We start from the raw sequence: 54,671 nt of genomic DNA, 5'->3' as shown, positions 1-54,671 counted from the left end.
TGCTCCACCTCACCGACGGCATCGCAGCCATCACGACCCCGGCCCGGTCATCAACAACAGGCGTGCAGTTGGAGGACGAGGCGGCTTGAGAGCCGACGTAACCGGGTCCACCTCGTCGACGGCGGTGTCGCGCCGGTGGCCCGGTCCTCGCGAGCGAGTACGTCGAAGAATCCGGTCTCCGGCCCCCGTGAGGGGATGCTCGCACCCTCTGCTATGGACCGTGGTGGTACACCACCCCGGGGTGCAGGGCTCCGGACGTGGCGAACAGTTGGGGCACCGTGACCAGGACATAGCCGCGGGACTGGAGGGTGCGGACGATGGTGGGCACCGCCGGCGGGGTGGTCGCGTACCGGTCGTGCAGGACGACGATCGCGCCCTGTCGTACGCGAGCCAGCACCCGGTGCTCGATCAGGCGCGGGTTGTGGTTCTTCCAGTCCTTGGCGCTGACGCTCCACATCACCACCGACATGTGCGCCGCACCGGCCGCCGCCCGAACCTTGTCGTTCCAGGCTCCGAAGGGCGGCCTGAAGAGGGTCGGGCGATGCCCGGTGACCGAGGCGATCTGCGCCGCCGCGGTCGTCAGCTCATGGTCGATCCGGGCGGTCGGGAGGCGGGTGAGGCGTGGGTGAGTGACCGTGTGGTCGCCGATCGCGTCACCGTCGCGCTGCTCCCTGAGGACGACGTTCCGGTACTGCAGAGCGCGCGGTCCGATGAGGAAGAAGGTGGCGACGGCATGCCGACGCTCCAGTGCCCCGAGAATGGGCACCGTGTAGGGGGTCGGACCGTCGTCGAAGGTCAGGGCGACACACTTGGTGACCCGGCAGTCGAGGACGGGAGCCGATGTTCCGACGGCGGACGCGGAGGATCCGGCGGGCGCGCGGGGGAGCGCGGCGGCGGTCGGTGGCGAGGCGAGTACGGCCGCGAGCGCGCATGCGGCTGCTGCCGTCACCCTGCACCGCCACCCTGTCCTTGCAGGCATGGCAGCCACCTCGATGACATACGGCGACCCTGTCTTCAGGGTCGCCGGTCCGGCCGGATCCGGCATCGCGGGATGAGTGTGAGAAACGCCTGAAAAAGCTAAGTTCTTTGTAAATCTCCTGGTAGGAGGGCTGGGTGTAGATCTCCGCCTCATACCGGTTCTTAGCTTTCCCGCCGTCCGCGAAGTCCGACAGCGGAAGTCGGTCTGGAAGCTGACCACCACCGACAAGGAGCGGGGCGGCGGCCTCAGGCTGAGACGGTCATCTGGGGGATGTCGATGAATGCCGTGCCCTGCAGGAGCTCGGTGAACTCGCCAAGGCCCGCCTCAGCGATGAGGCCGCCGGCCAGGAGGACGGGGTGGCCCGCCGGATGAGCGGGCGCCGGCGGTCCTTGGCGAGCCGACGCCCGCGCTCGTTGATGAGAGCCGTATCGACTAGCGGATGCATGTGGGGGTCGAAATACTCCAACATGTTCCGCGATTCGACGAACGAGACCCCGAGTTCCTCCTGAAGAAATCTGAGAAACGCAAGAGGGGTGAGGTGTCGAGGGTTCCGCCGGGTCAGGTATTCGAGAACCTCCAAGAAGGCTGCATCCGCAGCGACAAGATCTCCCAGCGTTTCATCGTCCACGAAACGAACGGCGGCCTTGGAGTCCTTGGCGGCCGCGAGTTCACGCCCTGCACCACACCCGGTTCGAGGAGGCGGTGCGCGACCTGATGCGCCGTGAGACCCCGCCGTGGCCCGGGTCGTCGCCCTGGTGCGCGCTGGATTTTCAGAAATCCAGTCACTTCGTCATGCCGCGGAACACCTGGCGTTCGAGCCGTTGCCGGAGACCGCGAAGAAGCGGACCATCAAGACCGGCAAGAACGCAGGCAAGCGGCACCGGCCCCGGCGCACGCCGCGGTCCATCAAGGCGCAGGGCGAAACGGGGGAGTCCTCGTCGATGACCTTCGTCCAGCCGCCGTGGTTGCTCTTGGCGACAGCCGGTATGCCGGCGGACCACATTGGTCATGCCGGCCCCCGAGCCTCCGGCCGCGCCGCAGGGCTTTCGCAGCGGACGCCTTGGTTTCCGCCGGGCGTGCTGGTGGTGCGGAGCGGGAGCAGGGCGTTGTCGTCGGTGTGCCCGCCCTGGGGCCGGCTGTGGTGTACCAGGTCGTCGATCAGCTGGTCCAGGTCGGATACGTCGGTGTGGGCGAGGTGATCGGCGAGGCCGGCGGTGGTGCGGTCGGTTTCCCGGGGACTTCGACCAGGCCGTCGGTGTAGAGGGCGAGGAGGGTGTTCGCGGGAAGGGACGCGGTGGTGAGGGGGCACAGGGCGTCGGCGTGGATGCCGAGGAGTGGGCCGGGTTCGACGGTGAGTACGGCGGTGTGGCGGTCGGGGCGGCGCATGAGTGGTGGTGGGTGGCCGGCGCTGGCGAGGGTGATCTGGTGACGTGGGAGGTCGATGTGGGTGTAGAGGCAGGAGACGAGGAGGTCGGGTTCCAGGTCTGTCAGAACGCGGTTCGTACGGGCCAGGACCTGGTCGGGGGTGGCGCCGGCGGTGGCGTGGGCGTGGACGGCGGTGCGGACCTGCCCCATGAGGGCGGCTGTGGCGGTGTTGTGGCCCTGGACGTCGCCGATGTCGGCCGCGGCGCTGTGGTGGTTCAGTCGGATGACGTCGTAGAAGTCACCGCCGATGTCCATGCCGTGGCTGGCGGGGAGGTAGCGGGCAGCCACGTCGAGGCCGTCGATGAGGGGCAGGGTCCGGGGCAGGAGCGTCTGCTGCAGTGAGTGGGCGAGGTGGTGCTTGGTGTCGTAGAGGCGGGCGCGGTCCAGGGCCTGGGCGATCAGTCCGGCCAGGGAGGTCAGGACGGCACGCTCGTCCGCGGTGAAGGTGTGGGGCCGGTCGTAGGAGAGGATGCAGCAGCCGACCGGCTGCCCCGAGACGATCAGCGGGAGGAACGCCCATGCCTGTTTGTCGCCGAGCCGTGGTGCCTGCGGGTAGCTGCGGGCCATCTCGGCCGGGTCGGCGAAGAAGGAGGGCACGCCGCTGGCGAGAACCTGCCCGGCGGGCGTGATGCTGGTGTCCAGGGGCAGGCCGTCGAGGTGTTCGATGACTTCGGGCCGGTAGCCCCGGTGGCCGGTGATCTTCAATCGTCCGGCCTCGGCCGCGGACAGCATCAGGCCCTGGGCGCCGAAGGCGGGCAGGACCTGGGCGGACACCAGGTCGACGACATCGCGGACGCCCACAGCCTCGGTGAGGGCCGCGGACAGGTGCATCAGCTGATACAGGCGGCTCACCCCGACCGGCCCGCTGGCCGTAGGGGGCGGACGGGCACCAGGGCCGGTGGCCGGTTGGCGAGCGCGGTCTGGACCACGCGGACGCTGATTCCGTCGGGACCGGGGAAGAAGTAGAAGTCCAGCCAGGTACCGGCCGGGCGCAGGGCATGGAAGCACACGGGCTCGCGGCTGAGAAGTGCCGTCTGGTACTTGTCCCCGTAGGCCGGGTCGTCCAGCCAGGGCAGGGCCTGCCAGGGCGCCGGCCCAGCAACTGATCGGGATCGCAGTCCAGCAGGCGGGCGGCGCCTGAGGTCACGAAGGTGATCCGCTCTTTGGTGTCGAGGGCGAGACTGCCCCCGGGCAGGCGTTCGGCGAAGCCGACCGCGGCCTGCGGGCGGCGGGTGTCCAGGTCGTGGATATGCACCAGGCGCGGCTGCTCGGGGATGACGGGCTGCTCGCCGGCGGCCTTGAGCAGGCCGCTGATGCGGTGGGCGGCGTACATGGTGCGGGCGCGTTCGCGGTGGCCGGCGCGCGGGGAATGGCCGGCGGGCCACAGCAGCAGGGCGCCGCAGCACGTGCCGGGGCCGGAGATGGGCGCGGCAGCCATGCAGAACCGGTAGGGCTGCGGGGTGGCGGCGCGCGGATAGCAGCGGGCCAGCTCTTCCAGGCCATCGACCCACACCAGGCGGTCCTCGCGCCCGGCGTCGGCCACCGGGTCCGGGGTGGCCAGCGCGACGCGCGTCCAGGGCTCGGCGTACTCGGGGGGCAGGCCGCCGGTCACCACCAGGCACAGCACCTGCTGCTGGGCATCGAGCAGGTAGATGCCGCCGACCGCAGCCCCGGTACGGCGCACGGCTGCGACCAGCGCACCGTCCAGAGCGTGCCCCGACGCTCTTGCGTCGGGCCGGTCACCGCGCCGGGACATCGCGCGGTCCCGGTGGGCCTTCGGCGGTACCCCGGCGGATGGAGCGGGCGCGGGTGGCCTCCCCGCTGATGCTCGGCGCCCTGCCGGTCTGCGGCCAGCCGGCACCGGCCTCCGGCCAGCCGGCACCGGTCTGCCGGTCTGCCAGCACCGCCAGACGCACCAGATGGCCGGTGGGACGGGGGACGCGGGCGGCAGCGGTGCACTGGGCGGCCCGGTCCGGCACCCCACCGTCACGGGCCGCTGCACCGGCCGCCTCATGCGCGAGCTGCGCCAGGAGCGCGGAACCGGCGGTCACCAAGGTGCGGCGGGCCGGCTCGGCCCGGCTCCAGCGACGCCGGGCATGCCAGGCCGCCTGCCGGCACGCAGCACGGCAGTATTGACGGCCGCTGACCGGGGAATCCGGCAGGGCCGCCCCGCACCGGACACAGCGCGCATCACCCATACCAGGACACTACGCCCGCGCCATAGTGACGGCGGCCCCCAACGGCCCCCGGGCGCAGGAGGTACGCGGGCGGCCGGTTCAGACGCCGAAACCGGGCGGGCAAGCGATCGCGCCCTGCGGCACGGGCGGCTGCGGATTCAGCAGCAGAGCCATCAGGGCCGCACCCGGAACCTCGACAGGGGCCGGGATGCCTTGGCGGGACGCCGGGACGAACCCGAAACGCGGCCATGGGCCCGGTCGCGCCGGAGGCTCAAGGCTGCGGACTCCCCGTTCTCCACCAGCCCGTACCCGACCTCAGCGAAGCAGCTCATTGCCGAAGCGCGTGGGCCGCCGCCCACGTCCGCTGGACCGGCTCACGCACGGAGTGCAAGTCGCAGCAGGATTTTTGGACCGCTGGGTCATGCGCAGCCATTCCTCGGAGCGGTTGACTCCCTTCCACCGGCGGGCCACCACGGCCAACGGTGGCCCTGACTGAGCGTGACTCCGGTCCCCTGGCGAGGGCCTGGCCACCACCGGAGCCGGCCGGACGCCGAGAGACCCACCAACGGGAGGATGCCGTGGATGACCTCGTCGGGGCATGGGCCCTGAGCAGCGTGACCGTGGATGACCTCTTCGGCGGTGAGGCCACCGGACCTCAGACGCCGTTGGGAGCGCGGCCGCACGGGATGCTGCTGTATGCGGCGGACGGCTGGATGAGTGCACTGCTTGCCGGTGGGGACGAGGTTCGGCCGGCTGCAGGGGTGGCCCGCGCTACGGATGTTCCGGTGTTCTCCGGCGCTGCGGTGGCGTACGCAGGCCGCTGGGAACGCAGCGGAGACCAGGTCAGGCGCCACGTTCTGGCCAGTCATTACGCCCCGTGGGTCGGCCGCACCTTGACTCGGCGCGCCGCGCTCGACGGTGACCGGTTGCTCCTGCTCGCGGAGACGTCGAAGGGGCAGCGGCTCCGCCTGCAGTGGTACCGCGCCGACCCGAAGCCCGCGCCCGGAACGCCGCCGCCCCGGCGGCAGGCCAGCACCTGATTCCCCCACTTCCTCCCCTTGTCCAGCATTCTTGATGGAGACAGCGATGCGCACAGCGAACCTGCACGGCCGGCTGGCCCTGATCTTCGATGACCGGGCGGTCGATGTGGAGGAGGCCAGTGGTGGCCGCTTCGCAGCCGATCCGCAGGCGGTGTTCGAGCGGTGGGACGAGTTCCGCGACTGGGCTGCTGATGTCTCCCCGGCCGGGGGCCGGCCGGTGGACCAGGCCGCCTTCGGGGCGCCGGTGCCGCGCCCTCGTCAGGTGTTCGCCATCGGGTTGAACTACGCCGATCACGTCGCCGAGTCGAACCTGCGGACTCCCGAGGAGCCTGCGGTCTTCACCAAGTTCGTCACCTCCCTCACCGGCCCGTACGACCCGGTGGCGCTGCCGAGCCCGGTGGTGGACTGGGAGGTCGAGCTGGTCGCGGTGATCGGCCGCCGTGCCGAGCAGGTCCGGGCAGAGGACGCCTGGTCGCACGTGGCCGGGCTGACAGTGGGGCAGGATCTGTCCGAGCGGCATGTCCAGCTGCGCGGACCGGCTCCGCAGTTCTCGCTCGGCAAGTCCTTTCCCGGCTTCGGCCCGCTGGGACCCGTGCTGGTCACTCCGGACGAGCTGGAGGACCCGGACGACGTGGGCATCGGTTGTGCTGTGGACGGGGAGACGATGCAGCACTCCCGCACCAGCCAGATGATCTTCCCGGTTTCGGAGCTGATCGCCCGGCTGTCCGCGGTGTGCCCCCTGCTCCCCGGCGACCTCGTCTTCACCGGAACGCCTGCCGGAGTCGGCGGCGCCCGCGAGCCGCGCCGCTTCCTGGCGCCCGGCCAGGAACTGCACAGCTGGATCGACGGCATCGGCGCTCTGCACAACCGGATGGTTTCCGCGTCACCGCTCCGCCCGGCCCCCCAGTAGCTTCTCGTCCCGCACTTCCTCTGGAGTTCCCCATGGCCCTGCACCGCCTCGCCCGCATCACCATCGGCGTTCCCCAGGTGGCAGAGACCTGTGCCTACTACAGCGAATTCGGCCTCCAGCCGCTGGAACACGGCCGCTTCGGCACCGTCGACGGCGGTGAGCAGTTGCGGATCGTCCACGCGGAGCGCCGTGCCCTGCACGAGCTCGTCATCGGTGCCGACGACCCGGACGACATGAGCCGCATCGCCGCCCGCCTGGAGCGGCTCGCGGTGCCCTTCACCCGCGACGGCGCCAGGTTGTGCGCCACCGACCCGGGCACCGGCGTACGAGCGGTGGTCGAGGTCGAGCCGAGGGCGGTTCAGCCGGCCGCGCCGCGCGAGTCGTCCAACGGGCCCGGCCGGGTGGAGCGCCCGGACCGGCGGGCGGCGGGCCTGCTGCGCGAGGGCCCGGTCCGGCCGAGGCGCCTGGGGCATGTCGTGCTCGGCTCGACCGACCAGGACGCCTCGCAGCGGCTCTTCACCGAGGGCCTCGGGTTCAAGGTCAGCGAACTGGTCCCTGGAGCCGCGTTCCTGCGCTGCGCCAGCGACCACCACAACGTGCTGGTGCAGAGCGCCCCGATCCCGTTCCTGCACCACTCCTCCTGGCAGGTCGACGACATCGACGAGGTGGGCCGCGGCGCCACCCGCATGCTCCAGGGGCACCCGGAGCGACACGTGTGGGGTCTGGGCCGCCACTTCCTGGGGTCGAACTTCTTCTGGTACCTGAAGGACCCGGCCGGCAACTTCTCCGAGTACTTCGCCGACATGGACTGCATCGTCGACGACCAGCTGTGGACACCGAGGGTCTGGGAAGACGCCCGCGCCCTGTACCGCTGGGGCCCGCCGGTGCCGCCTTCCTTCCTGGAGCCCGAAGACCTCGCCGGCCTGATGACCGGCGCCCACACCTGAGGGCCTGCGGCAAGCCGCCCTGGGCGCACCGAAGGAAACCTCGTGATCACCTCGCGATGGAGCATCCACATTCCCACCCGCACAGCCCGCCGGAAGGGGAGTCAGCTGCTCGTCGTCGACGCCGACACAGCCCACGAGGCCAGGGAGGCCGCGCTCGCAGTGGCACAGCGCCGGCCGGCCCTCCGCCACCGGCAAGGTGCGGCGCTGGACCTGGACCCGGCTGGGATCAGCCGGCGTTCCCCTCCCGAGCCGGGCCCTTCTCAGCCTGGTCCGCCAACTGCTTCACGGCACGCGTCCCTGGACGCCCTACGAACCAACTCCCCCAGAAACAGCCCACATCGATCACCCGTGGAAGGAAACACGTGCGCACCGATTCCCCCTCGCACACCTACACCGAGCCGCCTGCCCGGATCCGCGAAGCCCTCTCAGCCCGCACACACAAGATGGCGTCGGTCGAGGAAGTCCTGGCCGCACTGCCCGACATCCCGCCGGCCGAGACGAACCATGACGGTGAGACCGAGCAGCTGGACGGGATCAGCGTCGTGCACCGCTTCGTAGACGCCCCCGGCGACAGTCAGCAGGTGCGCTGGCACCTGGTCGAATGCGGCCCCGCCGACGCCGAGACCGTGGTCTTCCTGCACGGCGTCCCCGACTCGTGGTGGCAGTGGCACCACGCCCTGGAAGCCCTGGGCGGCACCTACCGATGCCTGGCCATCGACCTCAGGGGTTACGGCCAGTCCGACAAGCGCACCGGCGACTACCGGCAGGAAGGAGTGGCCATCCAGCTCCAGGCTCTGCTCGACCAGCTGGGCGTCGACCGTTTCAGCCTGATCACGCACGACCGCGGCACCCCGGTCGGCGACCACCTGGTGGCCAGGATGGGCGAACGGGTCGTCCGCTACGGCCGCGGCCAGCAGCACCTGTGGCACCTGCATCCCGACCTCCACCCGCAGGAGGCCATGTTCACCGGCCCCGAGGCCCGCACGATCCTCACCGACGCCCGCCGCCTGGTCACCACGGCCTACACCAGCCTCACCGAGCGATCCGTAGCCCAGGCCGACCTGGTACGCACCATCCAGGAGTTCAGCCACCCCGGCACAGCGGCCGCCGTGCCACGCTACTTCCACTCCTCCTCCTTCGACCAGGAGTGGATCGACCGCCGCACCCGCCTCATCAGCTCCTGGACCTGCCCGGTCCTGCTCCTGCAGGGCAGCGACGACCCGCTCCAGCCCCGCGAGTTCTACGACGACCCCGAGGTCCTCGCGAAGCTGCCCGCCGGCAGCGGCCTGCACCTCTTCGACTCCGGACACTTCTGGCCCTTCGAAGCCCACGAGGAAATGGTGGAGGTACTGCGCTCGTTCCTGGGCCAGTCCGTCTGACCCACCCGGACGACCGCACCGCGGCGGCCCCCGCGCCCCGGCCCCCTCGCCCCTGCGGCACCGGGGCCGGGGCGCGCCCCGCCTGCCCGCGGATCCCCCCACGCGGTGAAAAGATCACTCCTGACGCACCTCACGGCACCCACCCCAGGAGGCAAGATGTGACCGCCTACGACTGGGTGCTGCGGCTGCACACCCCCACCCCTCACGAACAGCAGACCCCAGCGGCCTGCTCGCCGCAGACACTGGCAGCCGCAGCCGCCGACCTGGGGCCCGGGCCCGTTCAATGGGCCGTGGACACCGCGGCCGCGATGACCCGGCGCGTCATCGAACGCGTCCCGGAGCACGGCGACGGACCAGGCCCCACCCTCACCCTGCGCCGCGCCGTCGAATCCGGCGTGCTCACGGCATTGATCACCCTGCGCCACGATCGCGCCCCGTCCAAAGCCGACATCCCACCCGACACCGTGGACAGCGACCGCGAATTCGCCCGGCGCGGCATCCCACTCGACCGAGTGCTACGGGCCATCCGAGTCGGACACGCAGAGCTGGCGCGCGAACTGGCCGCCGCCATCGAACGCGAAGTGCCGCCGGGCGACCAGCTCTCCGAGACACAGCGCATCAACGAGCGCTTGTTCGATCACGTCGACATGCACGCCTCTGTCATGGCGGAGGAGTACATCGCCGAGCGGGACCGCTGGAGCCAGAGCAAAGCCGCGGCACGCCGCGCGCTCGTGGACCGCATCCTGGCCGGCACGCCCATCGGTGATAGCGAGGAGGCGGAAGTCCTGCTCGGCTACCCGGTCCACCGCTACCATCTCGCCTGCATCCTGTGGCCCGCAGTGAGCGATCCGCCCGACACATCCGAGACCAAACTGCGTGCCGCAGTCGCCGACATCGCTCACACCATCGCCGGCGCAGCCACCTTGACCGTGCCGGCCGAAGCCTCGATCACCTGGCTGTGGATCGGCCTGCCCCGCACACCCACCAGCGGACTTACCGACCTGATCAAGGCCACCCTCACCTCACACCCCGACATCCGCGCCGCTCTCGGAATCCCGGCCCACGGCCTGGCCGGCATGCGCCAGAGCCACCTGTGCGCCCGCGAAGCAGGACGCCTCGCCCTGCTCTCCGGCAACCGCATCTGCGACTACCGGTCCGTCCGACTGGCCGCCCTGATCACCACCGACCAGGAGCAGGCCCGCTGGTTCGTCGACAGCGCCCTGGGACCCCTTGCCGCCCACGACCCGCGCACCACCAAGCTTCGCGAGACCCTCCAGTGCTACCTGGCCAACGGACGCAGTCTGATCACCACCGCCGAACAGCTCCACATCGCCCGCAACACCGTCGCCTACCGCGTCAAGAGCGCCGAGGCCCGGCTCGGCCGGACCACAGGCACCGACGAACTCGAACTCCGCGCCGCCTTGGAGGTGACCAGCCGCCTCGGCCACGCCCTCTGGCAGGCCGACGACCAGGAGCGGACGTGATCCTCGGCATCACCGCCGACGTACCCCACGTCTTTCAGCCGTTCGCCGGAGTCCTCGACGAGGCCGACCAGGCACTGGACCGCGCCGTCCGCATCCTCAGGCAGCACGTCCGCACCCCGGACTCAGCGACCGCCCCGGCGGTACGAAGCGGTCCGACGGCCTTGCTCCCGGCTACGACGATCCGCCACCGGCATCGCCAACGGCAGAGGTACGGGTCACGCGCGCGGTTACGAGGATGCGGTGAAGTCGAGCTCCTCCAGGGTGACCTGCTGCTCGAACTTCGCTCGCTTCAGGCGCCGTTGGAAGGCGACCATCTCGCGGCGGGCGATCTCCTCCTGGCAGAGAACCTGCGGGAACTCCAGGTGCCCGAGTTCGCCGCCGTGGGCTTGCGGGAGAGGGGCGTCCAGGGTCTCCAGCATCCCGGACAGCGGCAGGGCCTTGAGAGATTCCCCCAGGGCGGTGTCCAACATGCTCATCACGCAACACTGTCCTGACCCAGGTCGTCGCGGTCGCCGTCCGGCGTCCCGGGGGTCTCGACAGCGGCGAACAGGCCCTGGGGCGCGTGCAGGAGGGCCGCAGCGCCGGCGGGCCCGGTCTCCGGCTCGGGATCCGTCCCGGTGCCGGCGATCAGGGTGCCCTTGGTGGTGCGGTAGGACGGGTCCACGACCGTGAGGGCCTTGGCGCAGGCGGCCTCCAGCTGAGTCCTGCCGTACTTCTTGCGCAGGCCCAGGATCCCCTGGGCGGCTTGGAGCCGGGAGAGAGCGCCGCCTTCCAGCAGCGATTCGACAACCTCCCGGCAGGCGGGGCAGTCGGTCTCGTCGGTGCGCTTGCCCTGTTCAAGTGCCGTGTGTGCCTTGACGAGTTCACCGTCGAGAAGCGTACGCCGTGGACGCCCGGGGAGCCTCCGCAGGCGCCGGATATGCCACCCCCGGCGCTGTCGGGGGTGCCGGTGCCGAGGTCATCGGAATCACAGCCACTCGAAGACCGGCTCGCTTCTGTGTGCGCCTTGCGGGGCGCATCAGGAGTCACCTGGCGGGCGGAGTCGTGATCAGGTCCATGCCCGGGTAGCGGCCGGTGACGAAGCCCGCGGCTTCGTAGACCGGCTTCCCGGCCTCGCTGGCGTGCAGTTGGATGTAGTGGATGCCTGATCCGTGGAGCCAGCCGACCAGTTCGTCCACGATGCGGCGTGCGTGGCCGCGACCGCGGGCCGGGGTGTCGGTGACGATGCCGTCGAGGTAGCCGCGGCGCCCGTCGGGCCAGTGCGTACCGGGCAGATGGTAGGTGACCCAGGCCATGCCGCAGGCGAGAAGAGGTTCACCGGGACCGCCGCCGACGACGAGGCAGACGCAGTCGTCGCGGCGGTTGATTCGCTCGTCGAACCAGTCGCGGGCGATATGCCGCCACGGTGTGTCGGCCGGTCCAGGATCGATGCCCAGGCTCTCCAGCGCGACGGCGCGCAGCCGGATCAGTTCCGGAATATCTGCTGTGAAGGCCTTGCGAGGCTGCATGTCGCGGCTCCTCTTGTTGTTTCGGCCCGGTTCAGCGGGCCATGGTGAGCAGGACGCGACCGAAGGGCCGGTCCTCGATCAGATGACGCTGCGCTTCGGCAGCCTGTTCCAGCGGGAACACGCGGGCGATGGCGGGGGTGATGCGGCCCGCGCGCAGCCAGTCCAGCAGGGTCACGCGGGCGGCGTGGGCGACGTCCGGCGGGGTCGTCGTGAACGTGTAGCCGTAGGCGGTGGCGTTCTTCCATATCAGGTCGGTGATGTTCACCGTCCCTTCGGTGCCGCCTGAGTATCCGACGCCGACGTAGACGCCGCCGTGTGCGAGGGCGGCGATGCAGGGACCGAGCAGCGGACCGGCGACGCCGTCGACCACGACGTCCACGCCCCTGCCGTCGGTGATGCGCGCGACGCCGTCGGTCAGGGATTCTCGGGACAGGTCGATGACATGCTCGTAGCCGGCGGCGCGGGCGGCTTCGGCTTTGTCGGTGCGGCTTGCGGTGGAGACGGCCAGGGATGCGCCGAGTTCGCGGGCCACCTCCACGGTGCCCATGCCGACGGAGCCACCAATGCCTGGCGCCAGGACGGTACCGCCGGCCTTCAGCCCGGCAAGTCGGGTCAGGACGAGGTAGGCGGTGCTGTATCCGGCACCGGCGAACAGTGCGCAGGCGGCCTCGTCGCTCACCGCGTCGGGAATCGGTATCAGTTGGTGGGCGTCCGCGGTCAGTTGCTCGCGCCAGGTGCCGTCGGTGCGCCAGCCGAGCCCGCCGCCGCCGACCACGACGCGCGCCCCCTCCGCCAGAGCGGTCGTCCCGGGGTTGGTGATCCGTCCCACCGCGCCGCCACCGGGAATGTGGGGCGGCGTCTGGTGCAGGGAGGGGTCCATCCGCCCTGCCCTGATGGTGTTGTCGGCCGGGCTCACCTCGGCGTAGGAGAGCCGGATCGACGCCCGGCCGCCGGTGGCCGGTTCGGCAGGACGGTCCACGAGCCGCAGTTCCTCGTAGCCGCCGTGGCGTCGGTACTCGATCGCCCGCATGGCGCTTCCACCCCCGTATGTTCGGATCACGGGCCGTCCGGCGACCCTTGATGCTCCCAAGCCAATGAAACAGATTCTGTTACGACTGCACGCAAGGGCGGGCCCCGGCCGGCCTCGCTCGGCGGTTCAGCCGGAGCGGGCGGCCAGGGTGTCCCGCAGGACGTCCGCGATCGAGACCCCCGCGAGCTCCCGCCGGACTGCCTCCTCCGCGTCGACGTAGACGCGGCGCAGCGCGGGCTGGATGCCGCGGCCGACGGGGCACGCCTGGTTCGGTTCGCCGTGGTGCAGGGCGAACAGGGGCTCGTCGTGCACCGCGCGGTAGACGTCGAGCAGCGCGATGGACTCCGGTTCGCGAGCCAGCGTCCAGCCGGCCCCGGCGCCGTGTCGGACCGTCACCAGGGCCGCCTTCCGCAGATCGGCGAGGCTGCGCCGGATCACGACGGGGTTGGTGGCCACGCTTGTGGCGATCTGGTCCGAGGTGACCACGTCGCGCCCGCGGCCGTGCACCAGGGCCATCCAGGTCAGCACATGGACGGCGACCGTCATCCTGCTGTTCGCGCTCACGCCCTTCACCCCCTTGCTGTAACGATAACAGTTACAGCAAGAACTTCAGCCGGGGGTTCGGGTGATGCTGAAGTCACACCAGGCCAGGTATGCGGAGACGCCGAGGGCTAGCCGTGTCTCCCGGCTTCGGCACCCGTGAGGGTTTCACCGATGCTTGTAGAGTGATGGGGTGGCATTCATGAGCACCCCGCACTGCTGCTTCCTGTGACCGGAAGACGTTGAGGGCGATACCGTACGGCGTCGCCCTCCTTGGTGTGCCTGCTGCGTGAACCACGTTTCCGGCGCTGCCCGTTTCCTTCCTGAGGCAGCGACGCGCTGAGCGCGCATGCGGGCACGGTCTCTTCCCTTCACCTTCGCCAGGAGTGCCTCGTGCCCGCGTCGCTTCCCCCTGCCCTCGAACTGTCCCTCGACCTGCTGCGCTGCCCGACGTGTCGCACGCGTCGCCTGCGTCCCGACCGTGGCGCACTGCGCTGCCCGGTGGGCCACACCTTCGACATCGCCCGCCACGGTTACGCCGGCCTGCTGACGGGCATCCGCGCCACCAGCGGCGACGACGCGGCCATGGCTCAGGCCCGGGACCGGTTCCTGTCGACCGACACGTACACGCCCATCCGCAAGGTCGTGGCCGGCCTGGCGGCCGACGCCGTGTCTGAGCAGACCACGGTTGTGGACGTCGGGTGCGGCACGGGCTACTACCTGGCCGGCGTTCTCGACCAACTGCCCGGCGCCCGTGGTCTGGGGCTGGACACATCGGTGCGCGCGCTGCGCTCAGCGGCCCGGGCCCATGAACGAGCCGCCGCGGTGGCCTGGGACGTCTTCCGCCCCGTTCCGCTGGCCAGCGGAGTGGCCGATGTCGTGCTGGACGTGTTCGCCCCGCGCAACCCGGCCGAGTTCCACCGCGTGCTGCGCCCGACCGGCCGGTTGATCGTGGTCCGTCCCAGCGCGCGGCACCTGGCCGAGCTGCGCGGCCGGGTGCCTGCGATGGTCACGATCGACCCGGCCAAGGAACAGCGCCTGCATCGAGCGCTGGATCCCTTCTTCAAGGCCGCCGTCACCGAACAGGTCGAATACACCATGCTTTTGACCAGGCAGGAAGCCCTCGACCTGGTGGGAATGACGCCGAGCGCACGCCACTTGAGTGCTGCGGACCTGGATGATGACGCCTTCCTGCCCGACCAGGGCACCGTCTCCGTGCTGGCCACCGCCTACCAGCCTCGGTGACCACGAGCGGACGCATGCGCCTGCTGACCGATACCGCACCGGAATTCTGTGGAGAGCTCTGCCCCGGGAGCCGTTCGGGCCCTGGCAGATGGGTGTGGAAGCGCCATCGTAGGGGGGCCGGCGGCACCTACGTCTCCATAGCCGGCGAAAACCGTGGCCACCCACTCCTCCGACGGCCCCTTCATCTGCCTCATCCCCGACCGCCAGGGGACCGGAACCTTGCGGTCGACCCGCCGCGCACGGAGCCGCTGCCGCCGCACGGAAGCAGGCTTCCGGCCTCAAGCACCACCTGCTCAACCTGGTCGCCGACGTCATCGGTCTCACCGACGCCTACAGCTGCTTCACCAAGGGCGACGTCATGGGCTGCGTCAACACCGCCCTAGCAGTCGTCCCCTGGGGCAAGATCTTCAAAGCCGTCAAGGTCGGCATCGAGGCCTTCAAGGTCTGGCGAGCCCTTGACCGCGCCTACACCGCCGTCAAGGACGCCGAGGAAGCCGCGAAAATAGCCGACGGCGTCCCGGATTCGGAAGGCGCGATCGACGAGGCGGAGAAAGCCGAGAGCGCCGGCACGGAAGCCGCCGGCTGCGCCGTACACGGTTTCGTCGCAACGGCGGCGGTGCGCCTGGCCGGTGGCTCATCCCAACCGATCAGCCAGATCAAGACCGCGCTTTGCGCCGTGCTCATCCAGTTCGGGTTCGTCCTTGTTTGCGGTATCCATCCAAGATGTCCTGACGGAGCAGGTAACCGAAGCCGGAAGACTCCAGCCGCAACCCTAGCTGGGCCTCCCCGATACCAAGATCGGCCGCGGTGTCCGCCAGGTGCCAGTCGTTGGCGGCAAGCCTGCTCAGGAGGTGGCCACGACGAACCTGGTTCTCTGACAGGCGAAACGTCTTGAGGTAGGCGATCCTGCCCCTGTCGTCGCTGATGGCCTCACCGATGTGGTTCTCCTGTTTGGGGCGGAACGGCGGCAGGAAGCGGGAGAGCGTGAAGCGTCCCATCCGGAAGACCGACTGCCAGGTGTAGGCGTGTTCCAGCAGGCCGGTCGCCATGGTCGTGTCGTGGAAATGCGTCCAGGCATGCTCCTGTTCGGCAACTGCCGTGCGCAGGTCGGTCAGGGAGCGGATCTGCGAGTCAGGTATGCGGGCCCGGAAGTCCGGCACCGGCGGCATCAGCGTGGCGTAGTGGTGGATCAGTTCGCCGTACAGGTCCTGCAGGAGCGTTGGGTGAAGTGCACGGTAGTCGTCGGGGTGCGGGACCGCGAACGCGGCAGCGAGCGCGTCGGCGACGTAGACCATCACGCCACACTGGTTGGGGTGGATCTCGAAGATGCGCAGTGCGTCGGCGAGCCCGCGTACTTCGGCACCCACATAGGCTTCCTCGACGCGAGGAGAGAGTCCTTGACGGATCGCACGCTGCGACCACTGCTCCCACGCGAGGGAGGGGCCGCCGAAGTGCAGTGCCAGGTAACCTTCCAGTGCCAGGTGCATAGGGAGGAACCGCAGCCGGTCCTTGGCCTCACGGCGGGCCATTCTGCGGTGGAAGCGGAGGCCCATCGTGGCGGCGGGAGCCGAATTGCCGTCGGCGGAAAGCTGTGTGCCGTAGGCGGCTGCCGGCGTGCCGTCATCAGTCCACGTGGCGACGAATCCGTGCGGGATGTAGGAGATGTAGCCATGGCGCGGGCCGAGCTCGACCAGCCCGGCCACATCCCCGTAGAGCTGCGAGCCCAGACGGAGGTCGTCGACAGGCTCGTCACGCACGAGCGGCACCAGTCTGACGGCATTCCAGACCTGGGAGGGGCGTGTGGCCAGGCCGGTCAGGTCCAGTGTGGTCATCGCGCCCGCTCCTGGTGGTGTCCGCTCGTCATTCGGGCCGCGCGGGTGTGCATGTAAGTGATCAGTTCGGCCAGGCCAGTCCGGCCTTCCGCGAACTGGGCGAGTTCCACCAGTGCGGGAAGGTCCTCGGCGTCACGGATACCCGCGGTGGGCACCGTCGCGGACAGCCGACGCACGTCGAAATCGGCTGCGTCGTAGACGGGGTTGAGATGCACGATGCTGGTGCGACGCTCGGGATCGAGCCGGGTCCGCCAGATGCGCAGCACCTCGGCGGCCAGGCCGGGAGGCGCGTTGTCCCATCCGTCGGAGACGATCACCAGCCTGGACGGGGCGGTGTCCAGCGCGTCGAGGATCCGTCGGCCAACCGGCGTCGGCCCGTACGGATAGGTCAGCAGCGCGTCAGTCCGCCCAGAAGTCCACAGCCCGGTGTAGTCGCCGGCAAGGGCCGCCAGCAGATAGTGGCAAGCCAGGGCCACGGCCAGCGGTCGACGCCGCTTGTGAACCGAACCGAAGGCGGAAAAGCTGTCGTCCAGGACGGCGGTGACCTTGCCCCAGGTCCCGCGGTGGAAGCCGGCCACCCGGTCGGCGGCCGATTCCAGGGCGTGGGTCAACTCGGTACGCCGGCGCCGACGTTCCTCGACGGGCAGCGAAAGGACATAGGTAGCCAAGCGGGTCAGCGGCATCCCCGCCAGGTCCGCTTGTACCCGTGTAGTCCCACGTTTGTGCGCGGACTCCTGCAGCCGCATGGTCTCCAGGCGGGTCATCCGCGGAGCTATGCGCTCCAGGAAGACATCCCGGGGAATGCCGTACTTGGCGGCGAAGCCCTCGGCAACCGTATAGGGCAGCTCATACAGGGCGGCCTGCTCGTAGTGCGCGCGGCGCCACATCTCCAAGAGGGGTGTCGCATAGTGCGGGCGGGCCAGCGGCGCGAACAGGAACGTCCCCAGCTCTTCGGTGGCGGGGGCCACGTGTGCATGACGAAGGGCTCGCTTCAGGCCGCTGCGGTACTTCACGGCATCGAACGCCAGGTCTTGGCGGGCGGACAGCCAGTCACGCATGATCGCGCGGCTGCGACGGTTGTTCACCCTGGCCCGGCGCAGGGCGCCGAACAGTCCGTACACGCGTTGCGGCGGCAGCGTCGCAAGACGGCGCGCGATCAGACGGCCCTCGCTGCGGCGTTGCTCGGCCGTGGCCTCACCGCCGGTCTCCAGCAGCCGCCGGATGATGAGGACAGCGTTGTAGTCGTTGATGTCGAGGGCAAGGACCCCGGCGTACAGGTCACGGTAGTTCCCCAGCATGTACGCATGGAGAAAGTCCAAGGACAGCCGCTGCTCGCCCGCGTCGCTGTGGAATTCACGCTGGCCAGTGGAGGTGATCGCCGCGTTGACGAAGAGCAGCACGTCGTCGGCTGCGACCAGGTCCCCGTACGAATCCATCCACATCTTTCCCCAAGAGCGCTGACGCCGGCCGGGGAATGGGGGCACGAGCTGCGAATCATTGCTTCAGAGGCAGGTTCCGGAAGTCGCACCGGAGTCCCGCGGCCGGCCACAGGACCGTAACAGAGCAGGCCACAAGCCCTCCACCCACTTCCCCCACCTCGCTGGCACGGGGCGATCCCCAGACGCCGACAAGGTGCGAGGGCGGAGTTCCGCAACCGGCACTCCGAGATCGAGCCGTTTGTCCATCTCAAGCCGGAAGGTCGTCCACGGCCTGGCGGCCGCCGTGGATCTCGCGGTGCGGGGAGGTAACACGTCCACGCCGCCGCCGAGACTGCGACCTTGTCGTGGCTCTCGCCCGCATGTCCGGGCGGGGCAAGCGGCCGGTGGACCTGGTACTGCTGCTGTTCGTTCGACGGTCTCCCAGTGCAGGAGGCAACGGACCGCGCCGACTTCCGTGCCGCCGCGCCGGCGGCGCGATCAGCCTGCTGTTCGGCCTGTCCACCGAACGCCTTTGCCACCTGACGCCTGAACACCTCAAGTTCGGTGACAAGCACGCCCAGTTGGTCCTGGGCCGCCCCCTCCGTCCGGCTGCCTCCACGGCTCGCCCAGCTGCTTCGGCAACTTACCGAACGGCCCCAACCGCGTCCGCAACTTTCGCGAGCCCACCCAGGCCCTCGGTGGCTCTTCCCGAGCCTGGTCCCGGGCAAGCCGATCTCGAGGCACGGCATGACCACCCAGAAACCCAACCCGCACGGCACCCTGGTTCGCACCGCGCGCGACAACGGGGCGCTTGCTGCCCTCGCTGCTGATCTCCCCAGCCCGATCCTCGCCGACGTGACCGGGATGCACCGCCACACCGCGCTCCGCCGGGTCGCCTACGCCAGACGTGACGAGGCCGAGTACCTCGGCGCGAGAGCTGAGGACAAATCAGGAGACGTCGTTCCAGGCGTCGACTAGCCTCGCGAAGTTGTGCTTCGCGCCTTCAGGAGGAGACCTCATGGCCCAGCCCTTCCCGCCCCTCGAACCGTACGCGCGCGGTCTCCTCGATGTCGGTGACGGAAACCGGATCTACTGGGAGACCAGTGGGAACCCCGATGGGAAGGCGGCCCTGTGCGTGCACGGAGGCCCCGGCAGTGGAGGGCGCCGTGGCAGTCGCAAGATGTTCGATCCCGAGGTCTTCCGGATCGTCCTGTTCGATCAGCGAGGCTGCGGTGAAAGCCGGCCTCACGCCTCCGACCCGTCCGTCAGCCTCGATCACAACACCACCGACCACCTCATCGCCGATATGGAGCGGCTGCGCGAGCACTTGGGGATCGAACGCTGGCTCCTCTACGGCGGCTCCTGGGGCTCAACACTGATCCTCGCCTACGCTGAGCGCCATCCCGAGCGGGTCTCCGAGGTCGTCATCGTCGGCGTCACCATGACCCGGCCGGAGGAGACCGACTGGCTCTACCACGGCGTCGGACGCCTGCTGCCAGGACCCTGGGAGACATTCCGCGACGCACTGCCGGAGGCGGACCGGAGCGGCAATCTCGTGGCCGCCTACAACCAGCTGCTGAACAGCCCTGACGAGGCGGTCAGGGAGAAGGCGGCGCGGGACTGGTGTGCCTGGGAGGATGCTGTCATCGCCCACGAGGTACTTGGTCATCCGGGCGCCTACACAGACAAGACTGACCACGCACTGATGGCCTTCGTCCGGATCTGCGCGCACTACTTCGCGAACGATGCCTGGCTTGAAGATGGACAACTGCTCCGTGACGCACACCGGTTGGCCGGTATCCCAGCGGTGCTGATCCACGGCCGACTCGACCTCGGCAGCCCGTTGAAGACCGCGTGGGAGTTGTCCAAAGCGTGGCCAGACGCGGAGCTGAAGGTGATCGACGACTCCGGACACACAGGCAGTCCCGCGATGCAGGACGCGATCCTGGAGGCGATCGCGCGGTTCGGCAAGAGCGGACGGTGATTGGCGCTGCTGCGCCGTGCGCTCCAGCGAGGGCCACTCAGCGATCGTTGCCAGCCCGCAGGCTGCAGCAACAGCATCGTCGCCCCCGAAGACCCACCGATCTGGCGAGCGGAGCACGCCTCCCTGACTCGCCTTCGAGGCCTTCCCGTGCCCCAGGCCAACCGCAGAGCGGTGATCGGCCGGCAGATCCGTGAAGTCGAGATCGCACTCATCAGGTCGAAGGAAACATGACCATCCCGAACCAGCCCGGTCTCTCCCTCAAGGCCGAAAGGGTCCTGCGGGAGGCCATGGAACGCCTCTTCGCCGGTCGCCCCATCCGCACCGACGGCAAGCCGACCGAGCAGAACCTCTGGATCGGAGGCAGGCGTGAGCCGAGCCACCATGAACCGCGCAACCCCGGTACTCGCTGACTGGGACAACCGGGTCAGCCAAGGCACCGCGAGCAAGCACGACCAGAAGCTGACCGAGGATCACCCACCCCGGCGTCGACTGCAGGACAACCGCCTCGAGCAGCAGCGGCTCCAGGACGAGGTCGACGCCGCCGCGGCCACTGTCATTGCCGCACTCCTCGCGGAGAACGCCGCACTTCGCGAGCCGGCCGGCAATCGGTCAGCAGTGGTCACCCGCCTGGGCCGCACTCAGGCCGCACGAGAATGAGACTGTCTGGTCTGAGGTGGTTGGAAGCCACACCCCTCGAGGCGTCGAGGCAGCCGAAATCCAGCACAACGACGTTTGACCAGGCCACCACGCCGATCAGGCGCCGGATGGGCCACCGGCTCGAACCCGAGCCAGTACCTGATCGGCCAACTCCTGCGGGGTCAGCTCGCCGTCCAGGACCACGGTGTCGCTGGGCAGGGTGTCGGCCGCGGCCATGCACGGTTCGATCCTGTCCTTGCACCAGCGCCGGACCCGCTCGTCCTGCTCGTGGTTGTCCGGAGTGAAGCTCCGGCCGTCGATCCGCTTCTCCAGGACATCTCGGGGGACCTTGAGGAAGAAGTGGTGAACGTCGATGCCCGCGTCCTTCAGCACGCTGAAGATCTCACCCGCATACCCCGGGTCGACCAGGGTCATGGGGACCAGAACAGGACGGTGGTACTCCTCAACCAGACCCACGGCCAAGCTGGCGACCTCCCGCCGCCACAGCCTGAGATCCTGGAAATCACCGGTCGGCACCTCCACGATCTCCCGCAGGACATGGCCGACCATCTCCGGGTCATACACGAGCGCCTCGAGCCAGCGCGGACGCAACTCTTCCACCAGCGTGGTCTTCCCGCTGCCGAACGCACCGTTCACCCAGACGATCAACGTGATTCTCCCGGCTCCGTTGCCATGCCCCGCGCGGGCCCAGCGTGTCGGATCAGCATGCCGCGCGGCTTGGTGGCGCCAGACTCCTCTGCACACCGGATCGGACACTCGAAGTGAAACAGAGAGGTTCGGAATCAGTGCGTGACGAAGGCCACTTCGCCACTTGGTGCAACCGGCAGCCGGGAATCGCGGCGCGGGCCGTAGCGCACGCACAACCTGACGTGGCGGATGGTGCGGCGCTGAGGGTCCCGCACCTGCCGTCCCACTGGTGCCCTCCTGCTGACACGCCGTCGACCGGTGTGCGAAGCTGCCGATCACGAGGGAGGGGCGTGGCGGTGGGGCGGGAGCACACGGCGGGCGGGCGACGGCGGCACAGCACGATCGGCGCCGCACAGGCCGCGTTGACGGTACTGGTGGCGGGCGGAGCGGCCCTGGGAGCACTGCTGCTGCACCCCGACACGGGCCTGTTGGCCAAGGGCCGCTCGGCGGCAACCCCGTCCTCGTGGTCGGCCTCGCCCTGCTGTCACTCCTTGGCGGCTTGGCGCTGCGCGAGAAGTACCGGGAGCAGGTCGGCGCCGCCGGGGAACTCGAACTCAACCCGGTGGAACAGCGGCTGGTTGACGGCGTGAGCCGCGTCCTGCTGACCGCGTCGCTCGTCGTCCCGCTGCTCGTCCTGGTCCTGCACCGGTTCGGTTCGTCCGGCAGCAGCCGCGAGGCCGGCCACGGGGGCGGCCACGAGGCGTTACCGCTTCCCGGCCCGCGGCAAGACCCGGTACCCACCCTGCCGCCCGCACAGCATGCCGGGCACGCCGACCACAGCATGCACTTCGGGCTGACACGCATCCTGCTCGGTCTCGGCATCGCCCTGTTTGCCGTGGTCGTCGTGATCGCCGGGCTGCACCTGTGGCGGTATCTGACCCGGCCGCCGGCGCCCGAGGCCCTGGCGACGTACGCGACGTTCGACGACGCGCAGGAATGCCTGACCCAGGCCGTGGACTCCGGGCGCCGTGCCCTGCTGGACGGAACCGGCGCCCGCGCAGCCGTCATCGCCTGCTACGCCGCCATGGAGGAGTCGCTCGCCGACTCCGGGGTGGCTCGGCGCGCCTCGGACAGCCCGCAGGACTTGCTGGAGCGGGCTGTCGCGGGCGGCCTGCCCGCGGGGGCGGCCGTCGTCGAGCTCACCGCCCTGTTCCGCGAGGCCCGTTACTCCACGCACCCGATGGACGGCGGCCACCGCGACCGGGCCGCGGCGGCTCTCGCCGAGATCGCCGACGGACTGCGCTCGCGGGCGTCCGGGCCCGAAGCCGTGGCGGGTGCCTTGTGAAGGTGCCCACACGGGTCCGGACCTTCACCGGCTCCGTGCTGCGGGCGCCCGGATCGGTACGGCACTCGCTGGCCGTACTGAGCACCGTCGCGGTCGCGGCCGAGGTGCTGCTCGCCCTGGCCGACGGTGCCGCCGCGGCCGTCACCGGCCTCGCCCTCGTCACCGCTGTTGCGCTGGTCCTGGGGCGCTATGCCGCGGGCGGCGCCGCCCAGGACAGCGGCTTTCGCAGGCCGGTGCGCCTGCTGCACAGCCGGGCCCCGGCGCTCGGCGAGTGGCGGCGCATCGTGGCCAAGGCCCTCGCGGACGACGGCGAAGCGCACCTCGACACCGTTCTGCGGCCGCAGTTGCAGCGGCTGTTCGCCGCCCGGCTGGCCGAACGGCACGGCGTGGCGATGTACCGGAGCCCGCAGCGGGCCCGGGCGCTGGTCGGCGCCGAGCTGTGGCCGTGGATCGATCCCGAGGCGACCGCTGCGCAGCCCACTCTCCCCGAGCCCGTCCTGCGCTCCCTGCTCGACCGTCTGGAAGCCCTGTGACCGGTGTCGCTGCGGCCGACCCCGCAGCCCGCGCACCCCGACCCCGCCCCGTGAGGACCCAGCTGTGACCAGCCCGCAACCCATCCCGGACCACGACACCCTGACACCTCGGCAGGCGGGCGAACGGGCCGCGGCCGTGCTTGACGAGATGCGCACGGCCGTGGTCGGCAAGGCGGAACCACTGGCGCTGGTGATGCTCGGCATCCTCGCCGGCGGCCATGTCCTCATCGAGGACCTGCCGGGACTCGGGAAGACCCTTCTGGCACGCTCCTTCGCCACCGCTCTGGGCCTGGACTTCCGCCGCATCCAGTTCACCCCGGACCTGCTGCCCTCCGACGTCACCGGAGCTCCGTTCTACGACCAACGGACCGCCGACATGGTCTTCCGGCCCGGACCGGTCTTCACCCACCTGCTGCTCGCCGACGAGATCAACCGCACCCCGCCCAAGACCCAGGCCGCGCTGCTGGAGGCGATGGCCGAGTCCCAGGTGTCCATCGACGGAAGCACCCGGCCGCTGCCGGAGCCCTTCGTGGTCGTCGCCACCGCCAACCCCATCGAGTACGAGGGCACGTACACCCTGCCCGAGGCCCAGCTCGACCGGTTCCTGCTGCGGGTTCGGATGGGCTATCTGACGGCGTCCGAGGAGGCAGGCATGCTGCGCGCGCGTGTCGACCGGGCGGCACCCGAGGCGGTGCTGCGTACGCTCAGCGGTCCGGGCGAGGTGCTGGCCATGCGGGCCGCTGTCGAACGAGTCGAGGTGGACGACGACCTGCTGGAGTACGTCGTCGCGCTGGTCGGCGCCACCCGGGCCCATCCGCACATCCAGGTCGGTGCCTCTCCGCGCGGCGGCCTGGCCCTGGTGCAGCTCGCCCGCGCCCGAGCCGTCCTGGACCTGCGGGACTACGTGACCCCGGAAGACGTCAAGTCCGTGGCGGTGCCGGCCCTGGCGCACCGCGTCACCCTCAAGCCGGAACTGTGGGTCCGGCAGATCGACGGCGACGACGTGATGCGCGAGATCATGCAATCCGTGCCCGCCCCGCAGACCCTGCCGCGCACGCCGGTCGCCTCATGACGGAGCCACTGCCGGCCCGCAGAGCGGCCGCCGCCGTGCAACGGGCCCTGGACGGCCGCCACGACGTGACCGCCGAACCCCCGCCGCCGCCTCCGCCCGGCTGGCGCACCGGTGAACGCGCGCTACGGCTGGGCACGTTGGCCGTCGTCGCGCTGGCCGCCGCGCTGGTCACCGGGCGGCCCTGGGTACTTGCTCTCGCCACCGCGCCCCTGGTGCTGCTCGCCCTCGCCCTGCCGAGCGGGCCGCGTCCGGAGGCGGTGACGGCCGAGGCCGAGGTGGAGCCGCGGCGGTGCTTCGAGGGCGAGCAGGTGAGGGTGCACATCACTGTGTCCTACGACGGTGAGACCGGCCGCCTGGACCCCGGCGTCGCCCTCGGCCACGGCGTCCGGCTCGACCACCTCGCGATCGGCCCGCACCGCGTCGATCTCGTCCTGACCGCGCAGCGCTGGGGCCGCTGGACCCTCGGCACGGTCGACGTCGACGTCTACGACCGCGGCGGGCTGGCCCGGCGCACCGTGCGGGCGGAACTCGGTGAGGTCGCCGTCTTCCCGTTGCCCGAACACGCCGGCCTCACGCCCATCCCGGTCCGGCTGCCGCAACGGCTCGGCGAGCACACCGCCGTGCAGCGCGGCGAGGGCGTCGAGGTCACCGGCGTACACCCGTATGTGCGCGGCGAGCGTCAGCGGCGGATCCACTGGCCGGCCACCACCCGTCGCGGCGCCCTGCAGGTCCACCAGTTCGCCGCGGAGCGCACCGCCGACACCGTGGTGCTGCTGGACGTGCTCGCCGACGTGGTCGACCCGGTCACCGGCGCGTCCTCGCTCGACGAGACCTCCCGGGCCGCAGCCGGCCTGGTCCGCGCCTACCTGCGTACCCACGACCGGGTCGGCGTCGTGTCGGTGGGTGGAGCGACCCGCTGGCTGCAACCGGGCAGCGGCCAGGGGTACTTCTACCGCATCGTCGAGAGTGTGCTGGAGGTCCGCAAAGACCTCGCGTACCGCACGGCGGGCCTCAGCCTGCTCCCACCGCCCGCGTTGCCCGAAGGAGCGCTGGTGTACGTCATCACGTCGCTGACCGACCAGCGGATTCTCGACGTCCTGCACCAGGTGCGCGTACGGTCCAATCCGATGATCGTTGTCGAGATCCCCACCGGCGACCCGGTCGTGGAACCCGGCGACACCGAGGGCGAACTCGCGCTGCGGCTGTGGCGGGCTGACCGCGACGCCATGCGCTTCGCCCTCGTGGAACGCGGCATCGCGGTCGTCGCCCACCGGCCCGGTGAGACCCTCGATCTCGCCCTTGCGCCGCTGCTGCGCACCCGCGTCCACGGGGGGACCCGATGACCACCGTCCCCGCCCGGTTCGCCCGGCCAGGCCCGCGCCCGCCCGACGGCCGAGCCGCTCTGCTCATCGCACGTCTCACCTCCCGCATCACCGACCGCTTGCTCGGAACGGCCCTTGCCGTCGCCGCCTGCAACCCGCCGGCCGCCCTGCACACACCGCCGCTGGTCAGGGTGCTGGTGCTCGGGGCGGCGGCGGCCGCGTGGTGGGCGGCTCCGATGGTCGACGCGCGCCCCGTCCTGACCTCCATGCACTGGCGGACCGTCGCGGCCCGCCGCAGGAATACCGTGCTGCCGGCCGCGGCGATCGCGGTCGCGGCGGCCACCGGCCCCGCGGTCTGGCTGGTCGTCTGCATCGCCGCACTGCTGCTCGCCTACCTGCTCGTCACCGACGCGTGGACAGTCGGTGTCACCGCCCCGCCCGGCCGGCCGTCGGCGACACCCGCACTGGCGACCGCCGCCGCGACCTCGGTGGTCCTGCTCGCCGCCGAGACGCCGGTCGCGGGCACCTCGTGGGCAAGGCTGCTCGCCTCACTCGCCATCGCCGCGACCACGGTTTGCCTGGTACTGGCGCTGCGTGCCCGTCGCAGCCCGCGCGGCTGACCGCCGAGCCCGGCGGGGTGTATCAGCGGGTTGGGACGGCGCGCATGCTTGGCCGAGGGGGTCACACGGTCACGTGTTCGAGCAGGACGCGCGGCAGGCCGGAGAGGACCTGGACCGGTGTACGGACCTGCTGGCACCGGGGGCCCGGGAGCACCACGAGTTCGACGTCCTCCCCGCCGACGCGAGGGTGTTCCGACTCTTTGCCGAGATCATTCCAGCGTTGTCGGGTGCTCGGCCCCATCCCCGACTGGGTGCTCTGCCGCCGGCAGCAGTTCAGCCACAGATCCGCGCAGCCCGCCGCGCCGCACACCTCTCCCAAATCGCCCTCGGGGAACGCGTCGGCCGCGCCCACAGGACAATCCAACGGGGGGCCGGCGCCCGGCCGAAGGGGACGATCCCCTTCGGCCGGGCGCCTGGTGGCTGCTGGTCAGGGCCCGGGTAGCGGACCGCTTCCACAGCTTCACCGGGCCGCCCTCGCCTACTCGCCAGCCGTTTCGGTGCGGGGTGAGGGTCGCCGCGGAGTTGAGCGGTGCCGGCCGAGTCGAGTGCCCGGAGTGCGGCAGCTTCGGATCAGCGGTGCTGCCGGGCCGGACGGGCTCAGAAGTACGACGGGACGTAGTTGTAGCAGTAGTTGTAGCGGCCGTAGTACGAGTCGCCGTCGAGCAGCAGCCAGCCACCCGTGCCCTTGCCCACGATGCCGTCCTTGCCGAGGCCATGACCGGAGGCGCCCTGGTACCACTCGACCCAGCTCTTGGTGTTCGGACCCCACAGACCGTCCTCGGCAAGCGGGCGTCCCTTGCCCTTGGCCGATGCGACGTCGTTGACGAGGTGCTGTACGCACCACACTCCGTGGCTGTTGTTGGCGTAGCCGTCGCCGATGTAGCCGGCTGACGGGGACGCCTGGGCCTGAGTGAGGGTGCCGACCGTGAGGAGTGCGGTAGCAGCGGTGATGCCTGCTGCCTTGGCCATGGCTGTCAGTCGCATGGAGGGATTCCCTTCTTCGATTTCATGCCTGACCGATGGTTGCTGAAAGCCTTGCGCGGAGCCTTAGCCGGGAGTGCCAGGGGCTGAGTTCTGCGTGCCAGTCTTGAAGTCGTGTGCGTGGTCGCGGTAGTCGCTGGGCGTGATGCCGTACTGCGTGCGGAAAGCGCGGGTGAAGTCGGCGGGGCGGAGAAGGCCCCAGCGGGCGGCTATCGCGTGGATGGGCCGCGTGGACAGGCGCGGGTCGGACAAGTCGCGTCGGGCGCGGGTGAGGCGCTGGTGGCGGATGTGGGAGGCAACCGTGGCGCCATGGGCGTGGTTGCGGAAGAGGCGGTGCAGGGTCCGCAGTGAGATGTGGTGAGCGGCGGCGACGGTGGCAGGAGAGAGTTCGGCGTCGCCCAGATGCCGACGGATGAAGTCCTCGATCTCCAGGAACTGCATGCGCTGGCGGGTCCCGGCGGGTGTCTGGTCTGCGGCATCGCTGTGGTGGGCCAGCCATGCGGCGATCAGGTCGATGAGGACGCCGCCGAGCCGCTGACTGTCGGCGGGCGGGCAGGGCACGGTGTCCGTGGCCACGTGGGTGAGGAATCCGGCGAGCAGACCGCCGACACCTTCGCGTCCTGGCATCCGGGTCGCCAGCAGCTGGTCGACGCGGTTCGACGACACCGGGACCATGGCCCGGGGGATCTGTACCACTACGGAGGCCGCCGTGTCCTGCCCGGCCTCCACGACCGCTGCGTAGGGGCGGGAGGTGGAGTACACCACGAGATCGCCTGCTCCGAGCGGAGCTTCGCACCGACCCTGGACGATGCCCTGCTGTCCGCGGAGGATGAGCCCCACGGCGTACATTTCAGGATCGGACTGGCGGATCAGCTGCGGTGTCCGTCGTGACGTCATGGACGCGTAGGTCAGGGCAGTCACCTGTGCCCCGCCCAAATCCGCGGCTCGCAGCGAGGCCCGGAATTCAGCTGCGCGGTCGATGGTGAACTCATTCGGTATCAGCGCGCTTGCCGTGATGTCCCGCCATGCCTCCACCCGGTCCAGCACCGGCACGCGCTGACTGTCGAACACCGTCTCCAGCACCGACGTCGTCCCCCTCTTTCTTGCCTTCTGTGCGGTCCTTGGCACTCTCTCTCGCGCGGACCTGCCAGAAAAGCCAGCCGTCGGACACAGTGGGCGGACAAGAACGCCGCAGGTCGCGGCGCCTCCGAGGTTGCCCGGACTGGGCCTGGAGCCCGCGCGCTCCTTCGCCGGCGCCCAGAAGGGGGTGACCGAACTCCGGACCGGCGACGACCCGGCAGCCTGATGCCTCCCCGTGAGGACCGTCACGCTTCGTGCGCCACCTGTTGCGCCCCCGCTGGAAGCACATGCCGCACCCGCGGCGGCGAGGTCGCCCTGAAGTACCGCGCTGAGTTCGAATTTCGCACGCCCGCCGACCGAGGCCCTGGACGTGCCTGGGAGATGGGCCCGGCGATCGACGCCGCGGTGCCCCGAGACCGCGACGAAGCCGACCCGCGTCGGGTTCGCACGCACCATCGGGTGATCTTCACCGGCCACGAGATGAAGCGCCTCGGTCACGGCGCCGCCGAACTTCTCGCCATCGCCGAGGATTTACGCCACCACGACATCGAACGGGAACTTCTCACTGGCCCGCTCAAGGGCGTCCACGACCCGTCCGGACACGGCGCCGCCCTCTTCGCCTCTTCGCAGGCATGGCCGAGTGCGAACGCGACTACGTCCCGGAGAAGTCCCTCGAAGGCCAGGCATCTGCCCGCGAGCGCGGCCGGTACGGCGGCAGTTCCAAGGTCGTCGACGACGCCATGGCCGCCTACGCCCGCGACCTGCGTGCTCAGAACGTCCCGTCCCCGAGATCGCCCGCAAGCTCGACATCCCGTCCGGAAAGAACAAAGAGCGAGCATCCCTCGGTCGCCACGGTCTACCGCATTCTCGCCGAGGACGACGCCGCCGAATCGACTCACGGAGCATCACGCTCAGCTAGGTGTCGGTTGTTTCATCGTTCGTTAATGGCACGACGGCCGTGGGTTCAGCGTGACTGAGGGACTTTCACCGGGAACCCACGGCGCCTTCGGCAGGCGGGCTCGGAAGTGCCGTGGGTTCGTCGCCGGTGTTCCGGGGTGTTCCGGTCAGGGCCGTAGCTTCCGTGCCTGCGGGTCGAAGCAGTTGAAGACCATCGGCCTGACAGGTCGGGGGGCGGTTCTTCGTCTTGGGCCATGGGGGCAGAACGAGGACACGTTCGTAGCCCCTCAGTCGATACAGAACTCGTTGCCCTCGATGTCCAGCATCGGAATGCACGAATCATTGCCGTCATACAACGTTCGCACGTGTACCGCGCCGAGCGGGACCAGGCGTGCGCATTCGGCCTCGAGTGCGGCGAGGCGCTCTTCACCCACGAGTCCAGTGCCGACCCTCACGTCAAGATGCAGGCGGTTCTTGGCGGCCTTGCCTTCGGGGACGCGCTGGAAGTACAGTCGCGGGCCCACACCTGAGGGATCTACGCAGGCGAACCATGAATCCCGCTGCTCAGGTGGCTGCGAGCGCTTGAAATCGTCCCAAGTGGCAAACCCCTCCGGTGGAGGCGGTACGACATACCCCAACACCTCGCACCAGAAACGAGCAAGGCGCTCAGGTTCTGCGCAGTCGAAGGTGACTTGGAACTTCTTGATCGATGACATCGGTCCACCCTAAGGCTTGTCCCGCAATGATCAACTGGCGCTGGCAGTCAGGGTTGCGGAGCCCACGTTCGGCCTGACTATCCCGCGAGGGCGAGGTTGTGGAGGTGGGCGATGCCAAGCATGGCGTGATGCACGCCGTTCCCTTTCAAGCGGCAGCCGCGACGGATCTTCCAGCTCTTCATGCGGGCGAAGGCGTGCTCCACCCGGGCGCGGACCTTGCGGTGCGAGCGGTTGTGCTCCTCCTTCCAGGTCGGAAGTTCGTCCTGGCCGCGTTCGCGACGGTGCGGGATCACCAGCCCAGTACCGCGGTACCCGCCGTCGGCGATCACCATGGTGTTGCCGACGGCGGACTTCGCCCCGGACAGTTCCCACGCCTTGCAGTCGTTGCGGTTGCCCGGCAGGGGCTGGCCAGCCACGACGACCAGCCGGGTATCGGCGTCGATGATGACCTGGTGGTTGGTGGAGTACCGATAATTCTTCGACTGCTCGACGACCGCGTGATCGCGCGTCGGAACCAAGGTGCCGTCGACGATGAGCACGGTGTCCCTCCGGGACCGTTTGCGGGTCCGCAACGCGAGGAGGGGCCCCATACGATCGATGATCCTGCCGACCGCAGACTTCGAGATCCCAAACAACGGAGCCAGCTGCCGGAGCGTCAGATTGGTTCGCCAGTATGCCGCTACCAACAAGACCCGGTCCTCCAGTGGTAGGCCCCACGGCCGACCGCGCTGAACGGCATCGGTCTCTTGCCTGCGAACAGTTGTGACCAACTTGCTGAAGCTGCGCAGGCTCAACCCGGTAAACGGGGCTATCCAGGACGGCTGCGAACGCCGTGATCACTCCGGCCACACCAAGATCATCCCAGCACGGTCACAGGCGTGGGCTGACTCCCACCGTCACAGCTCCCACCACAGGTCCATGTTCTGGTGGACGCGCTCGCGCAGACAGCTTGAGTGGGAGTACACAAGCTGCCGCACGTTGCTGGAGTGCGCAGGACCAAGCCGGAGCTCATTCGCATCCTGGTCCTGCTCAAGATCGACGACGAGCCAGCAGAAGCAACAGGTGGGGTTCCGGTCCAACGACGCACTCCCTCGTAGTCCCGCCAACGGCGCCGAGCACCTCACACTCTACGTCCGGAGCGGCACGCCAATGCGGGACAGCCTGTAGGGCCTGTCCGGCGGATCAGGGTCGGAAGGCCCTAGGCGACCTTGGGGCCGCAGCGCATACCGACGTAGACGCAGGCTGTGCCGTCCTCCAGGGTGGAGAAGACCACGGGCATGTAGTCCTCGCTGAACGCCGCGCCCACCCCGGTACCCGCGAAGACCGTCTCCGTCACCGGTATCAGGTCTATGTCCAGGGGCTCGGAGAAGTCCTTCATGCCGTCGACGAACTCGTACACCGCGTGGCCCGCCCCGTCCCGCTCGGTCACGGTGATGACCACGCCCTCGCGCCGGTACGTGCCGACGAGCGGCGCCCAGTCGACCACGGGCGGTGTGGCCGGCGGGGCGAAGGGCGCCGGCATCGTCACTCCGGCCAGCTCGGCGAGGAGTTCCCGGTAGAGCGCCGCGTACAGTTCGCGCGCGCCGCCACCGTTGGTGAGCAGCGCGACTGCGACGCCCGCCGTCGGCACCACGCGCAGATAGCCGTACTGCCCGATGGAGGCGCCGTCGTGCCCGTATCCCTGGACGCCGTTCCAGTCGTACAGGGTCCAGCCCAGGCCCCAACCGTCGGCGCTGACGGTCCACTTGTCGGGGCAGTCGACCACGCGGCGCTGCATCAGCGCGACACTCTTCTCGGACAGCACGCGCGTGCCGTCCTCCGCCACCCCGCCCGCGAGGTGCATCCGCGCGAGGCGCGCGAGGTCCCCGGCCGTGGCGATGACCCTGCCGTAGGGGCCGGCCGAGCGTGGCATCAGGTCCCAGGACGGCGCCGGGTCCGGGTCCTGGCCCGGCTCGCCGAGGTGTCCCATCGCTGCACGGAACCGCAGCGCCTCCTCGGGCAGTGTCATCGTGTGCGTGAGGCCGAGCGGGGTGAGGAGCAGGTCCTTGAGGGCCTCGTCCCAGACCTGGCCCGTGACCACCTCGATGATCCGGCCGAGCACGTTGTATCCGATGCTGCTGTAGGAGATCGCGGTGCCGGGCGGGCAGTCGAGCGCCACGTCCTTGGCGGCCTCGACGTACTTGGCGAGGCAGTCGTCGCCGCGCCCGCTGTCGTAGGTGAAGTCACAGGTGAGACCGCTTGTGTGGCTGAGCAACTGGCGTGTGGTGATCGTCCTGGTCGCCTGGGGGTCGGCGACCGAGAACTCCGGCAGCACGTCCACGACCGGTGCGTCCAGGTCCAGTCGGCCCGTTTCGACGAGCCGCATCATCAGGGTGGCGGTGTAGATCTTGGCGATCGAGCCCATCTGGTAGACCGAGTCGGTCGTCGCCGTCACGCCCGTGCCGCGGTGGAGCACGCCGCTGGCCAGCTCGTGGACGGTCCCGTCCACGAGGACCGCGAGGGACGCGGCCGGGACGTGGTGCTTGGCGCGCAGTGCGTCGAGGCGGTTCTGCCAGTGGACGAGGTCCAGCTTCTTGCCCGCCGAGTCCCTGGTCCCCCAGTCGCCCTTGGCCTCCCAGTTGCCCTGCGCGTCCCAACTCACGTTCTTCGACATGCCAGCTCCCACCCGTTGCGTACGGCGTTCTCGATGCGAACACTGTACGCATTGCGTAACGCTGTACGCAAGATGCGTACAGTGTGCGCTATTGTGTGGGGCGATGGACGTGGGACGAGCAGAGACGAGGGGCCGCATGCCAGCCGACGAGAAACCGACCGCCTCGGTGTGGACCCGGCCGCGCCCCCGGCAGCGGGAACACCTGACCCGCGAGCAGATCGTCGCCGAAGCGATCCGCCTGCTGGACGCGGAGGGCGTCGAGGAGCTCAGCATGCGCAAGCTCGGCACGCGCCTGGGCACGGCGGCCACCTCCCTGTACCGGCACGTGGCCAACAAGGACGAGCTGATCGAGCTGGTCGTGGACGACGTCTACGGCGAACCGGATGTACCAACAGCCGCCGACGGCGCCCGGTGGCGCGCGGCCGTCACGCACACCGCCACCGAACTGCGGGCGATGACCCTGCGCCACCCGTGGATCGCCCCCGAACTGGGCCAGGTCGGCCTCGTCCACATCGGCCCGAACGCTATGCGGATGTCGTCGGGGCTGCTCGCGCAGTTCGAGGCGGCGGGCTTCCCCGCGGACGAGAGGGACCAGGCCATGAGCACACTCATGGCGTACGTCATCGGGATCGCGACCACCGAGGCCGCGTACCTCTCGCTGATCGCCCGCAGCGGCAAGACCGAGCAAGAATGGGTGGCGGGCCTGCGACCGGCCTTCGACGAGGCCACACAGGAGTACCCGCGGCTGCGCGCGGGAAGCTCCGCACAGCGGGACGTACACCCGCAGCGGATCCGCGATGACAACTTCACCTACGGGCTCGAGCGCGTCCTCGACGGCCTGACGGCCCGACTCACGCCCTAAGGACTGTCCGACGGGTCACGAGCGAAGCCAGAGCCGGACCGCGGCTACAGTCACGGTGCCGTGAAAGACGTAGGCCCGCTTGTCGTAACGGGTCGCGACTGCGCGGGAGTTCTTGAGTCGGTTGATCGTCCGCTCGACCTCGTTGCGGCGCCGGTAGCGGTCGCGGTCGAAGCCGGCGGGCCTGCCGCCCTCCCGGCCTCTGCGCCGCCGGTTGGCCCGCTGGTCCTTCGGCTCCGGCATCGTGTGCCGGATGTGGCGTCTTCGCAGGTAGCGGCGGTTCCGGCGGGAGCTGTATGCCTTGTCACCGCTGACGTGATCCGGCCGGGTTCGGGGTCGCCCGCCCAGCGGCCGGGGGACCCGGATCCGGTCTAGGACCTCGACCATCTGCGGGGCGTCGCCCCACTGGCCCGGCGTTGTCAGGAGAGCCAGGGGGCGGCAGCCGCCTTCGCCGGCGAGGTGAATTTTGCAGGTCAGGCCGCCCCGGGACCGTCCAAGTCCCTCGTCGGGGCGGTGGTGCCGGGGCGTCGACCTTATTTCGGGACCCGCGGCCTGGCCTTGCGCGCGCCGGCCGCGTGCTGATGGGCCCGGCAGGACGTCGAGTCGACGCCGACCATCGACCAGTCGATCCGCCCCACCAGGTCGGCGTCGGCCTGGACCGACTGCAGGATCCGTTCCCAAGTGCCGTCCGCCGACCAGCGCCGATGCCGTTCGTAGACGGTTTTCCACGAGCCGTAGCGTTCCGGCAGGTCACGCCACGGGACACCGGTGCGGATCCGGAACGGGATTCCGTTGATCACGGTGCGGTGATCGTTCCACCGGCTGCCCCGGCCACCCAGAGGAGGCAGATGCGGCTCCAGTAACGCCCACTCGCGATTCGTCAGATCCCCCCGACCCACGATCGAACCAACGAGCGACTAGGCAAAAGGTCACATGATTCGCCGGACAGAACCTAGTGGCGCGTGCTGGTCACCGAGATCCCGGGGTTTCATCGTCTGCGGCTCGAGGTCTTGCATGACATGAGTGGTGCCAACAGACCAGTCGCCTGAGCCGATGAGCGAATCGGGCCAGATCAGCTGAGACAGAGGTCAATTACGGGGTGTGAGCACGCCGAGGGCCGCCGGAGACTGGGGCCTCCCCACCGAAATCCGCCGCCGAAGTGGATATGGGAGGCACTGCGTGCGTGCTGTCGGTGAGCTGGACTGGGTCAGCCGGCCAGTCGGGCGAGGGCCAGCGCGTGCGCGTGGTCGAGGGAGGCGGCAGCGGCGCAAGGGATGTCCGGCTGCACACCGGTGCCCTCCCAGTTCGTGCTGGAGACGGGGTTGACGGCGCGGCCAACGGGGACGGTGGCTTCCAGGTGTGGGTGCACGGTCCAGCCCTTGCACGGATGTGCGCCGCCGCGGGTGCGCTCACCGACGACTACGGCGCGGCCGAGCTGCTGGAGGTCGTAGGCCAACTCCTCAGCGGCAGAGAAGGTGCTGTCGCTGGACAGTACATACAACGGCTTGCTGCCACCGAAGCGCGCGCCAGGAACGTGCGGCAGGCTCCAGGACTGCTCGCTGCGGTCGCCGCCGTGCCAGTACATGGTGTTGAGGTGGGTGCGCTCGTCGAGTAGGTAGCTGCACACGAAGGCGACCGTGTCCGGGTCGCCGCCCCGGTTGGAGCGAAGGTCCACGATCAGCGCCTGGGCGCGGGAGGCCAGGGTGAGCGCGGCGCTCAGCGGTTCGGCGGCCCACTCCAGCGGAAACAGCATCGGTGCCAGCTCCACCACGGCGACCCCACCGTCGAGCAACTCCACCCGGGGCGCACCGCCCAGCGAGGTGTCGAAGTCCCGGCGCATGGCGTCCCGGGTGGCCGCCCCCTGCTCCGGGGACACCGGGTCGGCGTGGTGCTTCAGTCTCAGGTGTCGGTCGCCGTTGACGGACTGCAGGTCTGCGGTGACCAGACGGGCGAGCTCCTCGGCACCGTCGACGTCATAGGCTCCCTCGGCGAGGCGTCGTCGCAGCAGGCCGGCGAGCTGCTCGGCTATCTCGGGGAAATCGTAGTGCTCGGTCAGCAGCCGGGCTGTCTCGTCGATGACGGGGGCAGGCTGAAGCTTCGTCAGAATCGTCATGGCAGGGAGTAGAGCACAGCCCTTGCGAAAGCGTCAAAGGATTTAGACACTTTCGGTTTGCGAGATCAGCCTTCCCAACTGCCGCCTCCTGAGGACGTCCTGCGGATCGGTGCGCCTGAGCAGTTCGCGGCGCTCGCCCACCCGGTGCTGGGGGCGATGCTCTTCGAACGGGTGCCACGCCAGATGCTGGGCCGGGTCAACGCGCTCGGTGACTCGCTGGCCCCGGCCTGTATCCCTCTCGGCGGACTGATCGCTGGAGCGGCGGTGGCCTCTGCCGGACTTGTGCCAGTGCTGCTCGCCTCTGGAACCGCGTACTTCCTCCCCACGAACCTGCCTGGACTGCGCCCGGAATGGCGCGAGATGGACCGTCCGGGTGGGCGAAGGCGCCCTGAAGCGGCACGCTGAAGACGACGCTTCAGCAAACAGCGTGGATGTCATGACATGACGTTCATGGGCTGCCTCAGCGGCATGCCGCTGAGGTTCTGAGGAGGACACAAGCTTCCTCTACGACGGCCAGGGCGAAGCGGATTTCCACCTCGGCCGCGCACGTACCGAGCGGCTTCGTGCCCGGCGTCGTGGGCCCGCACGAAGGATGCCGCCCCACCCTGATCGCCACCACCGTGCCGGAGACCTGACAGGGAACTCCCAACGCAAAGCCGTAACCGCGTGGGCGGGCCGACGACGCGGGCAGCCGATGAGCAACCTGCTCGCAGGAGCTGCCAAGCTGCCAAACCTGGAAGGCCGTGAGGCGGCAGGCCCGGTGCGGACGGTCCTGCGGTGCCAGGCGGGACGACGGCAATCCTCTCCGGCCACCTACCAGCGGAGGGTCCCCGCCCCGCCGCGTGGCCGCTGCTTCCAGCGCGCCGTCCAGCTACCCACGGAGCACCTCAAGGGTGAGTGAGACCCATGCTCTGAGGGTCTTACCCAGCGAGACGTAACTCTCCCGAACGCCGTCCGCGTTTCCCAGCCGGTGCCGCTCCAGGCGGATCGCACCCAGATGGCGCGCCTTGTAGACAGGCGAGCGCCAGGCGCCGGGCAAGGAGGTGTTGCGCGGGCCGTAGGTGTCCCAGAAGGCGGTCCGCTCGTCCTGCTTGGCGCCGGCCACGCGGGGCCGCGGCTGTGCCGTGGGTGTGGTGGTCCGTCCGCTGATGCCTTCGGGAGAGTGGCCATCATCCTGGTCAGGCTAGATCTGTCAGCTCTTCCGCGAACACCTGCGACAGAGGTTGCGGTCCCACATACTGCTGGCAGTTGCACTGACCAGCCTCGTAACGCAGCGGCTTCTTGTTCTCATCCCAGGCCACTGGCACCTCGACGCGCTCGTGGCACTGGCCCTGCTTGTCGTGTTTGGCGAGGTGGTGCGTGCATCCGCACACTGGCTCAGGAGACTTGTTCGCTGCTTCGACGGCCAAACGTTCCTGTCTCGCCGCTTCCAGCAACTGCAACTTGCGCTCATGCCGATTACGCAGTGCGGTGCGGACGTTGTCAGCTGCCCACGCGAAGCCACCCGTCCAAAAGACGATGAGAACCCACCAGATCCAGTCCATCCGCCGTCCCCTCCCCCTGTGCTGCTGCGGACCAGCATAGATGGAGCTGTGGTGTCTCAGGACGTTGGTTCCACGAGGAGTGGTCGAGTAGTCCGTTCTCGCCGTGCGCGCCAGCGGACGCATCACTGGGCCAGGCAGCGGCGGGAGATCCCGGCTGCCGCAGCAACGTGCGCGATCGGACGTCCGGCGTCGATGGGCAGACGCAGGCGCAGACGTCGTTCGAGGGTCAGCGGTGCGTTCCGATGTCGCCTCCTGGTGACGCTCCTGGACTCGGCGGATGAGTTCATCGGGAGCCCCGGGATCTCAGGGGCTCCCGCGTGAGCGGCTGTGCGTGGCGTCAGCGTGCGAACTTTTCGATGGCCGCTGGGGTGACGGGGGTGAAGAAGTTGACGAGGTTGCCGTCGGGGTCACGGAACAGCAGCGACCGGTTGCCCCAGGGCATCGTGGTGGGCTTGTTGACGAAGTCGGTGACGAAGTCGGTCAGGTTCTGGTGAACGCGGTCCACGTCGTCGACGAGGAACTCGGTGATCACGCTGTGGTTGTCCGCCGGGCGGGCAGAGCCAGGGGCGAACAGCGGGACGGTGCGGGTGCCGGCAATCGCGAGGGTGGCGCCCCCGGTCTTGAGTTCGGCGAAGTCCTCGGTGGCCCACGTCGCCCGCGCCCCTGTGGCTCGCTCGTAGAACTCGACGAGGCGCGCTACGTCGCTGGTGATGATGCGGATCGAGACGAAGTCCATGGGGATCTCCTTGGCTGTGCTGGAGGCGTGTACGTCGCAGGCTAGGAGAAATAGTGGACAGAATCGGTCCTGTATTCGCGTTGGGCTGCGAACATGCCTCGACCCACCGGCCGCGTGCCTGACACTCCTGGAGTGGTTACAGTCAGGCGGCACCCGGACGGTGGCCGAACTCGCCGACCGGCTCGGCGTCCAAGGGCGCACCGTGCGGTGGGTACCGGCTCGCCCCCGGGTACCGTTTGCCTCCGCTCATGCTCAGCGACGACGCGGCGCCGGCCGTGCTGCCCGGCCTGGTCGGCGGCCGCCGAGCAGGGTTGATGACGGCGGGTCACACCGCGAGCGAGACGGCCCTCGTTCGGGCCGCTGTGGGAACTCGCTGAAGGTCTGGATGCGCTGCCGCGCGCTACGCCATGCACCCCTGCGACGTGAACATCTCCAATTGCGCCCCTGCTGGACCGGCTGCCCGTGCAACCGACCCCGGCCGGCTACCCGATGGTGCAGGCCGACAAGGAGGACGTCGAGGACCTCGGGGTTGCTCAAGCTCGACGTGCTGGGCGTGCGCATGCGGTCGGCGATGGCCCACGTGCACAGAGATCCGCCGCACCACCGGCCGCCAGCTCGATCTCGACAACCCCGACCACGTCGACCTCAGCGACCCGCTCGCCTTCGCAATGATCCAGGCCTCCGGCACCGTCGGCCTCTTCCGGCTGGAAGGCCCCGGTCAGCAGGACCTGGTGGGTCGGCTGCAGCCCCGGCACATGCAGGACGTCGTGGCCGACACCAGCCTCTTCAGCCCCCGGCCCCGGCCCCGGCCCGTCCAGGGCGGCACGCTCGCGCTGTACATCGCGGCCTGGCACGGCGCAGCACCCCGCTACCCGCACCCGCACCCGCACCCGGACCTGGAGCCGAGCCTCAACGACACCTACGGCGTGGTGATCTGGCACGAGCAGATCAGCGCGATCCTCGCCCGGATCACCGGCTGCGTCCGCCTCCACCCCTACGCGGACCGAAGGGGACGGGTTCCCGTAATCCTGAAAGAGGTTGAAGCGGAACCTGCCGGGCCACGGCTCTCGTGAAGGGATGTGCGATGTGCGCGATGGGTTCGCGCCGAGCGCCTCTCCGGGATGCGAGCCGGCAGGGGTACCGATCGGCCTGACAGGCCCGGTCCGGCGGTTCACGTGGGGGACTGGACAGCGTCATCGCCCGGGGCGCATCACATGGTCGGGACCGCTGGATGTGCAGCCTGCCGGCTGGTGGAGCGAATCAGCGCCCCAGTTGGCACTGCTCGCCAAGTACGTTGCTCAGTTCGGCGAGAAGACGGACGACGTACACGTCGCCGGAGCGGTCGGGCCCATCAGACGCGGCTCCAGTCGTTTGTGTCCCAGTAGCCGTCGTGGCGGACGCAGCCGCCGTCGGCGACGACCAGTCCCTCGCCGGTACGTCGGCCGGGGCTCAGCGTTAGCGCGACGCCGTGGTCGTCGGTGGTGTGGATCTCCTGCAGGCCGGTCGCTTTGCCGGTGACCGGGTCGGTCCCCGGCTGCGTCGTCACCTTCCATCCTCGCTCGGACCACCGCCTGCGAAGGCCGGCGACCACCGCGCGATACCCGGCGTCGCCGCCCTTGACATCCGGGGCCCAGGAGACGGACGGCTGGTCCCGGTAGGTGTCACCGCGGTCGACACCGAGGTCGTCCACGCAGGATGCGCTGGCCCTGGACTTTCCCAGGATCACGGAGTCCGGATCCGAGCCCAGGAAGCGAACTGTGTCCTCGCCGGCGGCCTGCGTGTCGCGTACGTGCTGCAGAAACTGCGCCTCGGAACGGACTGGACCACCCACTACAGCGGTGCAGCCCACGAGCAGGAACACCACAACGGTCCCGGCAACGGACAGCCCCAGGACCCTGAACCGGCGGCGGAAAGCGGATGCCGCGGAAGCGGCGGAACGAGTCGGCATCATGAAGCCATCCGAACATCGCCACCCAGGCCGACGGCACCGTCGTCCTACTCAGTCTCGTACTCAGAAGGGCCAGAGTGTCCGGAGAGTCCTCATGGCGTCTCTGAGGCTTTGAGCACCCACCTGGCGCACGGTGCCCACCTGGGCGCTCAGCCACAGCTCCGTCACACACAAGGGATCCGGAGTGACTTGGCTCGCGGTCTTCGATTTTTGCTCGATACCTTCGATGGCGGAGCAGTCGCTGCAGACCTCCATTGCCCCCTGTGCAGCCGGAGGTGGGCTGTCCTGTCTCCGATGAGCAGGTCTGCCTGAAGAACCCGGCTTGTTCGGCCCAGCCCGGCGCTGGTGAAGGGAGACGTGCGGTTTCTCCACGCTGACACGAGTCTCATGAGACACACCGACGCCCACGGGCCGGGTCACCGACTGCTCGCGCTGACGGCGATAGCAGGGAGGACGGCGAGGGCGAGGACGCCGCCGATGAGGGCGAGGACGGGATAGCCGGCGGCGGCCACGACGATGCCGGAGCTCAGGCCGCCGGTGGCGCCGGCGATGGCGATGGCGACATCGACCATGCCCTGGGTCTTGGCGCGGGTGGCCAGCGGCACGGCATCGTTGATCATCGCGGTTCCGGAGACGAGGCCGAGGTTCCAGCCCAGCCCCAGCAGGGCGAGGGCCAGGGCGAGCAGGGCGACGGAGTCAGCAGGCGCGGCAGCGGCCGTGATGCCGGCGGCAAGGAGGGTGAGGCCAGAGGCTACGGCGACTGCTTTGGGACCGTGGCGGTCGACGAGCCAGCCGGTCAGCGGTGAGGGCAGGTACATGGCGCCGACGTGGATGGCGATGACGAGGCCGGAGGCGGCGGTGCCGTGGCCATGGTCGTGCATGTGCACGGGGGTCATCGTCATGATCGCCACCATGACGAGCTGGGTGAGGGTCATCGTCAGCGCGCCCGGTATCAGCCCTGGCTCGCGTGCATTCGCCGTGGTGACCGCCCTCGGCTGCTGGAGATCGAGGCTGCGGGCGAGCAGCAGGGGGTCGGGGCGCAGCCGGACGGCGAGTACGAGAGCGGCCAGCGCGTAGGCGACGCCGGCGAGCAGGAACGGCCCGGCCAGGATGGGTATGCCGAGGTGGCCGGCGAGATCACCGGTGGGTGCGGCGAGGTTGGGGCCGACGACGCCACCGAGGGTGGTGGCGACCAGAACGGTGGAGACGGCACGGGCGCGGTGGGCAGGAGCGGCGAGGTCGGCTCCGGCGTACCGAGCCTGAAGGTTGGTGGCGGTACCGGCGCCGTAGACGAACAGGGCGGTGAAGAGCAGTACGGGGTTGTGGGCGACGGCGGCGGCGATGACGCCCGCGCTGCCGACGGCGCCGGTCAGGTATCCCGCGGCCAGGCCTGGTCTGCGGCCCCGGGCCTGCGAGATACGGCCCACCGCGACGGCGGCGAGTGCCGAGCCGGCGGTGAACAGGGCGCTGGGCAGGCCCGCGAGGTCGGTGGAGCCGAGCATGTCCTGCGCGAGCAGGGCTCCGACGGTGACGCCGGCCGCGAGCCCCGCCCCGCTGAGGATCCGGCTGCTGACCAGGACGGCGAGGACGCGGCGCTGTGCCTCGGGCCGCGGGGACATACCGGCAGTGATGTCCGGGGCGGTACTTGTCACGGGTGAGTCTCTCCCTACGGCTACAGGACGTCCACGACGAGATAGCCGTCGATACGGCGCAGGTGCTCGCTGTCGGGGTCGGGCGGCAGTGCGTGGCCGAGGTTGTCCGCGCGGACCTCGCTGATCCACTGGTCGTGCTGGTACTCGTGGTTGATGAGCGCGGTGAGCAAGTGGCTGGCGACGATGGTGAGTTGGGTGGGAGCACCGACCCGGTCGGCGGCGATGTCGCCGATGCGGGCGTGGACGCGTTCGGCGACGGTCTCGCGGAACTCGGTGAGCCGGCTTGACGGTGGGCAGCGTGCCGCGGAACTTCTCCGGGTTCGCCGAGTCCATCAGGGCGTCCAGCTCCGGGTCCGGGCTGGGCTCGGCCGCGGTGAGGTTGCGGACCATGAAGTGGGCGACGTGGGCCTGGTGGCCCAGGTGCCAGCCGATGGCGCTGGAGTCCTCATGCGGGCGCCAGGTCACCTCGTCCGGCGTGAGGTCCTTCCACAGGTCGTCGGTGTAGGCACGAGCGCGGTCGTACTCGCGCAGCAACGCGCTTATCGGGAGCACGAGTTCGCCTCCTTTGTGGTCAGGGACGTGGTCACCGCTCGCTCGGCGGCGGCGAGGGCGCCTTCGATGTGCCCGGCGTACCGGGTGGCCGTCTCGGTCGAGGCCCAGTGCAGCCTGTCGTCCAGCGCGGGCCGTTGGTAGAGGGGGTGCCCGAACAGGGAGGAGTCGGTCAGGCGGTGGACGGCGGGCGGCGCGGTCCACCGCTCGCCGCTCCAGTCCTGTATGAGTGGTGTCTCGGGTTCGGCGGCGGCAGGGCCGAAAAGGCGGGCCGGCTGGGCGGTCACCGCCTGCTCGAAGTCGGGGCCGACGGCCCGGGCCGCGGCGAAGCCGAACAGCGCGGCGGGCTACCCGCCGGGACCCGACATGTCGTGCAGTTCCTGCAGCGGGCCGGTTCTGCTGACCGCCGCCCCCGCGAGCCCCGCATCCCGCCACAAGGCGGCAGGGCAGCGGGCGGCGACCTTGGCGACCGGGGTCGCCCGGGCGAGGCGGACCAGTTCCGGCGACAGGTCCGAGCCGAAGTCGATGCGCGCGAGGACGAGTGCGGGAGGTACGGCCACCACGACGTGCTCGGCGTGCAGCACCGCGCCCGGCGTACGGGCGTCGAGTCCGCGGGTGCCGCGGCGGTGGACCGCGCTGACGGGACTCTCCAGTCGTACGACGTCCGCGGGAAGTTCGGCCGCGAGCGCGCGGGCGAGGGCTTCGGCCCCCGGTGCGAAGCGGCGGGCAGGGGCGTCGATCAGGTTGCCGTGCAGCCGTCGCACACCGGTGGCGTCCTGTACCAGGGTGTCCCCTGACAGATGCTGCATGAAGGTGTCGATGCCGAGCCGCGCGGCGAGACCCGCGACGCACAGCTCTCCGTCCCAGAACCAGGTGGCCCCCAGGTCGAAGGCCCCGGGTGGAGCAGGCGTGCTGAGCGGACGCCCCCCGATGCGCTCGCGAGCCTCCAGGCACACCGTGTCGCGGCCGGCCGCGACCAGGGCGGCGGCCGCGGCAAGGCCGGCGATCCCGGCACCGGCCACGACGACGTCGTGGCCGCCATGCTGGAGCATTTACAGCTCCCTCTCTGCACCTTGGGGCGGACGCCGGTGGCGACCGCGAAGCGCATGGCCTGTTCGGTGTCGGCGGGGCTGCCGGTCAGATGACCGGTGATACTGCGTGCCCCCATGACGAGCTTGGCCAGGGGCAGTTGGAGGGGAGATCCGTCGAAGCCGACGACGGCGAGCCGCCCGTGCGGGGCGAGCCCGTCCACCAGCTCCGCGAGCGGCTTGCTGCTGGAGGCCGTGGACAGGACCAGCCGCGCCCCGCCCAACTCCGCGAGCGCGGCTCCGGGGTCCTCCCGCTCGGTGTCGATGTAATGCCGCGCGCCCGGCTCGTCGGTGAGCTTCCGCTTCTGCTCGCCCCGGCCGAGCGCCACCGTCTCGAACCCCATGGCCCCGGCGAACTGCACCGCCAGATGCCCCAGACCGCCGATCCCGAGGGCGTCGACCAGGTCACCCGGCCCGGCACCGGAGTGCCGCAGGGCGTTGAAGGCGGTGACGCCCGCGCAACCGAAGGGCGCGGCCTCCGCCGCGGACAGGCCCTCTGGGTTCCGGACGCCATGAGCTGTGAGGGCAGTCGTACAGGTTGCCGCGTGGGCGCCTTCACCGTCGACGCCGAAGAGCACGCTCAGCCAGTCCGCAAGGGGGCGGGGCGCACCACGGGTGGGTGGCCGAGGGCCTGCAAGGCGTGGCGGGTGAGGGTGCGCACGATGGCGGCCTCGGGGTCGGCTTCGAAGGGTTCGCGGCGCAGGCCGCGGGTCAGCCGGCGGCAGAAGTAGGGGGCGGTGGCGGTGAGGTGGTCGAGCGCCGGTGGGCTGAAGGCATAGACGGGCGCGGCCCCCATCACCCGAGCTTCGGGCAGAGGAGTACGTCGGGCGCCGGTTTGTGAAGGACAACCAGCTCAACCACGCGGGATATCTTTGGGCCTTCGCGACTCTCAGCCACTCGCCCGGAGCTGACGCGCACTACCGGCGTCGGCGCGAGGCTGGAGACTGACATGCCCAAGCCGTGCGGCAGCTGTTCAACCACATGCTCGGACAACTCCATCACTGCCTCCAGAACCGTGTGCGCTCCGACGTGTCATCGCGTTTCCGCCTCCTGCCGCGGCTGGCTGATCACTGAGGACGCGGCTCTGACAGGCTGTCCTCCTGAGTGCGGAGAGGGAGTCATGATGGAAGTCGGTGGATGGATCTGGGAGCGCAACCTGCGGTCCTTCCTGGAGTTGCTGTCGCGCTACGTGGGTTACGGCTTCAATGCCACCGATTGGGAGACGCTGGCACTGGCCGTCGAGGCGACCGACGACGAGCAGGCCGACGGCTGGTACTCATATCCCTTGGTCGGCGAGAAGCAAGAGGTCGAGGTTCGGCTGGCTCGCTCGGTCGGGGGAGATGAGGTCTCTGTGATCGTTGACGGACCTCTGACGCCCGAACTGGAGGTCCGGGCAGACACGCTGCTGTCCGCATTCGCGACTGGCCTAACCCAGGCAGAACAAGGTCCACTTGACCCGTCAGCCGCATGAGGAGTCTTTCTCCCCGTTGGTCGGAGGATGAGGACGTAGTTCAGCACAGGCCGGCCCAGCCCAGCCCAGCCCAGCCCAGAGTTCAGCCCATTCCGGCTGGCGGAGCGCGTCTGTACGCAAACTCCCTTGAGCGCACCATGGCAGGCACGGGCCTCTGAGGGGACGACTGCTCTGGGGCAGCCCGCATACGGGCTGTCCCAGAGCCATTTGAGTACTCATACTCATGCGCTCCCAGGCCCAGAGGGGGACAGTGCTGTCGACCGGACATGGGGGAAGGAGCACCGGTGGTGCGGCATCATCCGCGAACCGAGACGATGTGGTGTTCATTCCTCGCCGTCCTGGTACTGGCGGCCTCCGCCTGCTCGTCCCAGGACCGAGCCACAAGCCCGAAGACCGTTCGCAAGCTTGCTGGGAGCAGCGAAGCAGTCAGAGCCCGGCAGGCAGAGGAGAAGCATCTCCGGGACGTCGTGCGGGCATACGCCGAGCAGAACCCGCTCACCCTCGGCCTGGTCGACGTGCGCGATGAATGCTTCGGCGGGACAGCAAGGCAGTGGATCGATTCCAACGGCGACGACCAGTACAAGATCAAATGCTCTCTGTCGGTGACCGCCTACTACGGTGCCGACCGGAAACACTTCGTGTCAGTCCTCGACGGCATCCTCGCAGCCGGCGACCGGCCCGGATCCGGCGTCCCCTTCAACCACAGCTCTGACGGGCAGATCATCCACTACTACCGGCAGCACGGAGGGCAAGAGCAAGAGCCAGAAGCACCCCAGCTGTCCAGCGCCTCCCACACCCTGTCCTGGGACCCCGTACGCGACCGGAACCGCTCCTACCTGATGGTCACGGAACCGGACAAGTGCCGGGCGAGCGATCCGCCTGTGGCCCGATGTCTGAGGGAACCGGAATCCGGCACGGTCGCTGCCATCCGCAGCCAGTACGGCATGGTGTTCAAACTCGACCTGGGCCATTCCGACTACTTCACCATGTACAAAGACGGCCGAACTCGCAGGAACTGACCACCGCTCTCGTGGAGTTCGTCCTCATGCACGCCAAAGGGCCAGCCTCGCTCCGGTGCCCGACTCCAAGCAGCGAGGCACCACCCTTCTGAGGGTGGCGGCCTGCGATCACAGGTCTGTCCCTGGAGCTGCACGAACACGTCGCCTGGCCCGTTTACAACCGACGGCCCGAAGGGGCTGGACATCGACCACCTGGTTGTGCTGGCCGAGGCCTGGGCCTCCGTCGCGTATGGGTGGACGGCGAAGGAGTGCGAGGCCTACGCCAACGACCTGGGCGACGACCGGGCGTGAATCGTGGTCTCGGCTCCCTCGAGCCGGTCCAAGATGGACCAGGACCAGGCCCGGACGTTGCCGTCACCGTCACCCGGGCCCGCTGACCTCCGGCCCGCACCCCGGCCCCTCCGCCCACGCCGGGCGCGGGGCCGGTGCGTCATCGCTGGCGATCTTTCCCGGATTCGTCCCGACCCTGGCGTACGGGCTCCTACTCTCGGATCGTCAGCCTCCCGCCGCGAGAGCGGGGGAGCGGTAAGCACGGCAGGAAGACCTTCCTCGAGGCGCTACGGGCCCTGCGCGACTCGAGGATCGCAACAGCCACTCCTCGAGGTGACCGTGTCGTCGCCAGAATCGCAACGCGGGGCTGCCGAGGCCTCGGATAGCCCTCGGTGCCCTCTGGTGTGGGCTCCTCGCGGTCAGCGTGCCCTGACGGTCTCGGTGGGAGTGACCATCTGCAGGTGGAGCTTGTTCGAGGTCCAGCTCGTTTCGTAGAGCGCTCCGCGGAACTGCAGCGTGCCGCGGTGTTTTGCCTGCACCCAGATGTCGACCGCGCCGCCGAGGCCGATCTCTCCGTGGGCGCACTTGAGCGTGCGCCAGGATGTGGTGCTCTGTCGTTGCTGCACGCAGAACTTCTGAAACCTGTCGTCGTCGTTCGAGGCGTCGCCCTTCACGTGGATGCGCGCGCCGGTTTTCACGGTGTGTGGGCTCACCTTGAAGTCGTAACTGATCTTTGCGGAGGCCGTCACCGCACTCAGTCCGAGTGCCGCTATACCGGCTGCTGTGACGACGGCTGTACGCGCAGCACGTCGGTTGAGAACGCCCATTGTCTGTCTCCCCGTTTCGGATGGTCTTGCTGTTTCTCGGCTTGCAGCCGCTGTATCAGCTCACCGATCGCAACCTGTGAGAGGGACGAAGCGGGAACACGGTTGCCCAGCGATTCACCATTTCTCGGTCGGCTCTCGACGAGCCTGGATCGGCGACCTCGCGCCGGTCCCGCTCTACTTGCATGTCTTTTGCTGTCGGGGTCTGGCGGCCGCCGCCGGCGCATGGCTTATCACCACGTGCATGGACGTAGTATCGATCACCAGTCGCACACCGCGCCCTTCGTGATCGTTACCGCCGTCCTCCGCCAATGGTCCTGCGCAAGCGTCTGTCAGGGTGCGCCGATGGCCATGCGTTCCGAGCGCCGGACATCTCTGCCGAGGGCCTCGCGCAAAGATGCTTCTGACATCCAGCTTTGCTTCCGCCGTGTGTGAGGATCTTGGGCCGTTGTCATGTGACTGGAACTTCAACCGGCCGACGAGCGCCTGAGCTGGGCGGTCTGAGCGTCTCCGCTGGTGTGGTAGCTGGTGGCCGCACGCCGGCGGGCGACGATGTGAATGACCGCGCCGACTGCGACGGCCAAGACTGAGGAGAGGATCAAGACGATCTCCGACATGACGGCGAACACGATATCGGCCCGGGCGGCACGCACCCGCCAATCGAATTCCGGATCGACCAGCCCCGCGGGATCCCGCACCACCTGTACGCGGTCGCCGACCCGGTCGTCTGCACCGCATGAGATGGCATCGGTGGCGGGCGCGGCAGAACCGTCGTAGCGGACCGTGCAGTCGTATGTGGTCGACTTCCCGTGGTGGGCCTCGTTCCGTGTGACAACGGCTGACCGGGACACGCCCCGTGCCTGCAGGACCAGGGCCTGGGACGCCTGCATGGCGCACAGCGGCGTGGCGATCATCGGCGCGAACATCAGCGCCAGGGCCACCCCCCGCAGCACTGCGGAAGGGGACAACGACATCACCGCGACCAGTAGCCAGACCACGCCGACCAGACACAACACGATCGAGGGCACCAGCATCCAGCGCAGCGGCCCCAATACCCCACCGACAAGGGGCAGTAGCGCGGCCACCGGAACCGACAAAGCGGTCAGCACCGGGCGGCGTGGATATTCCAAATCGCCCGCCCGCTTCCTCCCGGCTCGCTTCGTACCCGTCGTCAACGCACCCCCGTCCGACCGTCCGACCGTGTCAACGATCATTCTCGGACAGGGCCGGACCTTGTTGTGCGGCGGGGCGCTCGCCGGTTGCCGACCGCCTCCCGGGGCTGCCTGGATACCGAGGCACACAGGCAACCACGGCACCCTTCGATCACGTCGAGCCGGGTGCGGATGGCATCGGCTTTGATGCCGCTGGCTCGACCCGAGCCCATGCGCGAGACCGCATGGGCCTGACGCCCAGCTTGCCGGGGGATGCAAGTCCTGCCGCGCGCTCCATCGAGCCACATCCTGTCGGTCGGCCAGGGTGAGGCTTTTGCGTCTGCCTCGGCAGGGGCCGTTTCACCGACGGCTGGGAACTTTCGGGACGCGTCAAACGGATGAGGTGTTCAGCTTGGACACGCAGGGGCCCACGGTCACCGGCACCGACAGCGGGGGCGGGCAGACGGCGGGCGACCGCGACGGCACCCGGGCCCTGATCGAGGTGCTCCTGCTGGGCCGGCGCATCCCGCACGAGCACCTGGTGCCCGCGGCTCGCCGCCACCCTGAGCGTGGGCGCTGACCGCGGACGCCGTCGTGCTGGAGGCCCGCAAGGCCCGGGAAGCCGACGACGCCGACACCACCCTGCCCGAGCCGGAACCCCGGCGGCGGGAGCCGACGGTGACCTTCCTGACCGCGCGGCGGCTGGCGGCTCATCTCCCGCCCGACACCCGGCGCGCTTCCCTCACCGGCCCCTACGACCAGCTCCTCGGCCGCACCCGCGGCACCACCGCTGCCAGCAAGGGAGAGCAGATGCCATGAACGGCACCAGCCGCCGCCGGATGAGCGAGCAGGCGGCCGAAACCGCCGTGGTCGGCACCTGCCGGATGCTCCGGCTGCCCGCCATCCGGGGGAAGTTCCCGGACCTGGCCGAGCAGGCCGCCCGCGAGCAGTCGTCCTATCCCGCCTTCCTCGCCGAACTGTCGCTGGCCGTATGCGACGACCGGGCCCGGCGCCGCTCCGAGCGTCGGATCACGGCCGCGGCCTTCCCGAGGCAGAAGTCACAGCGGGAATGCGATTTCGACGCCAGCCCCAATATCGACCCGCCGTCGTCCACACCCTCGCGATCAGACGTGCCAAGGTGGGCGGATCATCCTTGGCACAGGCGTCGACGACCACAGCGATCAGCTGGCCGTAATCGGGACCGGTGTTGCTCTCATTGGCTACCGTCGTGCGGACCCACGCGTCCCAGTTGAGTGAGTTCGACCGCTGCGCCGTGTCGGGATTGCGCACCAAGCACAGCGGAAGTGGGCCCGGCAGCCCCTCTGTCTCGAGTTCAGCCCATCCCGCAGCGATCGAGTGCAGCACGAACCTGGTCGAGCCCTTCCACTCTCCAGTGGTCCCGGTCGGGCATTTGGTCTTCTCGGCGCCAGCGCCAGACCGAGAACATCGCCCAGCCCAGGGCGCGGCACCGGTGAATCAGGCCGTGGTCAGCTCCCGCATAGTGCTTTCCCACTTCTTCCGGCGCATGGGCGAGGTCGAACTCGACCGGCCCACGGCAGCACGTGGCGAGGTCTACGAAAAGGGGCCCTCTCCTCGTGTTGAGGAGGTTGCCCGGATGCGGCTCGCCGTGCAACAACTGGTCGCCGGCCTTCTCGATGCTGATCGCGGCGCTCAGTCCACTGAGTGTGTTGCTGAGGAATTCCCGGTCAGAATCAAGCAGCTCGGGGGACTGCTCCCGGTCGTTCACCTCTCGCAGCGCCCCAGCAACTCGATCGGTGAAATGCGGTGCGTCCAGATCGATCTGGCGCAGGGCGGCATGGTGGCGCATGAGCACCCCTGCGTAATCGGCCGGCGCGATCTCTGATCCCACAGGTTCGTAGTAGGTCCAGAGCGAGATGGCGAAGGTATCACGCACATTGACTCGGGGGTCGACCCGAGGCTCGAGCTCAGCCACCGGAGCATCGACGTCGGCGAGACGGCGAGCAACCTCTACTTCGAACTCAGAACCAGCCAGATGCCCCGAAGGCGCGACCCGAGCCAGAACATCGCACGGGACCAGGTGAAGCACGACGCGGTCCGAGTTGTTGATGACGACCACATCTTCGACCTGGAGGCCCAGTTCCGAAGCGGTCGCCCATCCTGCCTCAACTGCGCGACGGAGTTCCAATGGCTCCATACCGTCCTCCCTCATTTCCAGCCCCGTGAAGGGCTCAGGACGAGAGTAGTTGAGCACGTCATCGGTCATAAGCAGACTTCGTAGGACCGAGGATGACGCCGAGACCGGGCTCAGCCCCTGCCGGGCTCTGGTGTTGCCAGAACTCGCCGACGTTTCTGCAGTCGAACTCTCTGAGCCGCGTAATCGCACGCGATAAACCCGGCGACGTCGGCGGTCATCCCCGGGATACTGGTCGCCCATGGATGAGGTCAAAGTCGTCGTCGCCCATTCCGAACGCGCGACCCTGCGCGTCGGCGACGTGTTCTTGAAGGTGGACGCCGATCAGGCGCGCATCGACGTCGAAGTCGAGGCGATGGCCCTGGCGCCGGTCCCGACCCCGGAGGTCCTGTGGTGTAGGCCGCCCGTGCTCGCGATGGCTGCACTCCCGGGGACGACGCTCGGGCGCCTCGGCGGGCCGTCGACCGGGTCGCCGGCGGCGTGGGCCGCGGCGGGCGCCGCCATCCGAAAGCTGCATGAAGCGCCGTTGCCGGTTCGGCCCGGCCGGGCCGGGCGGAGTATCGTCGCGCTGGCGACGGAACTCGACGACGAGTGCGAGTTGCTCGTGACGAACGGTGTCCTGCCGGCTGACCTGGTCACCCGCAACCGCCAGGTTGCCGAGGCCGCGCTCCGGCCGTGGACTCCGGCGTTCACGCACGGCGACCTGCAGATCGCGCACGTCTTTGTCGACGGCGGCGAGGTCACCGGCATCATCGACTGGTCCGAGGCGGGCCAGGGTGATGCCCTGTACGACCTCGCCACCTTCACGCTCGGACACGAGGAGCACCTCGACGACGTCATCGCCGGCTATGGCACCGCCGTCGACCTCGACGTGATCCACGCGTGGTGGTCGTTGCGAAGCCTGCTGGCGGTCCGCTGGCTGATCGAGCACGGCTTCGACCCCTTCGCGCCGGGCTGTGAGGTCGACGTGCTGAGATCCCGGATGTCCGGTGCTTCCTCGGAGACCGCGGCCTTTCCCAGGTGATCGCCGTGTCCATTTCCCAGCCCGTCCATGGCCCGCGCATCGACCATCTCCCCGCCCGCATCGCCCGAGGCATGGCAGCGTCTGTCGGCGGGGCCGGGAGCCAATGGCGAGCGGTGTACGACTGTGCCGCCGCCCGCCTGCCCGCAGTACGGCAGTTCGACGGCGACGAGCCGAACCCGGCAGCGATGGATGATCGCCCGCCGCAGCCTCAGCAAGCCCGCCGAGATCGCCTCCTACCTGGCCTGCGCACCACTGGAGGACACCGTCACCGACCAGGTCCGAGTCGCCGGATGCCGCTGGAAGATCGAGGAGTGCTTCCAGAGCGCGGAGAACGAGTGCGGCCTGGACCCGTACGAGGTCCGCCGCTATGTGGGCTGGTACCGGCACATCACGCTGGCCATGCTCGCCCACGCCTTCCTTGCGGTGATGGGCGGCCGTGCGGGAGCACGAAAAGGGGCGACCAGACCGACACACCCACCCTCGTGGGCTTCACGCCGGCCGAGATCCGTCGTCTGTCGGCACCTGAACCCCCGCTGCCGTCCTACACGCCGCGATCACGCGGTGAACTGGTCCCGACGGCGACGCCGCCACCAAGCACGTGCCCGGCGCTGTCATTCACTGGTGACCGGGCAGGTCCGCGCGTACGCCCTGCTGCGGATGTTCGGCCGCGAGGGGCGGCCCACGCCCTTGGGGCAGGCGTTCGCCGAGTACGGGCCGTCGCCAAGACCCTGCACCTGCTCCGAGTCGTCGACCCGGTCGACGACACCTACCGGCGCCAGATGAACCGGCAGCTCACTGTCCACGAGTCACGGCACAAGCTCGCCCGCGCCATCTGCCACGGCAAGCGCGGACGGATCCTGCAGGCATACAGGACGGGGCAGGAGGACCAACTCGGAGCGCTAGGCCTGGTCCTCAATGCCGCCATGCTCTGGACGACGCGCTGCCTCGACGGCGCCGTCGACCACCTGCGGGCTCTGCCGCCCGAGGAGAGGGAGCATGACGTCCTGGACGAGGACGTGGCCCGGGTCTCCCCGCTGAAGCACGCCGACCTCAACTGCCTGGGCTGCTACAGCTTCGCCGCTCGCCCGCCCCGCGAGGGCCTGCGCCCACTGCGTGACCCGGCGACCGTCCACCTCGACGAGGACGACGAGGGCACCGGCGAATGACGCGGCGTCAGGGCGCGTATCGGGTCGTGTTCAATGAGTATCGCAGCCTCCGGGGCGGGTGTCCCGTCTGGGTGCGGGGCCCGGCGGTCTGCGGCTGCGCCGTGTGGACGCGAGTGACCGGGAGCGTTGCCACGGGCAGGCAGGCAGGTAGTGGCGGGGCCCGAGGGCCCCGGCTGCGTGCCCGCCGGGTCGGTGTGTCAGAGCTTGGCGAGCCGGTCCACCAGCAGTTCCACCCTCGGCTCGGCGTCCTCGGGCAGCAGGCGGCCCGCACGGGTCAGGGTCGCAAGGCCGTGCAGGGCCGCCCAGAACACCTCGGTGAACAGCCCCGGGGGCACGCCGTCGCCGGCGACCTCGGCGAGAGTCTCCAGCAGGGAGGCGAAGGCGTCCTTCAGAGGCTCGGGGGTGTCCTCCTGCGCGTACGCCAGGCCGCCGTCGAGCTGGAACAAGGCGTCGTAGACCGCCGGGTTGCGTACGGCGAAGTCGAGGTAGGCGCGGGCCAGGGCGGCGACCCGGGCGCGCGGGCCGTCCGCGGCGGAGGTCGCGGCCCGCACCGCCGCGGCCATCTCGGTGGCGCCCTGAAGGGCTACGGCGCCGATGATCTCGCGCTTGCCGCGGAAGTGGCTGTAGAGGACGGGCTGACTGTATTCGATCCGCTCGGCGAGCCGGCGGGTGGTGACTGCGTCCCAGCCCTGCTGCTCGGCGAGTTCGCGGGCTGTCGCCACGATGAGGCGCTCGCGCTCCGCACGTTCGCGCTGCTTGCGTTCCTGTACCGACATGCATTGATCCTAGCACCGCTAGACAAGCGAGCGTTAGTAGTACTAGCGTTGCCTCATCAGCTAGCAACGCTAGTTCACGGAGGGATCGTCATGCTCAACGCACTCGAGGTCGTCACCACCGTCGTCGTCGGCCTGATGGTGGGGGTGGAGTTCTCCGTCGCCTTCATCGTGAACCGGATCCTGGACGCGCTTCCCGAGGACAGCGGCCAGCTCGGCCGCGCCCACGGCGGCCGAATGCTCGGCGCCCTGATGCCGTTCTGGTACATCGGCTCGCTCGTCCTCAGCGCGATCTGGGCCGTCGCCGGATGGCACCACCACGGCGCCGGACTCGTCGCCACCGCCGCCGGACTGCTGATCGTCAGCGTGGTCATGTCGATGCTGCTGCTCGTCCCGATCAACAACCGGGGCAAGACCTGGACCCCCGAGAACCGGCCCGCCGACTGGAAGGAGCAGATGAACCGCTGGGACCGCTACCACTACGTCCGCGTCGCCGTCATCATCGCCGCCTTCGCCCTGCTCGCCGCCGCCCTCGTCTGATACCACCGCTGCCCCGACATGCACTGGTTCGCCCCTGTATCAACGGCTTTCGCCCCGTCGGGGTGAGCCCGAGAGGGCTTCGGATTACTGACCCCGCGGGCCGCCGCCGCGCCGGTGGCGCACAATCCCCACTCCCCGGGCGGCAGCTGACCACTGCAATCCCGACATTCGGGAACGCGGCTGCCGCTCCGATCTCACTACTGCGATCCCGGCAAGCTACGCCCCTCGATCAGCCGTGTCCGCGTGGCCTGAATCAGGCCCCACACGACTCAGCAAGCTCAACGAAGCTCACCAAGCTGACGAAGACTCACAAGGAAAAGAACAATGTCGCTGAAGAAGATCAATACCGTACTGGCCGCCGCCTTCATCCTCTTCATCCTCTGGTTCGGGACGGAGTTCATCCTGAGCCCGGAGACGACGGCGCCGGGCTTCGGCCTGCCGAGCTGGCCGTCCGGCGACGGCGACGGCTTCCTGATCATCAAGGGAATCCGCGACGTCGTCTTGGCCCTGGTCCTGGGCATCCTGCTGGTGACGGGCCACCGCCGGGCGCTGGGCTGGGTACTGCTGGTGGAGGCCCTCGCCGCGTACGGCGACATGGCCACCGTGCTGGCCCACCACGGCTCCGTGGCCACCGCGCTCGGCGTCCACGGCCTGACCGCGACACTGATGGTGGTCAACGGCCTGCTGATAATGCGCGAGACCCGCAACGTCGCAGCCGCCCCGGCAACACCCGCCCCGCAGACCGCCTAACGCTGTAGAGAAACCGTTGTCCGTGACTGGAGAGCAAAGCGATCAGCAGGGCGGCCGCCCGCGTTAACCCATCGCCGAGGAGGGAGCGTTCTTCGACGAGGCGGAGAAGATCCCGCTGGGCGAGGTGGTGGGCGAGGAGTGGCGCAAGGCGGTGGTGGATGAGCGCGGCCGGGTGGAGCGCATCCCGGACGAGCTGTGTGCGCTGGTCAGCCTCCGGGACGCGCTGCGGCGGCGGGAGATCTGGGTGCCGGGGGCGAACCGGTGGCGGAACCCGGAGGACGATCTGCCGCCGGACTTCGAGTGTGAACCCCTACGGCCGGTTCGAGCTGGACATGAACGCCCACCTCGAATCGGGCGCAGCCGCGGCGGCGGCCAAGGTGACCGGTCCCCGTCCCGTGCCCGGCGTGCCCACTGCCCAGTCGGCGGGCGGCTGGGCAGGCTCGGTCTGAACGACCGCCCGGCTCTCCTCGCTCCGGTACGACCACGTCAACTTCCTCGGCCGTTGCTCCTCCACCGGGCCTGCGGCACCGGGCCTGCGGCACCGGGCCTGCGGCACCGGGCCTGCGGCACCGGGCCTGCGGCACCGGGCCTGCGGCACCGGGCCTGCGGCACCGGGCCTG

57 protein-coding genes and 10 pseudogenes (1 of these 67 cut by a window edge) are annotated in these 54,671 nt (G+C 69.6%); 32 read left to right on the top strand and 35 right to left on the bottom strand.

All coding sequences use genetic code 11. From position 1 onward, the window contains the following. Positions 1-89 carry the end of an ABC transporter ATP-binding protein gene (locus ACWDEN_RS21810; RefSeq protein WP_351620472.1) on the top strand. 1,726 nt of this gene lie to the left of the window's left edge, so the window shows 89 of its 1,815 coding nt (coding positions 1,727-1,815); the start codon falls outside the window, past its left edge; the stop codon is at positions 87-89. A 122-nt stretch (positions 90-211) separates the two neighbouring features. Here ACWDEN_RS21810 and ACWDEN_RS21805 read toward each other — a convergent pair whose 3' ends face one another. The 4 genes from ACWDEN_RS21805 to ACWDEN_RS21790 all read right to left on the bottom strand — a co-directional run bounded on the left by ACWDEN_RS21805 (position 212) and on the right by ACWDEN_RS21790 (position 4,455). Then, positions 212-949 (bottom strand): polysaccharide deacetylase family protein, encoded by a 738-nt coding sequence (locus ACWDEN_RS21805; protein WP_351620469.1) that lies wholly within the window; start codon positions 947-949, stop codon positions 212-214. Between the two features lie 1,188 nt (positions 950-2,137). Beyond that, positions 2,138-3,235, bottom strand: coding sequence for a PP2C family protein-serine/threonine phosphatase (locus ACWDEN_RS21800; RefSeq protein WP_351620466.1), 1,098 nt, complete (start codon positions 3,233-3,235; stop codon positions 2,138-2,140). Between the two features lie 17 nt (positions 3,236-3,252). Further along, positions 3,253-3,414: a hypothetical protein gene (locus ACWDEN_RS21795; protein ID WP_351620464.1), complete on the bottom strand. Its 162-nt coding sequence runs from the start codon at positions 3,412-3,414 to the stop codon at positions 3,253-3,255. Between the two features lie 729 nt (positions 3,415-4,143). Beyond that, positions 4,144-4,455, bottom strand: a complete 312-nt coding sequence (locus ACWDEN_RS21790) for a hypothetical protein (RefSeq protein ID WP_351620461.1) — start codon at positions 4,453-4,455, stop codon at positions 4,144-4,146. Between the two features lie 704 nt (positions 4,456-5,159). Here ACWDEN_RS21790 and ACWDEN_RS21785 point away from each other — a divergent pair. The 5 genes from ACWDEN_RS21785 (at position 5,160) to ACWDEN_RS21765 (ending at position 10,341) form a co-directional block, all read left to right on the top strand. Then, complete coding sequence (locus tag ACWDEN_RS21785; RefSeq protein WP_351620459.1) at positions 5,160-5,621, top strand: lipocalin-like domain-containing protein; 462 nt, start codon at positions 5,160-5,162, stop codon at positions 5,619-5,621. A 46-nt stretch (positions 5,622-5,667) separates the two neighbouring features. Further along, positions 5,668-6,531 carry a fumarylacetoacetate hydrolase family protein gene (locus ACWDEN_RS21780; RefSeq protein WP_351620457.1) on the top strand — a complete coding sequence of 288 codons (864 nt, stop codon included), beginning with the start codon at positions 5,668-5,670 and terminating at the stop codon, positions 6,529-6,531. 32 nt (positions 6,532-6,563) lie between these two features. Then, positions 6,564-7,478 (top strand): VOC family protein, encoded by a 915-nt coding sequence (locus tag ACWDEN_RS21775; protein WP_351620454.1) that lies wholly within the window; start codon positions 6,564-6,566, stop codon positions 7,476-7,478. Positions 7,479-7,840: 362 nt separating this feature from the next. Next, positions 7,841-8,857, top strand: a complete 1,017-nt coding sequence (locus tag ACWDEN_RS21770) for an alpha/beta fold hydrolase (RefSeq protein WP_351620451.1) — start codon at positions 7,841-7,843, stop codon at positions 8,855-8,857. Positions 8,858-9,015: 158 nt separating this feature from the next. Next, complete coding sequence (locus ACWDEN_RS21765) at positions 9,016-10,341, top strand: PucR family transcriptional regulator (RefSeq protein ID WP_351621979.1); 1,326 nt, start codon at positions 9,016-9,018, stop codon at positions 10,339-10,341. Between the two features lie 227 nt (positions 10,342-10,568). On the opposite strand, the gene ACWDEN_RS21760 is transcribed toward ACWDEN_RS21765, so the two are convergent. The 5 genes from ACWDEN_RS21760 to ACWDEN_RS21740 form a co-directional block, all read right to left on the bottom strand. Further along, complete coding sequence (locus ACWDEN_RS21760; RefSeq protein ID WP_351621976.1) at positions 10,569-10,817, bottom strand: ATP-binding protein; 249 nt, start codon at positions 10,815-10,817, stop codon at positions 10,569-10,571. Beyond that, on the bottom strand, positions 10,817-11,005 hold the full coding sequence (locus tag ACWDEN_RS21755) for a hypothetical protein (RefSeq protein WP_351621973.1): 189 nt from the start codon (positions 11,003-11,005) through the stop codon (positions 10,817-10,819). The genes ACWDEN_RS21760 and ACWDEN_RS21755 overlap by 1 nt, the downstream gene beginning before the upstream one ends. A gap of 361 nt (positions 11,006-11,366) precedes the next feature. Beyond that, complete coding sequence (locus tag ACWDEN_RS21750) at positions 11,367-11,849, bottom strand: GNAT family N-acetyltransferase (RefSeq protein WP_351621970.1); 483 nt, start codon at positions 11,847-11,849, stop codon at positions 11,367-11,369. Positions 11,850-11,880: 31 nt separating this feature from the next. Next, entirely contained in the window at positions 11,881-12,879 is a 999-nt protein-coding gene (locus ACWDEN_RS21745) for a quinone oxidoreductase family protein (RefSeq protein ID WP_351621968.1), read from the bottom strand. 126 nt (positions 12,880-13,005) lie between these two features. Beyond that, positions 13,006-13,443: an Rrf2 family transcriptional regulator gene (locus tag ACWDEN_RS21740; RefSeq protein WP_351621966.1), complete on the bottom strand. Its 438-nt coding sequence runs from the start codon at positions 13,441-13,443 to the stop codon at positions 13,006-13,008. A gap of 369 nt (positions 13,444-13,812) precedes the next feature. Here ACWDEN_RS21740 and ACWDEN_RS21735 point away from each other — a divergent pair, with 369 nt between their 5' ends. Further along, a complete protein-coding gene (locus ACWDEN_RS21735) occupies positions 13,813-14,664 on the top strand; it encodes a methyltransferase domain-containing protein (RefSeq protein ID WP_351621963.1) in 852 nt (283 codons plus the stop codon). A gap of 379 nt (positions 14,665-15,043) precedes the next feature. Here ACWDEN_RS21735 and ACWDEN_RS21730 read toward each other — a convergent pair whose 3' ends face one another. From ACWDEN_RS21730 to ACWDEN_RS21720, 3 genes are all read right to left on the bottom strand, one after another. Beyond that, positions 15,044-15,259, bottom strand: coding sequence for a hypothetical protein (locus tag ACWDEN_RS21730; RefSeq protein WP_351621961.1), 216 nt, complete (start codon positions 15,257-15,259; stop codon positions 15,044-15,046). 85 nt (positions 15,260-15,344) lie between these two features. Next, the gene (locus tag ACWDEN_RS21725; RefSeq protein WP_351621958.1) at positions 15,345-16,496 is read right to left on the bottom strand and encodes an ARPP-2 domain-containing protein; all 1,152 of its coding nucleotides are present in this window, start codon (positions 16,494-16,496) and stop codon (positions 15,345-15,347) included. Next, positions 16,493-17,932 (bottom strand): hypothetical protein, encoded by a 1,440-nt coding sequence (locus ACWDEN_RS21720; RefSeq protein WP_351621982.1) that lies wholly within the window; start codon positions 17,930-17,932, stop codon positions 16,493-16,495. Before ACWDEN_RS21720 ends, ACWDEN_RS21725 begins: the two co-directional genes overlap by 4 nt. Positions 17,933-18,661: 729 nt before the next feature. On the opposite strand from ACWDEN_RS21720, the gene ACWDEN_RS21715 reads away from it, so the two are divergent. The 4 genes from ACWDEN_RS21715 to ACWDEN_RS21700 all read left to right on the top strand — a co-directional run bounded on the left by ACWDEN_RS21715 (position 18,662) and on the right by ACWDEN_RS21700 (position 20,555). Further along, a complete protein-coding gene (locus tag ACWDEN_RS21715; RefSeq protein WP_351621956.1) occupies positions 18,662-18,892 on the top strand; it encodes a hypothetical protein in 231 nt (76 codons plus the stop codon). Positions 18,893-18,932: 40 nt separating this feature from the next. Beyond that, positions 18,933-19,898 (top strand): prolyl aminopeptidase, encoded by a 966-nt coding sequence (pip, locus tag ACWDEN_RS21710; protein ID WP_351621953.1) that lies wholly within the window; start codon positions 18,933-18,935, stop codon positions 19,896-19,898. A 227-nt stretch (positions 19,899-20,125) separates the two neighbouring features. Beyond that, positions 20,126-20,308, top strand: coding sequence for a hypothetical protein (locus ACWDEN_RS21705; RefSeq protein ID WP_351621950.1), 183 nt, complete (start codon positions 20,126-20,128; stop codon positions 20,306-20,308). Further along, positions 20,265-20,555 carry a hypothetical protein gene (locus tag ACWDEN_RS21700; protein WP_450859913.1) on the top strand — a complete coding sequence of 97 codons (291 nt, stop codon included), beginning with the start codon at positions 20,265-20,267 and terminating at the stop codon, positions 20,553-20,555. Before ACWDEN_RS21705 ends, ACWDEN_RS21700 begins: the two co-directional genes overlap by 44 nt. Before the next feature lie 96 nt (positions 20,556-20,651). Here ACWDEN_RS21700 and ACWDEN_RS21695 read toward each other — a convergent pair whose 3' ends face one another. Next, entirely contained in the window at positions 20,652-21,203 is a 552-nt protein-coding gene (locus ACWDEN_RS21695) for an AAA family ATPase (RefSeq protein ID WP_450859936.1), read from the bottom strand. A 502-nt stretch (positions 21,204-21,705) separates the two neighbouring features. On the opposite strand from ACWDEN_RS21695, the gene ACWDEN_RS21690 reads away from it, so the two are divergent. The 5 genes from ACWDEN_RS21690 (at position 21,706) to ACWDEN_RS21670 (ending at position 26,074) form a co-directional block, all read left to right on the top strand. Beyond that, positions 21,706-22,527, top strand: a complete 822-nt coding sequence (locus tag ACWDEN_RS21690; protein WP_450859912.1) for a DUF4129 domain-containing protein — start codon at positions 21,706-21,708, stop codon at positions 22,525-22,527. 2 nt (positions 22,528-22,529) lie between these two features. After that, complete coding sequence (locus ACWDEN_RS21685; protein WP_450859911.1) at positions 22,530-23,060, top strand: hypothetical protein; 531 nt, start codon at positions 22,530-22,532, stop codon at positions 23,058-23,060. 64 nt (positions 23,061-23,124) lie between these two features. After that, positions 23,125-24,132, top strand: coding sequence for an AAA family ATPase (locus ACWDEN_RS21680; protein ID WP_351623333.1), 1,008 nt, complete (start codon positions 23,125-23,127; stop codon positions 24,130-24,132). Then, a complete protein-coding gene (locus ACWDEN_RS21675; protein WP_450859910.1) occupies positions 24,129-25,475 on the top strand; it encodes a DUF58 domain-containing protein in 1,347 nt (448 codons plus the stop codon). Before ACWDEN_RS21680 ends, ACWDEN_RS21675 begins: the two co-directional genes overlap by 4 nt. Further along, positions 25,472-26,074 carry a hypothetical protein gene (locus ACWDEN_RS21670; RefSeq protein WP_450859909.1) on the top strand — a complete coding sequence of 201 codons (603 nt, stop codon included), beginning with the start codon at positions 25,472-25,474 and terminating at the stop codon, positions 26,072-26,074. Before ACWDEN_RS21675 ends, ACWDEN_RS21670 begins: the two co-directional genes overlap by 4 nt. Positions 26,075-26,135: 61 nt before the next feature. Here ACWDEN_RS21670 and ACWDEN_RS21665 read toward each other — a convergent pair whose 3' ends face one another. The 6 genes and pseudogenes from ACWDEN_RS21665 to ACWDEN_RS21640 all read right to left on the bottom strand — a co-directional run bounded on the left by ACWDEN_RS21665 (position 26,136) and on the right by ACWDEN_RS21640 (position 32,401). Further along, positions 26,136-26,426 carry a hypothetical protein gene (locus ACWDEN_RS21665; protein WP_450859908.1) on the bottom strand — a complete coding sequence of 97 codons (291 nt, stop codon included), beginning with the start codon at positions 26,424-26,426 and terminating at the stop codon, positions 26,136-26,138. Positions 26,427-26,671: 245 nt separating this feature from the next. Continuing rightward, complete coding sequence (locus ACWDEN_RS21660; protein WP_351623327.1) at positions 26,672-27,058, bottom strand: peptidoglycan-binding domain-containing protein; 387 nt, start codon at positions 27,056-27,058, stop codon at positions 26,672-26,674. 63 nt (positions 27,059-27,121) lie between these two features. Continuing rightward, positions 27,122-28,138: an AraC-like ligand-binding domain-containing protein gene (locus ACWDEN_RS21655; protein WP_450859907.1), complete on the bottom strand. Its 1,017-nt coding sequence runs from the start codon at positions 28,136-28,138 to the stop codon at positions 27,122-27,124. Between the two features lie 1,181 nt (positions 28,139-29,319). Next, positions 29,320-29,748: a VOC family protein gene (locus ACWDEN_RS21650; RefSeq protein ID WP_351623443.1), complete on the bottom strand. Its 429-nt coding sequence runs from the start codon at positions 29,746-29,748 to the stop codon at positions 29,320-29,322. A 77-nt stretch (positions 29,749-29,825) separates the two neighbouring features. Then, positions 29,826-30,597 (bottom strand): annotated as a pseudogene (locus ACWDEN_RS21645) (transposase). A 349-nt stretch (positions 30,598-30,946) separates the two neighbouring features. Next, a complete protein-coding gene (locus ACWDEN_RS21640) occupies positions 30,947-32,401 on the bottom strand; it encodes a serine hydrolase domain-containing protein (protein WP_450859906.1) in 1,455 nt (484 codons plus the stop codon). 136 nt (positions 32,402-32,537) lie between these two features. Here ACWDEN_RS21640 and ACWDEN_RS21635 point away from each other — a divergent pair, with 136 nt between their 5' ends. Beyond that, positions 32,538-33,263 (top strand): TetR/AcrR family transcriptional regulator, encoded by a 726-nt coding sequence (locus ACWDEN_RS21635; protein WP_450859905.1) that lies wholly within the window; start codon positions 32,538-32,540, stop codon positions 33,261-33,263. A 15-nt stretch (positions 33,264-33,278) separates the two neighbouring features. Here the strand turns inward: ACWDEN_RS21635 and ACWDEN_RS21630 are convergent. Both ACWDEN_RS21630 and ACWDEN_RS21625 read right to left on the bottom strand, forming a co-directional pair. Then, a protein-coding gene (locus tag ACWDEN_RS21630; protein ID WP_450859904.1) for an IS5 family transposase occupies positions 33,279-34,159 on the bottom strand; the annotation gives its coding sequence in 2 pieces (ribosomal slippage) (positions 33,279-33,796 and positions 33,796-34,159; 882 coding nt in all). A 308-nt stretch (positions 34,160-34,467) separates the two neighbouring features. Then, positions 34,468-35,373: a S41 family peptidase gene (locus ACWDEN_RS21625; RefSeq protein WP_450859903.1), complete on the bottom strand. Its 906-nt coding sequence runs from the start codon at positions 35,371-35,373 to the stop codon at positions 34,468-34,470. Positions 35,374-35,430: 57 nt separating this feature from the next. Here ACWDEN_RS21625 and ACWDEN_RS21620 point away from each other — a divergent pair, with 57 nt between their 5' ends. Beyond that, on the top strand, positions 35,431-35,778 hold the full coding sequence (locus ACWDEN_RS21620; RefSeq protein WP_450859902.1) for a hypothetical protein: 348 nt from the start codon (positions 35,431-35,433) through the stop codon (positions 35,776-35,778). A gap of 466 nt (positions 35,779-36,244) precedes the next feature. Here the strand turns inward: ACWDEN_RS21620 and ACWDEN_RS21615 are convergent, their stop codons facing one another. The 3 genes from ACWDEN_RS21615 to ACWDEN_RS21605 all read right to left on the bottom strand — a co-directional run bounded on the left by ACWDEN_RS21615 (position 36,245) and on the right by ACWDEN_RS21605 (position 37,653). Beyond that, positions 36,245-36,478 (bottom strand): hypothetical protein, encoded by a 234-nt coding sequence (locus tag ACWDEN_RS21615; RefSeq protein ID WP_450859901.1) that lies wholly within the window; start codon positions 36,476-36,478, stop codon positions 36,245-36,247. A 73-nt stretch (positions 36,479-36,551) separates the two neighbouring features. After that, positions 36,552-36,917, bottom strand: a complete 366-nt coding sequence (locus ACWDEN_RS21610) for a hypothetical protein (RefSeq protein ID WP_351614632.1) — start codon at positions 36,915-36,917, stop codon at positions 36,552-36,554. 337 nt (positions 36,918-37,254) lie between these two features. Further along, positions 37,255-37,653, bottom strand: a complete 399-nt coding sequence (locus ACWDEN_RS21605) for a VOC family protein (protein ID WP_351614630.1) — start codon at positions 37,651-37,653, stop codon at positions 37,255-37,257. Positions 37,654-37,746: 93 nt separating this feature from the next. Between ACWDEN_RS21605 and ACWDEN_RS21600 the strand changes: the two are divergent. Together ACWDEN_RS21600 and ACWDEN_RS21595 are read left to right on the top strand one after the other, a co-directional pair. After that, positions 37,747-38,000 (top strand): annotated as a pseudogene (locus ACWDEN_RS21600) (transcriptional regulator); the annotation flags it as partial. Then, positions 37,993-38,663 (top strand): annotated as a pseudogene (locus ACWDEN_RS21595) (DNA polymerase III subunit alpha); the annotation flags it as partial. The pseudogenes ACWDEN_RS21600 and ACWDEN_RS21595, both read left to right, overlap by 8 nt. Positions 38,664-39,004: 341 nt before the next feature. Here ACWDEN_RS21595 and ACWDEN_RS21590 read toward each other — a convergent pair. From ACWDEN_RS21590 to ACWDEN_RS21560, 7 genes and pseudogenes are all read right to left on the bottom strand, one after another. Beyond that, positions 39,005-39,343, bottom strand: a complete 339-nt coding sequence (locus tag ACWDEN_RS21590; protein ID WP_351614627.1) for a hypothetical protein — start codon at positions 39,341-39,343, stop codon at positions 39,005-39,007. A 674-nt stretch (positions 39,344-40,017) separates the two neighbouring features. Then, positions 40,018-41,253: an MFS transporter gene (locus ACWDEN_RS21585; protein ID WP_351614655.1), complete on the bottom strand. Its 1,236-nt coding sequence runs from the start codon at positions 41,251-41,253 to the stop codon at positions 40,018-40,020. Positions 41,254-41,273: 20 nt separating this feature from the next. Further along, a complete protein-coding gene (locus ACWDEN_RS21580; RefSeq protein ID WP_351614660.1) occupies positions 41,274-41,423 on the bottom strand; it encodes a hypothetical protein in 150 nt (49 codons plus the stop codon). A 217-nt stretch (positions 41,424-41,640) separates the two neighbouring features. Further along, a pseudogene (locus ACWDEN_RS21575) lies at positions 41,641-41,718 on the bottom strand (DinB family protein); the annotation flags it as partial. 74 nt (positions 41,719-41,792) lie between these two features. After that, positions 41,793-42,854: pseudogene (locus ACWDEN_RS21570) on the bottom strand (FAD-dependent oxidoreductase). A 104-nt stretch (positions 42,855-42,958) separates the two neighbouring features. Further along, positions 42,959-43,234, bottom strand: a pseudogene (locus ACWDEN_RS21565) (zinc-binding dehydrogenase); the annotation flags it as partial. A 236-nt stretch (positions 43,235-43,470) separates the two neighbouring features. Beyond that, entirely contained in the window at positions 43,471-43,686 is a 216-nt protein-coding gene (locus tag ACWDEN_RS21560; protein ID WP_351614657.1) for a hypothetical protein, read from the bottom strand. On the opposite strand from ACWDEN_RS21560, the pseudogene ACWDEN_RS21555 reads away from it, so the two are divergent. From ACWDEN_RS21555 to ACWDEN_RS21545, 3 genes and pseudogenes are all read left to right on the top strand, one after another. Beyond that, positions 43,673-43,964, top strand: a pseudogene (locus tag ACWDEN_RS21555) (IS110 family transposase); the annotation flags it as partial. The gene ACWDEN_RS21560 and the pseudogene ACWDEN_RS21555 overlap by 14 nt on opposite strands. Before the next feature lie 46 nt (positions 43,965-44,010). After that, the gene (locus ACWDEN_RS21550; RefSeq protein ID WP_351614624.1) at positions 44,011-44,361 is read left to right on the top strand and encodes a hypothetical protein; all 351 of its coding nucleotides are present in this window, start codon (positions 44,011-44,013) and stop codon (positions 44,359-44,361) included. 284 nt (positions 44,362-44,645) lie between these two features. Further along, positions 44,646-45,380, top strand: coding sequence for a hypothetical protein (locus tag ACWDEN_RS21545; protein WP_450859900.1), 735 nt, complete (start codon positions 44,646-44,648; stop codon positions 45,378-45,380). A gap of 689 nt (positions 45,381-46,069) precedes the next feature. Here ACWDEN_RS21545 and ACWDEN_RS21540 read toward each other — a convergent pair. Both ACWDEN_RS21540 and ACWDEN_RS21535 read right to left on the bottom strand, forming a co-directional pair. After that, positions 46,070-46,477, bottom strand: coding sequence for a hypothetical protein (locus ACWDEN_RS21540; RefSeq protein WP_351614619.1), 408 nt, complete (start codon positions 46,475-46,477; stop codon positions 46,070-46,072). 464 nt (positions 46,478-46,941) lie between these two features. Beyond that, the gene (locus ACWDEN_RS21535) at positions 46,942-47,583 is read right to left on the bottom strand and encodes a hypothetical protein (RefSeq protein WP_450859899.1); all 642 of its coding nucleotides are present in this window, start codon (positions 47,581-47,583) and stop codon (positions 46,942-46,944) included. Between the two features lie 454 nt (positions 47,584-48,037). On the opposite strand from ACWDEN_RS21535, the gene ACWDEN_RS21530 reads away from it, so the two are divergent. The 3 genes and pseudogenes from ACWDEN_RS21530 to ACWDEN_RS21520 form a co-directional block, all read left to right on the top strand. Continuing rightward, positions 48,038-48,205 (top strand): hypothetical protein, encoded by a 168-nt coding sequence (locus tag ACWDEN_RS21530; protein ID WP_450859898.1) that lies wholly within the window; start codon positions 48,038-48,040, stop codon positions 48,203-48,205. A 14-nt stretch (positions 48,206-48,219) separates the two neighbouring features. After that, positions 48,220-48,444, top strand: a complete 225-nt coding sequence (locus ACWDEN_RS21525; protein ID WP_351614611.1) for a hypothetical protein — start codon at positions 48,220-48,222, stop codon at positions 48,442-48,444. Then, positions 48,441-48,748, top strand: a pseudogene (locus tag ACWDEN_RS21520) (ATP-binding protein); the annotation flags it as partial. The gene ACWDEN_RS21525 and the pseudogene ACWDEN_RS21520, both read left to right, overlap by 4 nt. Before the next feature lie 210 nt (positions 48,749-48,958). Here the strand turns inward: ACWDEN_RS21520 and ACWDEN_RS21515 are convergent. Then, positions 48,959-49,801, bottom strand: coding sequence for a phosphotransferase family protein (locus ACWDEN_RS21515; RefSeq protein WP_450859935.1), 843 nt, complete (start codon positions 49,799-49,801; stop codon positions 48,959-48,961). A 238-nt stretch (positions 49,802-50,039) separates the two neighbouring features. On the opposite strand from ACWDEN_RS21515, the gene ACWDEN_RS21510 reads away from it, so the two are divergent. The 3 genes and pseudogenes from ACWDEN_RS21510 to ACWDEN_RS21500 all read left to right on the top strand — a co-directional run. Continuing rightward, complete coding sequence (locus tag ACWDEN_RS21510) at positions 50,040-50,822, top strand: phosphotransferase family protein (protein WP_450859897.1); 783 nt, start codon at positions 50,040-50,042, stop codon at positions 50,820-50,822. Between the two features lie 276 nt (positions 50,823-51,098). Beyond that, a pseudogene (locus tag ACWDEN_RS21505) lies at positions 51,099-51,255 on the top strand (IS701 family transposase); the annotation flags it as partial. A gap of 182 nt (positions 51,256-51,437) precedes the next feature. Then, positions 51,438-51,988 (top strand): annotated as a pseudogene (locus ACWDEN_RS21500) (Tn3 family transposase); the annotation flags it as partial. Positions 51,989-52,185: 197 nt separating this feature from the next. Here ACWDEN_RS21500 and ACWDEN_RS21495 read toward each other — a convergent pair. Beyond that, positions 52,186-52,764 carry a TetR/AcrR family transcriptional regulator gene (locus ACWDEN_RS21495; protein WP_351614605.1) on the bottom strand — a complete coding sequence of 193 codons (579 nt, stop codon included), beginning with the start codon at positions 52,762-52,764 and terminating at the stop codon, positions 52,186-52,188. 90 nt (positions 52,765-52,854) lie between these two features. Between ACWDEN_RS21495 and ACWDEN_RS21490 the strand changes: the two genes are divergently transcribed. The 3 genes from ACWDEN_RS21490 to ACWDEN_RS21480 all read left to right on the top strand — a co-directional run bounded on the left by ACWDEN_RS21490 (position 52,855) and on the right by ACWDEN_RS21480 (position 54,500). Next, positions 52,855-53,301 carry a DUF1772 domain-containing protein gene (locus ACWDEN_RS21490; RefSeq protein WP_351614602.1) on the top strand — a complete coding sequence of 149 codons (447 nt, stop codon included), beginning with the start codon at positions 52,855-52,857 and terminating at the stop codon, positions 53,299-53,301. Positions 53,302-53,625: 324 nt separating this feature from the next. Continuing rightward, positions 53,626-54,051, top strand: coding sequence for a DUF4267 domain-containing protein (locus ACWDEN_RS21485; protein ID WP_351614599.1), 426 nt, complete (start codon positions 53,626-53,628; stop codon positions 54,049-54,051). A gap of 302 nt (positions 54,052-54,353) precedes the next feature. After that, a complete protein-coding gene (locus ACWDEN_RS21480; protein ID WP_351614596.1) occupies positions 54,354-54,500 on the top strand; it encodes a hypothetical protein in 147 nt (48 codons plus the stop codon). Positions 54,501-54,671: the final 171 nt, after the last annotated feature.

The sequence above is a fragment of the Streptomyces sp. NPDC001153 genome (assembly GCF_053598315.1).
The sequence above is the reverse complement of the archived record's forward strand: the minus strand, read 5'-3'. Positions and strand labels throughout refer to the sequence as shown.

Bases quoted from the DNA above. Each gene is read 5' to 3' on its own strand.
- ACWDEN_RS21800 (WP_351620466.1), bottom strand. From the start codon at position 3,235: ATGCACCTGTCCGCGGCCCTCACCGAGGCTGTGGGCGTCCGCGATGTC.
- ACWDEN_RS21780 (WP_351620457.1), top strand. From the start codon at position 5,668: ATGCGCACAGCGAACCTGCACGGCCGGCTGGCCCTGATCTTCGATGAC.
- ACWDEN_RS21775 (WP_351620454.1), top strand. From the start codon at position 6,564: ATGGCCCTGCACCGCCTCGCCCGCATCACCATCGGCGTTCCCCAGGTG.
- ACWDEN_RS21760 (WP_351621976.1), bottom strand. From the start codon at position 10,817: ATGAGCATGTTGGACACCGCCCTGGGGGAATCTCTCAAGGCCCTGCCG.
- ACWDEN_RS21750 (WP_351621970.1), bottom strand. From the start codon at position 11,849: ATGCAGCCTCGCAAGGCCTTCACAGCAGATATTCCGGAACTGATCCGG.
- ACWDEN_RS21745 (WP_351621968.1), bottom strand. From the start codon at position 12,879: ATGCGGGCGATCGAGTACCGACGCCACGGCGGCTACGAGGAACTGCGG.
- ACWDEN_RS21725 (WP_351621958.1), bottom strand. From the start codon at position 16,496: ATGACCACACTGGACCTGACCGGCCTGGCCACACGCCCCTCCCAGGTC.
- ACWDEN_RS21720 (WP_351621982.1), bottom strand. From the start codon at position 17,932: ATGGATTCGTACGGGGACCTGGTCGCAGCCGACGACGTGCTGCTCTTC.
- ACWDEN_RS21715 (WP_351621956.1), top strand. From the start codon at position 18,662: ATGACCACCCAGAAACCCAACCCGCACGGCACCCTGGTTCGCACCGCG.
- pip (WP_351621953.1), top strand. From the start codon at position 18,933: ATGGCCCAGCCCTTCCCGCCCCTCGAACCGTACGCGCGCGGTCTCCTC.
- ACWDEN_RS21705 (WP_351621950.1), top strand. From the start codon at position 20,126: ATGACCATCCCGAACCAGCCCGGTCTCTCCCTCAAGGCCGAAAGGGTC.
- ACWDEN_RS21675 (WP_450859910.1), top strand. From the start codon at position 24,129: ATGACGGAGCCACTGCCGGCCCGCAGAGCGGCCGCCGCCGTGCAACGG.
- ACWDEN_RS21670 (WP_450859909.1), top strand. From the start codon at position 25,472: ATGACCACCGTCCCCGCCCGGTTCGCCCGGCCAGGCCCGCGCCCGCCC.
- ACWDEN_RS21660 (WP_351623327.1), bottom strand. From the start codon at position 27,058: ATGCGACTGACAGCCATGGCCAAGGCAGCAGGCATCACCGCTGCTACC.
- ACWDEN_RS21650 (WP_351623443.1), bottom strand. From the start codon at position 29,748: ATGTCATCGATCAAGAAGTTCCAAGTCACCTTCGACTGCGCAGAACCT.
- ACWDEN_RS21640 (WP_450859906.1), bottom strand. From the start codon at position 32,401: ATGTCGAAGAACGTGAGTTGGGACGCGCAGGGCAACTGGGAGGCCAAG.
- ACWDEN_RS21635 (WP_450859905.1), top strand. From the start codon at position 32,538: ATGCCAGCCGACGAGAAACCGACCGCCTCGGTGTGGACCCGGCCGCGC.
- ACWDEN_RS21625 (WP_450859903.1), bottom strand. From the start codon at position 35,373: ATGACGATTCTGACGAAGCTTCAGCCTGCCCCCGTCATCGACGAGACA.
- ACWDEN_RS21610 (WP_351614632.1), bottom strand. From the start codon at position 36,917: ATGGACTGGATCTGGTGGGTTCTCATCGTCTTTTGGACGGGTGGCTTC.
- ACWDEN_RS21605 (WP_351614630.1), bottom strand. From the start codon at position 37,653: ATGGACTTCGTCTCGATCCGCATCATCACCAGCGACGTAGCGCGCCTC.
- ACWDEN_RS21560 (WP_351614657.1), bottom strand. From the start codon at position 43,686: ATGGGGGCCGCGCCCGTCTATGCCTTCAGCCCACCGGCGCTCGACCAC.
- ACWDEN_RS21550 (WP_351614624.1), top strand. From the start codon at position 44,011: ATGATGGAAGTCGGTGGATGGATCTGGGAGCGCAACCTGCGGTCCTTC.
- ACWDEN_RS21540 (WP_351614619.1), bottom strand. From the start codon at position 46,477: ATGGGCGTTCTCAACCGACGTGCTGCGCGTACAGCCGTCGTCACAGCA.
- ACWDEN_RS21515 (WP_450859935.1), bottom strand. From the start codon at position 49,801: ATGGAGCCATTGGAACTCCGTCGCGCAGTTGAGGCAGGATGGGCGACC.
- ACWDEN_RS21510 (WP_450859897.1), top strand. From the start codon at position 50,040: ATGGATGAGGTCAAAGTCGTCGTCGCCCATTCCGAACGCGCGACCCTG.
- ACWDEN_RS21495 (WP_351614605.1), bottom strand. From the start codon at position 52,764: ATGTCGGTACAGGAACGCAAGCAGCGCGAACGTGCGGAGCGCGAGCGC.
- ACWDEN_RS21490 (WP_351614602.1), top strand. From the start codon at position 52,855: ATGCTCAACGCACTCGAGGTCGTCACCACCGTCGTCGTCGGCCTGATG.
- ACWDEN_RS21485 (WP_351614599.1), top strand. From the start codon at position 53,626: ATGTCGCTGAAGAAGATCAATACCGTACTGGCCGCCGCCTTCATCCTC.